Source organism: Lwoffella lincolnii, assembly GCF_037201985.1.
GTDB classification, from domain to species: Bacteria; Pseudomonadota; Gammaproteobacteria; order Pseudomonadales; family Moraxellaceae; genus Psychrobacter; species Psychrobacter lincolnii.
Genome location: NZ_CP147511.1, coordinates 865,073 through 922,743, shown reverse-complemented (window position 1 = coordinate 922,743; position 57,671 = coordinate 865,073). Strand labels below are relative to the sequence as shown.

53 protein-coding genes, 3 tRNA genes, 1 other RNA gene and 3 pseudogenes (2 of these 60 running past the window's edge) are annotated in these 57,671 nt (G+C 41.4%); 26 read left to right on the top strand and 34 right to left on the bottom strand.

Annotated elements, in window-relative coordinates; translation table 11 throughout:
• From WDM69_RS04225 to WDM69_RS04195, 7 genes and pseudogenes are all read right to left on the bottom strand, one after another.
• Positions 1 to 55 carry the 5' end (the start) of a hypothetical protein gene (locus tag WDM69_RS04225; protein ID WP_078306555.1) on the bottom strand. It extends 245 nt beyond the left edge of the window, so the window shows 55 of its 300 coding nt (coding positions 1-55); it begins with the start codon at positions 53 to 55; its stop codon lies beyond the left edge, outside the window.
• 30 nt (positions 56 to 85) lie between these two features.
• Positions 86 to 1,348 (bottom strand): phage/plasmid replication protein, II/X family, encoded by a 1,263-nt coding sequence (locus WDM69_RS04220; protein ID WP_338755769.1) that lies wholly within the window; start codon positions 1,346 to 1,348, stop codon positions 86 to 88.
• A 147-nt stretch (positions 1,349 to 1,495) separates the two neighbouring features.
• On the bottom strand, positions 1,496 to 1,960 hold the full coding sequence (gene bfr, locus WDM69_RS04215) for a bacterioferritin (protein ID WP_078306553.1): 465 nt from the start codon (positions 1,958 to 1,960) through the stop codon (positions 1,496 to 1,498).
• 9 nt (positions 1,961 to 1,969) lie between these two features.
• On the bottom strand, positions 1,970 to 2,443 hold the full coding sequence (gene bfr / locus WDM69_RS04210; protein WP_338755768.1) for a bacterioferritin: 474 nt from the start codon (positions 2,441 to 2,443) through the stop codon (positions 1,970 to 1,972).
• A 163-nt stretch (positions 2,444 to 2,606) separates the two neighbouring features.
• The gene (locus tag WDM69_RS04205; protein ID WP_078306551.1) at positions 2,607 to 2,798 is read right to left on the bottom strand and encodes a (2Fe-2S)-binding protein; all 192 of its coding nucleotides are present in this window, start codon (positions 2,796 to 2,798) and stop codon (positions 2,607 to 2,609) included.
• Positions 2,799 to 2,940: 142 nt separating this feature from the next.
• Positions 2,941 to 3,072, bottom strand: a pseudogene (locus WDM69_RS04200) (imidazolonepropionase); the annotation flags it as partial.
• Positions 3,073 to 3,122: 50 nt separating this feature from the next.
• Positions 3,123 to 3,248: pseudogene (locus WDM69_RS04195) on the bottom strand (hypothetical protein); the annotation flags it as partial.
• A gap of 202 nt (positions 3,249 to 3,450) precedes the next feature.
• On the opposite strand from WDM69_RS04195, the gene WDM69_RS04190 reads away from it, so the two are divergent.
• Positions 3,451 to 4,179, top strand: coding sequence for a UTRA domain-containing protein (locus tag WDM69_RS04190; protein WP_338755767.1), 729 nt, complete (start codon positions 3,451 to 3,453; stop codon positions 4,177 to 4,179).
• 31 nt (positions 4,180 to 4,210) lie between these two features.
• On the opposite strand, the gene WDM69_RS04185 is transcribed toward WDM69_RS04190, so the two are convergent.
• Entirely contained in the window at positions 4,211 to 4,393 is a 183-nt protein-coding gene (locus WDM69_RS04185) for a hypothetical protein (protein ID WP_338755766.1), read from the bottom strand.
• Positions 4,394 to 4,400: 7 nt separating this feature from the next.
• On the opposite strand from WDM69_RS04185, the gene WDM69_RS04180 reads away from it, so the two are divergent.
• Positions 4,401 to 5,162: a MipA/OmpV family protein gene (locus tag WDM69_RS04180; protein WP_338755765.1), complete on the top strand. Its 762-nt coding sequence runs from the start codon at positions 4,401 to 4,403 to the stop codon at positions 5,160 to 5,162.
• Positions 5,163 to 5,169: 7 nt separating this feature from the next.
• Here the strand turns inward: WDM69_RS04180 and recD are convergent, their stop codons facing one another.
• The 3 genes from recD to WDM69_RS04165 are packed head-to-tail and all read right to left on the bottom strand — an operon-like array spanning position 5,170 to position 16,522.
• Positions 5,170 to 7,707, bottom strand: coding sequence for an exodeoxyribonuclease V subunit alpha (gene recD, locus WDM69_RS04175; protein WP_338755764.1), 2,538 nt, complete (start codon positions 7,705 to 7,707; stop codon positions 5,170 to 5,172).
• Positions 7,704 to 12,191 carry a UvrD-helicase domain-containing protein gene (locus WDM69_RS04170; protein ID WP_338755763.1) on the bottom strand — a complete coding sequence of 1,496 codons (4,488 nt, stop codon included), beginning with the start codon at positions 12,189 to 12,191 and terminating at the stop codon, positions 7,704 to 7,706. Before WDM69_RS04170 ends, recD begins: the two co-directional genes overlap by 4 nt.
• The gene (locus tag WDM69_RS04165) at positions 12,188 to 16,522 is read right to left on the bottom strand and encodes an exodeoxyribonuclease V subunit gamma (protein WP_338755762.1); all 4,335 of its coding nucleotides are present in this window, start codon (positions 16,520 to 16,522) and stop codon (positions 12,188 to 12,190) included. The genes WDM69_RS04170 and WDM69_RS04165 overlap by 4 nt, the downstream gene beginning before the upstream one ends.
• A 279-nt stretch (positions 16,523 to 16,801) precedes the next feature.
• On the opposite strand from WDM69_RS04165, the gene WDM69_RS04160 reads away from it, so the two are divergent.
• The 10 genes and pseudogenes from WDM69_RS04160 (at position 16,802) to WDM69_RS04115 (ending at position 26,651) form a co-directional block, all read left to right on the top strand.
• Positions 16,802 to 17,278, top strand: a complete 477-nt coding sequence (locus WDM69_RS04160) for a hypothetical protein (RefSeq protein ID WP_078306544.1) — start codon at positions 16,802 to 16,804, stop codon at positions 17,276 to 17,278.
• A 48-nt stretch (positions 17,279 to 17,326) separates the two neighbouring features.
• Positions 17,327 to 17,402: transfer RNA gene (locus WDM69_RS04155), tRNA-Arg, on the top strand.
• Positions 17,403 to 17,986: 584 nt separating this feature from the next.
• Positions 17,987 to 19,585: a hypothetical protein gene (locus tag WDM69_RS04150; RefSeq protein WP_338755761.1), complete on the top strand. Its 1,599-nt coding sequence runs from the start codon at positions 17,987 to 17,989 to the stop codon at positions 19,583 to 19,585.
• Between the two features lie 118 nt (positions 19,586 to 19,703).
• The gene (locus WDM69_RS04145; protein ID WP_338755760.1) at positions 19,704 to 20,984 is read left to right on the top strand and encodes a type I-F CRISPR-associated protein Csy1; all 1,281 of its coding nucleotides are present in this window, start codon (positions 19,704 to 19,706) and stop codon (positions 20,982 to 20,984) included.
• A 3-nt stretch (positions 20,985 to 20,987) separates the two neighbouring features.
• Positions 20,988 to 22,067 carry a type I-F CRISPR-associated protein Csy2 gene (gene csy2 / locus WDM69_RS04140; protein ID WP_338755759.1) on the top strand — a complete coding sequence of 360 codons (1,080 nt, stop codon included), beginning with the start codon at positions 20,988 to 20,990 and terminating at the stop codon, positions 22,065 to 22,067.
• Positions 22,068 to 22,101: 34 nt separating this feature from the next.
• Positions 22,102 to 23,115: a type I-F CRISPR-associated protein Csy3 gene (csy3, locus tag WDM69_RS04135; protein WP_338755758.1), complete on the top strand. Its 1,014-nt coding sequence runs from the start codon at positions 22,102 to 22,104 to the stop codon at positions 23,113 to 23,115.
• On the top strand, positions 23,115 to 23,720 hold the full coding sequence (gene cas6f / locus WDM69_RS04130) for a type I-F CRISPR-associated endoribonuclease Cas6/Csy4 (RefSeq protein ID WP_338755757.1): 606 nt from the start codon (positions 23,115 to 23,117) through the stop codon (positions 23,718 to 23,720). The genes csy3 and cas6f overlap by 1 nt, the downstream gene beginning before the upstream one ends.
• Before the next feature lie 495 nt (positions 23,721 to 24,215).
• Positions 24,216 to 24,725, top strand: a pseudogene (locus WDM69_RS04125) (hypothetical protein); the annotation flags it as partial.
• A gap of 490 nt (positions 24,726 to 25,215) precedes the next feature.
• Positions 25,216 to 25,908 (top strand): TetR/AcrR family transcriptional regulator, encoded by a 693-nt coding sequence (locus tag WDM69_RS04120; RefSeq protein WP_338755756.1) that lies wholly within the window; start codon positions 25,216 to 25,218, stop codon positions 25,906 to 25,908.
• A gap of 2 nt (positions 25,909 to 25,910) precedes the next feature.
• Positions 25,911 to 26,651: a TetR family transcriptional regulator gene (locus tag WDM69_RS04115; protein ID WP_078306537.1), complete on the top strand. Its 741-nt coding sequence runs from the start codon at positions 25,911 to 25,913 to the stop codon at positions 26,649 to 26,651.
• Here the strand turns inward: WDM69_RS04115 and gspK are convergent.
• From gspK to tsaA, 10 genes are all read right to left on the bottom strand, one after another.
• Positions 26,643 to 27,884, bottom strand: a complete 1,242-nt coding sequence (gene gspK / locus WDM69_RS04110; RefSeq protein ID WP_338755755.1) for a type II secretion system minor pseudopilin GspK — start codon at positions 27,882 to 27,884, stop codon at positions 26,643 to 26,645. The genes WDM69_RS04115 and gspK overlap by 9 nt on opposite strands.
• Positions 27,874 to 28,692, bottom strand: coding sequence for a PulJ/GspJ family protein (locus WDM69_RS04105; protein WP_338755754.1), 819 nt, complete (start codon positions 28,690 to 28,692; stop codon positions 27,874 to 27,876). The genes gspK and WDM69_RS04105 overlap by 11 nt, the downstream gene beginning before the upstream one ends.
• Before the next feature lie 55 nt (positions 28,693 to 28,747).
• Positions 28,748 to 29,209, bottom strand: a complete 462-nt coding sequence (gene gspI / locus WDM69_RS04100) for a type II secretion system minor pseudopilin GspI (protein ID WP_338755752.1) — start codon at positions 29,207 to 29,209, stop codon at positions 28,748 to 28,750.
• Positions 29,206 to 29,961, bottom strand: coding sequence for a prepilin-type N-terminal cleavage/methylation domain-containing protein (locus WDM69_RS04095; RefSeq protein WP_338755750.1), 756 nt, complete (start codon positions 29,959 to 29,961; stop codon positions 29,206 to 29,208). The genes gspI and WDM69_RS04095 overlap by 4 nt, the downstream gene beginning before the upstream one ends.
• Positions 29,962 to 30,027: 66 nt before the next feature.
• Positions 30,028 to 30,645 (bottom strand): TetR/AcrR family transcriptional regulator, encoded by a 618-nt coding sequence (locus tag WDM69_RS04090; protein ID WP_338755749.1) that lies wholly within the window; start codon positions 30,643 to 30,645, stop codon positions 30,028 to 30,030.
• A gap of 64 nt (positions 30,646 to 30,709) precedes the next feature.
• Positions 30,710 to 31,498 carry a TatD family hydrolase gene (locus WDM69_RS04085; protein ID WP_078306531.1) on the bottom strand — a complete coding sequence of 263 codons (789 nt, stop codon included), beginning with the start codon at positions 31,496 to 31,498 and terminating at the stop codon, positions 30,710 to 30,712.
• A 91-nt stretch (positions 31,499 to 31,589) separates the two neighbouring features.
• Positions 31,590 to 33,395 (bottom strand): GspE/PulE family protein, encoded by a 1,806-nt coding sequence (locus WDM69_RS04080; RefSeq protein WP_338755748.1) that lies wholly within the window; start codon positions 33,393 to 33,395, stop codon positions 31,590 to 31,592.
• Positions 33,396 to 33,639: 244 nt separating this feature from the next.
• Positions 33,640 to 33,780 (bottom strand): entericidin A/B family lipoprotein, encoded by a 141-nt coding sequence (locus tag WDM69_RS04075; protein ID WP_338755747.1) that lies wholly within the window; start codon positions 33,778 to 33,780, stop codon positions 33,640 to 33,642.
• A 199-nt stretch (positions 33,781 to 33,979) separates the two neighbouring features.
• Positions 33,980 to 34,282 carry an entericidin A/B family lipoprotein gene (locus WDM69_RS04070; RefSeq protein WP_338755746.1) on the bottom strand — a complete coding sequence of 101 codons (303 nt, stop codon included), beginning with the start codon at positions 34,280 to 34,282 and terminating at the stop codon, positions 33,980 to 33,982.
• Positions 34,283 to 34,438: 156 nt separating this feature from the next.
• Complete coding sequence (gene tsaA / locus WDM69_RS04065; protein ID WP_338755745.1) at positions 34,439 to 35,347, bottom strand: tRNA (N6-threonylcarbamoyladenosine(37)-N6)-methyltransferase TrmO; 909 nt, start codon at positions 35,345 to 35,347, stop codon at positions 34,439 to 34,441.
• Positions 35,348 to 35,429: 82 nt separating this feature from the next.
• Between tsaA and WDM69_RS04060 the strand changes: the two genes are divergently transcribed.
• From WDM69_RS04060 to WDM69_RS04045, 4 genes are all read left to right on the top strand, one after another.
• Positions 35,430 to 36,203 (top strand): ferredoxin--NADP reductase, encoded by a 774-nt coding sequence (locus WDM69_RS04060; protein WP_078306528.1) that lies wholly within the window; start codon positions 35,430 to 35,432, stop codon positions 36,201 to 36,203.
• Between the two features lie 50 nt (positions 36,204 to 36,253).
• Positions 36,254 to 36,673 carry a peptide-methionine (R)-S-oxide reductase MsrB gene (msrB, locus tag WDM69_RS04055; RefSeq protein ID WP_078306969.1) on the top strand — a complete coding sequence of 140 codons (420 nt, stop codon included), beginning with the start codon at positions 36,254 to 36,256 and terminating at the stop codon, positions 36,671 to 36,673.
• 144 nt (positions 36,674 to 36,817) lie between these two features.
• Positions 36,818 to 36,893 (top strand) — tRNA-Val (locus WDM69_RS04050).
• 109 nt (positions 36,894 to 37,002) lie between these two features.
• Positions 37,003 to 37,079, top strand: a tRNA-Asp gene (locus WDM69_RS04045).
• A gap of 209 nt (positions 37,080 to 37,288) precedes the next feature.
• On the opposite strand, the gene WDM69_RS04040 is transcribed toward WDM69_RS04045, so the two are convergent.
• Complete coding sequence (locus WDM69_RS04040) at positions 37,289 to 37,420, bottom strand: hypothetical protein (protein WP_276206616.1); 132 nt, start codon at positions 37,418 to 37,420, stop codon at positions 37,289 to 37,291.
• A gap of 58 nt (positions 37,421 to 37,478) precedes the next feature.
• Between WDM69_RS04040 and WDM69_RS04035 the strand changes: the two genes are divergently transcribed.
• Entirely contained in the window at positions 37,479 to 37,766 is a 288-nt protein-coding gene (locus WDM69_RS04035) for a BrnT family toxin (RefSeq protein WP_078306527.1), read from the top strand.
• Entirely contained in the window at positions 37,732 to 38,007 is a 276-nt protein-coding gene (locus tag WDM69_RS04030) for a BrnA antitoxin family protein (protein WP_078306526.1), read from the top strand. Before WDM69_RS04035 ends, WDM69_RS04030 begins: the two co-directional genes overlap by 35 nt.
• 7 nt (positions 38,008 to 38,014) lie before the next feature.
• Here WDM69_RS04030 and WDM69_RS04025 read toward each other — a convergent pair whose 3' ends face one another.
• From WDM69_RS04025 to ppsA, 7 genes are all read right to left on the bottom strand, one after another.
• Positions 38,015 to 38,200: a hypothetical protein gene (locus tag WDM69_RS04025; RefSeq protein WP_078306525.1), complete on the bottom strand. Its 186-nt coding sequence runs from the start codon at positions 38,198 to 38,200 to the stop codon at positions 38,015 to 38,017.
• A 568-nt stretch (positions 38,201 to 38,768) separates the two neighbouring features.
• Positions 38,769 to 39,126: a transfer-messenger RNA gene (gene ssrA, locus WDM69_RS04020) on the bottom strand.
• Between the two features lie 129 nt (positions 39,127 to 39,255).
• Positions 39,256 to 39,750 carry a 50S ribosomal protein L9 gene (rplI, locus tag WDM69_RS04015; protein WP_078306524.1) on the bottom strand — a complete coding sequence of 165 codons (495 nt, stop codon included), beginning with the start codon at positions 39,748 to 39,750 and terminating at the stop codon, positions 39,256 to 39,258.
• Between the two features lie 32 nt (positions 39,751 to 39,782).
• Positions 39,783 to 40,010: a 30S ribosomal protein S18 gene (rpsR, locus tag WDM69_RS04010; RefSeq protein ID WP_078306523.1), complete on the bottom strand. Its 228-nt coding sequence runs from the start codon at positions 40,008 to 40,010 to the stop codon at positions 39,783 to 39,785.
• Positions 40,011 to 40,030: 20 nt separating this feature from the next.
• A complete protein-coding gene (rpsF, locus tag WDM69_RS04005) occupies positions 40,031 to 40,450 on the bottom strand; it encodes a 30S ribosomal protein S6 (protein WP_078306522.1) in 420 nt (139 codons plus the stop codon).
• Between the two features lie 146 nt (positions 40,451 to 40,596).
• On the bottom strand, positions 40,597 to 41,493 hold the full coding sequence (locus tag WDM69_RS04000) for an RDD family protein (protein WP_078306521.1): 897 nt from the start codon (positions 41,491 to 41,493) through the stop codon (positions 40,597 to 40,599).
• Between the two features lie 194 nt (positions 41,494 to 41,687).
• Positions 41,688 to 44,078 carry a phosphoenolpyruvate synthase gene (gene ppsA / locus WDM69_RS03995; RefSeq protein ID WP_078306520.1) on the bottom strand — a complete coding sequence of 797 codons (2,391 nt, stop codon included), beginning with the start codon at positions 44,076 to 44,078 and terminating at the stop codon, positions 41,688 to 41,690.
• A 383-nt stretch (positions 44,079 to 44,461) separates the two neighbouring features.
• Here ppsA and ppsR point away from each other — a divergent pair, with 383 nt between their 5' ends.
• From ppsR to sthA, 3 genes are read left to right on the top strand one after another with little or no spacing between them, the layout of a single operon-like run.
• The gene (gene ppsR, locus WDM69_RS03990) at positions 44,462 to 45,355 is read left to right on the top strand and encodes a posphoenolpyruvate synthetase regulatory kinase/phosphorylase PpsR (protein ID WP_078306519.1); all 894 of its coding nucleotides are present in this window, start codon (positions 44,462 to 44,464) and stop codon (positions 45,353 to 45,355) included.
• 36 nt (positions 45,356 to 45,391) lie between these two features.
• A complete protein-coding gene (locus WDM69_RS03985) occupies positions 45,392 to 45,775 on the top strand; it encodes a DUF4377 domain-containing protein (protein WP_078306518.1) in 384 nt (127 codons plus the stop codon).
• A 15-nt stretch (positions 45,776 to 45,790) separates the two neighbouring features.
• Positions 45,791 to 47,425, top strand: a complete 1,635-nt coding sequence (gene sthA, locus WDM69_RS03980; protein ID WP_422393264.1) for a Si-specific NAD(P)(+) transhydrogenase — start codon at positions 45,791 to 45,793, stop codon at positions 47,423 to 47,425.
• Between the two features lie 661 nt (positions 47,426 to 48,086).
• Here sthA and WDM69_RS03975 read toward each other — a convergent pair.
• Positions 48,087 to 49,745 (bottom strand): alpha/beta hydrolase family protein, encoded by a 1,659-nt coding sequence (locus WDM69_RS03975; RefSeq protein ID WP_338755743.1) that lies wholly within the window; start codon positions 49,743 to 49,745, stop codon positions 48,087 to 48,089.
• Between the two features lie 334 nt (positions 49,746 to 50,079).
• On the opposite strand from WDM69_RS03975, the gene WDM69_RS03970 reads away from it, so the two are divergent.
• The 4 genes from WDM69_RS03970 (at position 50,080) to WDM69_RS03955 (ending at position 52,654) form a co-directional block, all read left to right on the top strand.
• Positions 50,080 to 50,226, top strand: coding sequence for a hypothetical protein (locus WDM69_RS03970; RefSeq protein WP_338755742.1), 147 nt, complete (start codon positions 50,080 to 50,082; stop codon positions 50,224 to 50,226).
• A gap of 247 nt (positions 50,227 to 50,473) precedes the next feature.
• Positions 50,474 to 51,565: a redox-regulated ATPase YchF gene (gene ychF / locus WDM69_RS03965; protein WP_078306516.1), complete on the top strand. Its 1,092-nt coding sequence runs from the start codon at positions 50,474 to 50,476 to the stop codon at positions 51,563 to 51,565.
• A 28-nt stretch (positions 51,566 to 51,593) separates the two neighbouring features.
• Complete coding sequence (gene ybeY, locus WDM69_RS03960) at positions 51,594 to 52,235, top strand: rRNA maturation RNase YbeY (RefSeq protein WP_338755741.1); 642 nt, start codon at positions 51,594 to 51,596, stop codon at positions 52,233 to 52,235.
• A gap of 173 nt (positions 52,236 to 52,408) precedes the next feature.
• A complete protein-coding gene (locus tag WDM69_RS03955) occupies positions 52,409 to 52,654 on the top strand; it encodes a hypothetical protein (RefSeq protein ID WP_338755740.1) in 246 nt (81 codons plus the stop codon).
• A gap of 93 nt (positions 52,655 to 52,747) precedes the next feature.
• Here WDM69_RS03955 and WDM69_RS03950 read toward each other — a convergent pair whose 3' ends face one another.
• The 4 genes from WDM69_RS03950 to WDM69_RS03935 form a co-directional block, all read right to left on the bottom strand.
• Entirely contained in the window at positions 52,748 to 54,385 is a 1,638-nt protein-coding gene (locus WDM69_RS03950) for an ABC1 kinase family protein (protein ID WP_338755739.1), read from the bottom strand.
• 85 nt (positions 54,386 to 54,470) lie between these two features.
• Positions 54,471 to 55,301 carry a ubiquinone biosynthesis accessory factor UbiJ gene (locus tag WDM69_RS03945; RefSeq protein WP_338755738.1) on the bottom strand — a complete coding sequence of 277 codons (831 nt, stop codon included), beginning with the start codon at positions 55,299 to 55,301 and terminating at the stop codon, positions 54,471 to 54,473.
• A 91-nt stretch (positions 55,302 to 55,392) separates the two neighbouring features.
• Positions 55,393 to 56,190 (bottom strand): bifunctional demethylmenaquinone methyltransferase/2-methoxy-6-polyprenyl-1,4-benzoquinol methylase UbiE, encoded by a 798-nt coding sequence (gene ubiE, locus WDM69_RS03940; RefSeq protein ID WP_240494857.1) that lies wholly within the window; start codon positions 56,188 to 56,190, stop codon positions 55,393 to 55,395.
• 252 nt (positions 56,191 to 56,442) lie between these two features.
• Positions 56,443 to 57,192: an FFLEELY motif protein gene (locus WDM69_RS03935; RefSeq protein ID WP_078306510.1), complete on the bottom strand. Its 750-nt coding sequence runs from the start codon at positions 57,190 to 57,192 to the stop codon at positions 56,443 to 56,445.
• A gap of 180 nt (positions 57,193 to 57,372) precedes the next feature.
• Between WDM69_RS03935 and WDM69_RS03930 the strand changes: the two genes are divergently transcribed.
• On the top strand, positions 57,373 to 57,671 hold the 5' portion of the coding sequence (locus tag WDM69_RS03930) for an ATPase (protein ID WP_078306509.1). 1,285 nt of this gene lie beyond the right edge of the window; only the first 299 of its 1,584 coding nucleotides appear in the window; the start codon lies at positions 57,373 to 57,375; its stop codon lies off the right edge, out of view.

Sequence of the window (57,671 nt, the reverse complement as noted above, 5' to 3'; positions counted from 1 at the left end):
CTTTTGATGTTCCTGAGCGTTCTACTCGTTCTACACGGATAACAGTCATTTTCATAAGATAACTCCTTAGTGTGCCTGTCTTGAGTTATGCGACTAGGCGTAAATTGGGTTTTTTGGGTAAGTAATGATTGAAATCATTAATGTGCGAACTGATGGGCGGTTCGTATCCATCGGGACATTGCTTTTTAAAGTCGAATTGAACCAGTTCGACCATGGGAATTGCTTTGGTTTGTTGTTCAAATAGGTTTTGTAATAGGGCTTTGGGTATGCCAATGTCTGTTAATGACCTAACAGCAGTATAAAAGGCGTTATTACTATAACGAGCTTTTACATCGTCCCAACCATTGGCTTTTAATAACTGATAAAAGTTAAAAGCGTTGTTGGCTTTGGTATAACTTAATTTGCCTGATTTGGTATAAGTCTTTAGTTTTTCTCGACATAAGTCATAAATTTTGGCATCATCATAACTTTCCATCGTTACATCACCTTTTATTGCTTTAATAATGGGCATAAACCAAAGTTGCCATAATCTTGCGAGTACATCACGTTCTTTATTTTGCTGATGCTCAATAAATAGCCAAAGGTTTGTTGGTAATCCAAGTTGTTCTAATTTGCGTCTTTTTGTTGTTGCTTCAAATCTGAGCAGTTTGCTTGACCAGTCTAATAAGTCATCTGTGAATACAGTAAGCTTTTGTTTTGCGTTTGTACTGCCTCGCATGACGTCACGCTTTAGTTGTACGACTTCACGCATGACATCACAATGTTTGCCATAGGCTTTGGCACCGCCTAACCTACTCGTTGCCCCACCCCAGTACACTGTGTTGAAGTAGTCACGCCTATCTGTGTCATTACGCCTTTGTCCATTTGAGATGTTTGCTAAAAAACGTAAGCAGGGTTGTATTAATCGCTCACTTGGCAGTGCCACTGAATATGTGCTGTCTATTCTGCTGATGCTTGCGTTTTGTACGTCAAGTGCTGCAAAAAACACAGGATAATGGTCTCTTAACATGGCTAACATTTCAGATGCTAAGTTTTTGACAGATTCGCCACCGTAGATGTTATGACCTTGAAGTATTTTGGTTGATGCGTTTAAAGAGATGTAAGGATTACAGTTGTTGGTAATATGAAAAAATTTAATCGCCATGTTTGAGTAACTGCTTGGTAGTGCTTCATAGACATGTTTAAGTTCCCCCCACGTGACTTGTCCAGTTTCAAGGTCACGCTTAAGATAAGTTGGCACTGCCCTAATTTGATAGTCAGCCACATCACCAATGATTGAAAATGTGTTGCCTTGACGACGAACAAACTCATCACGAATGGGGATATGAATTATTAATGTATCTAACATAGACCAACCTTTGTCATAACCTTGTTACATTGTGCGAAGTTTGGCTTGTTTGTTATCTAATCCAACGGACAAGAAAAAACCCAAGCATCAGCTTGAGTTTTTATATGAACTTTATGGATTTTTTTAATTAAGACTCAGTTTAGACATCTAATCTAAATGCGATTGAATGTATCGTTCAATACCAATGCGTTCCATCAATTCCATGTTACTCTCTAGCCAGTCGATATGGTCTTCACTTTCATCTTTTAAACCAACCAACAACTCACGAGACACATAATCTTGCTCACGCTCACAAATGGCAATGGCATCTTTGATGACTTGAGTTTTTTGTTTTTCAAGTTTTAAATCGCATTCTAAAATTTCTGCCACATCTTCACCAATGTACAGCTTACCTAAGTCTTGTAAATTGGGCAAACCATTCAACAAAAATACTCGTTCAATGAGTTTATCAGACAATTTCATTTCAAGAATGGATTGATGATAAAATTTATCGTTCAGCTCTTCGATTCCCCAGTTTTTAACCATGCGAGCATGTAAAAAATACTGGTTAATAGCGACCAAAGATTGAGATAAAACGGAATTTAAAGCACTGATAACAGGCGTATTGTTCATTTTATCCCTCTACTCTACTGATGTTTGGCTTTGTAAGTAGTTTTGTAAGCCAACCAAATCAATTAATCTAAGCTGTTTTTCAAGCCAGTGAGCATGGTCTTCTTCGGTGTCTTTGAGCTGTTCAACCAATATTTGACGTGTGACATAATCGCCAGCATCTTCACACAGTTTGATGCCTTTTTTTAGGTCTTTTTGTACGGTTTTTTCAAGCTCTAGGTCAGCTTTTAACATGCTTGGCACATCATGACCGATGTTAAGAGCAGATGGCTGCATGTTTGGTGTGCCACCTAAGAGCAAGATACGACGAATGATGGTCTGAGCGTGTTCTGTTTCATCTTGCATTTCATGATGAATACGCTCGTATAACTTACCAAATTGCCATTCTTCATACATCTCGGAATGAATAAAATATTGGTCACGAGCCCCAAGCTCACCTGCCAATAAGAAGTTAAGATAATCGATAACAGATTGATTGTCAGACATAAATGCTCCCATGTTTTATTAAAAAGAATAAACCAACAACTGGCATTATAAAAGATAAGCCAGTGAGAACATACTCATTTAGGATTTTTATTATCGATGAATGACGTTATCAATAACTGTGATTGTTGTGATGAATATTGGGTATTATCGGAATAAAATCACCTTAAGCAGGAATGGCAAGCATGGCAAGTTTTTGTTGATGTTCATCTAATAAGTCTTGCACCATCGGCTGACAGCAACCACAGCAAGTGGCGACTTTTAGGTGTTGTTGTAACTCCCCTAACGTGTCATGTCCTTCGCTGATTGCTTTTTTGATGGTTTTATCGTTGATATCATAGCAAATACACACATACATGATATGATTACCTTATTACAATAAATAATAATGATAATAGTTATTATTCATTTGAATTGCAAGGGTTATTTGGCATTTTAGCCCATTAAAATCATTGCCATCGCCACGCCGTGCTGTCGCATTTTGTCAATTGGAGGATGTTTTCACAAAACGCATCCACCAAACCTTCTTGATGCAAAATTGGCAACCACTCACACACTTTATCAATATAAGCATCGTTTTGGGCATTGCCGTCATCGTCTTTATACTCTGGCGGTGTGGCGTGGGCTGCCAAAGCTGGCTATAACCTATGCCCACACCACCGCCATGGTGTAGGCTCACCTAGGTTGCTCCGCCTACCACATTGAACATGCCATTTAAAAATGCCCAGTCGGATACCGCATCCGTGCCATCTTTCATGGATTCAGTCTCTCAGTTGGGGCTGACAACCGACCCTGTGTCTAGGTGGTTAAATCAGCACAATTTGTATAGACAATTTATCAATATTTACTGGCTCTGACAAGTGCCTTTGTGCGATTTATTTGGGTATAATGCGTTAAGGTTGATTCATCAGTGTTTATTTATTCATCTTGTCTTTAGCCTTGGCTCTTAAATTTTTAACTTTAATTTAAGCCACCAATCACCACAATCACCAATCAGAGAAAGCCATCATATGCCCCACATGTCCCAACACGTTCCTGCTTATCAGCAGATTAAAAACAAGATATTAGAACGCATTCATAAAGGGTTATGGTGCGGTGGTGATGCCATTCCAGCTGAGATTACTTTGGCGCAAGAGTTTGGGGTGTCTAGAATGACGGTCAATCGTGCGTTAAAAGAATTGTCAGAAGCAGGCGTGCTTGAACGCCATCAAGGCAGTGGCACGTTTGTGGCTCAACAGCAGTTTAATCACACGTTTGTGCAAGTGCGAAACATCGCCGAAGACATCAAAAATGCCAAAAAACACTATGTGGCCAAAGTCATCAAACAAGGTCATATAAACCATGCTGATTTGTGTGTTGCTGCCAAAGAACGCTTTAGTCCTGAGCAAAAAATCTATCAAGTTGAGATTTTGCATTTGGCGGATAATTTACCTGTACAGTACGAACGTCGTTGGGTAGATTGCGGTTTGTTGCCAGATTTTCCCAAGCAGGATTTTACCTGCATCAACACCAGCAGTTATTTAATTAAGCAAGTGCCACTGGTTAGGGGCAATTACCTCATCAAAGCAAAAACCCCGCCAGCTGACATCGCCCGATTATTACAGATTGATGAGTTAACCCAAGAGTACTACCAGCCAGCGTTATTGCTCAGTCGTCAAACATATTCTGGCGATAAAGTGGTCACTTATGTACAAATGTGGCATGATGGAGATACTCATCGGTTTTCTGATGAGTTATAATCAGATGAGTTGTTTTTTATGGCATTGGCTTTTATTTTCTCACCATCAAGCGTATTTTTATGAACACGTCATCGCAACTTTTATCATCACAACTTTTCTCACTGTCATCAAAATCTTTGCAACCTTTATCTTTATTGGCATCAGCATTGATGTTGTCCTTATCGTCTGTATCGGCAATGGCACAATCAGCAATGATACAGTCCTCGTCAAGCACACAACCCATGCAACCCATACAAGATGCTACCGCATCAGTTGCTGAGCAAACCTCCAGAAAAACCAACAACAACTCATCTAAAAAGCCATTTTATAAAGGCGTGCAAATTGGGGTGAGTGCTTATCATGTTGATGCTGGTTTTGCCAAATATGAGCCAGAAACCAAAATCGTACCGACTGTCTTTTATGAAAGTCAAAGAATGTATGTGCGTGGCAATCAACTGGGGGTTAATCTGATTAAATCCCAAGATAAAGAGTTGTCCGCTTATGTGCAAACAGCAGGCGACCCTTACAATCCAAAAAATGCTGAAAGCGACCATCAAAAACTCAAAAAAACCAATGGCTCCATCATGGCAGGAGGCAGCTATCTTTATGTGACTCGTTTTGGTGGTCTACAAGCCCAAATGGCAACGGAAGTGGCGGGCAACAGTGGTGGCAGTTTGGCAAAACTCAGCTATTTGGCTAAGTTTAAACAAGGTGGGTTAACTGTCGTACCCAGTGCTGGCGTGACTTGGTATGATAAAAATTATAACAACCATTACTACGGCATTTCACAAGCTGAAAGCGACGCAACAGGCTTGAATGCGTATCAGCCAAATGCTGATTTTAGTCCTTTTGTCAGTGTCATGGCAACTTATGCGATGGACGACAGTTTGAGTTTGTTTTTAAATCAAAACACCAGCATACATGGCAATGAGCAATTAAATAGCCCCAAGGTAAAAGACCGCACCATCAGTGCCACCACAGTCGGGCTGTTATACACATTTTAAGGCGATTTTAAGGTGATGACGTGTGGTTAATGTGGTCAAAATGCCATGCCAATCCTGTCTGCCTAACGGTAGGCGTTTGTACCGCTTTCATAAAATCGTCATCACTCATCAAAAGACTCACCGCCGTTTTGGCACGAGTAACACCCGTATAAATCAGCTCACGACTAAGCAGACGCTGACTACTGGGGTCAAACACCAATGCCACATGTTCAAATTCAGAGCCTTGTGATTTATGCACGGTGATGGCATAAGCGGTGCTAAGCGTGGTTTCATCGAGCATATTGACAGACAATGGCAACTCACGCCCTTCAAAATACACTTCATACCCCCTATCGGCATGATATAGGCAAATGCCCACATCACCATTATATAGCCCCAATGTGTAAGTGTTCTTTTGTATCATGATGGGGCGACCATGATACCAAATGGCATGATTGGCTGGCAGGCGGATATGTCTGGCGTTGGCTTGTGATGCTGATGCTTGTTGTGATGACTTTATGGCAGAGATGGCAGATTTTATTTTCTCTTTATGCCAAAGCATTAACCATTCATTGATGCCATCATCGCCCCACATGCCATGATGACCAGCAGTTAAAATACGAAAATGGTTAAACTGACTAAATAATTTACCAACATCAATCTGCGTGCTTTTTTTGCCCAGTGTTTCCAATGTTTGTAAGCAATGTTTGACATACGGCAAATAATGCTGTTTGATAAATGCCATGCCTGTGTTGCCTGTGTTGTTACCAGTATTGTTGATAAATGGCACATGTTGCAATGTGCTAAAACGTGCTGATAACTCTGCCAACTGAGTGATGGGGCTTTTATCATGACTGGCATCATAGGGTGATTTGGCATCGCCTTGATAAATCATGGTTGCCAGTTGACCAACGGCTGATTTATCGTCAAAACGACGACTTTGTGTGAGTGTTACTTGCATGGGGGCAATGCGTTTAATGGCACATAAATCTGCCAACACCGACCCTGCTTCTACTGCTGCCAATTGTTTGGCATCTCCCAATAAAATGAGCCGACTTCCTGTTTTGACAGCCGCCAACAGCTGACTGGTCAACTCTGCCCCCAACATGGACGCTTCATCAATGATGACGATGTCTTCGCTCAATGGATTGTTTTCATGATATTTGGCAATGCCATCCATGCCGATGCCAAGCAAACGATGCACGGTTTTTGCCTTGGGCAGTAACATCTGTATGCCACTTTTTTCAATGGAATGCTGTAGAGATTCCTGCATTCGTTGGGCGGCTTTCCCTGTGGGGGCGGCAAGTGCTAGGGTTAAAGATTTTTTTAATGATTTAGATGAATTAGATTGGCATTGGCTATGATGATGTAACGCCAAGACCAATGCTGCCACTGTATAAGTTTTTCCTGTGCCAGGTCCACCTGTGATGATGCTAAACGCTGAACGATTGGCAGTTTGTATGGCATCTCGTTGCTGTGGCTGAATGTCCAACTTAAGTTTATCAATGATGCTGTCCATGTCCAAAACCATGTTCAATCTGCTGATGGGTTGGGTACTGATGCGTAAAATGTGTCTGGCAATATCACGCTCTGCCTGCCAACTGCGATGCAACCAACAGGTAAAAATTGAGGTATTATTAACATCATACACCAATGGCTTGGCATGGGCTTTTTTGCCATTTTGCTTAAATGTGGCATGATTTGTGGCATTGGCATTGGCATTGGTGTCGGTATCCGTCTTGCCAATCAAATCATTTGCAGAAATAAAATAAGCACTGCCTTGGTCAAACCGTTGGGTAAATTGAGTCAAATCAGCATGCTCATCATATTGATTTAGCCATCGTATCAGCTGTTGCGTCAGCATCAACTGTTCATAAACCTGTAAAATCGTGTCATCAGCAACTTGTTGTAACTGCATTGCTAATTGCTGATAAATGCCATTTTTATGATGATTTGACCAGCTGTTATGGTCATGATGGCTGTCATCAGTGTTTATTGGCATGAATTGGGTGAGTATCTGATTAATCATCTGATTAACCAGCGATAACAACCGTGCTTCTGCATCAGCTCGATTGATTTTTTTGCCATGCTCCTTGGTTCGGTCAATGCCCAATCCATTTTTCATGCCATTTTTTTCGCCATTTTTTTTAAAGTCAGCAATCAATACGGATAACCACACGCTTTGACTCACCACATGTTGACTGATGGCTTGAACATCATTTTGAACATCACTTTGAATGCCGCCATAGATGTTAATGGTAATTTGCCATTGTGTCAGTATAAAGTCAGTCAAAGGCATGGCAACAGCATAAATCAGCTGATTTTGCCATGACATGTCTGACATCTCTTTACTGTCTGTCAACTCAAAACAGGTATGCCCTTCTTGTAATTGATTGACCAAAAGCCCCATGAATGCTTGAAACAACAAACGGTGTTGATTCCCTTGTCCATTGGCGAGTTGATGGTTTGATTGTTGTGCTTGACGCAATAACAGATAATCGCTAATTGGTTTTGCCCAGTTATCGGTTGTGTTGTTGTTAAGTGGGCTGATAAAAAATTGGCTCATAAAAATTTATCCAAAGCATGAATTAAACCAATGGGTATTTCCCAATGAATGCTGCCCATTTTTGCTTGATTGTCATTGTTGGTATTGTTGGCATTATGGGCATTGTCATCAATAAAATCTGCACCAAAACCCCTTAAAAACACATATTCCACTGCTCCTAAATACCGCTGTTCATTACCATGGTAGTTTTTAAGTCGCATTTTTAATAAACGATGCAATGCCACTTGATAAATCATGGCTTGTAGCCAATACCCTGCTTTACTCATGGCAACTTGTAAGACGTCAAAATGATAATCGCTTAACTGATTACCAAGGTAATTGCTTTTATAATCCACCACATAAAACTTACCGTGATGCTCATAGACCAAATCCATCTCACCTTTTAGGTAACGTAACTCAAATTGATTGGTGGATAACTCATTAACAACAAAATGCACATGCTTATCTGGGTCATTGGGTAAATGCTGAGCAATGGTGTCTGCCAGTTTGGTCAAATCTAATTTACCTTGCATGCCCATGTTAAATGACATTTCAGCTTTTAGCTGTTGTGCTGGCAAGTCATTTAAACAGATGTTTGACGCAACAAATGGTGTTTGCATGATACTTTGTAGCCACATGATGAGTTGTTGATGACTGAGATTTGTGGCTTTTGTGTTGTCAGCGTCTTTGGTCGTATCTAATTTGATAACATCTGAGAGTGGTTGCCATTGGCTTGAATATCGCTTGGGTAAGTCATATTCTAGAAGATGTTTATCAATCAATTTGCTCTGGCTGTCATCGGTATTTGGCTTTTCTGTGGACAGTTTTTCTAATACCTTATGTAAAAATGACCCTGCATTTGCCCCTTTAATAAAATTAAAACGAATGTTGTTATTCGATATGTTATCTAATGATGGCTTATCTTGTTTATTGGATTGTTGGCTGGTTGGTCTGATGTTTGGCTCTTGCTCCATCATCATGACTGTTTGATAATCTAAGGTTTGATAATCTAAGTTATCTTGTTTTAGACTTTGACCATCATTAAGTAAGTCATCATTGAATAAATTAGATGCGTTGTCCTGATGATTGATGATGCCATTTAAGTGATTATCAGGTTGATTTAACAGACGGCTTAAAGCCGTAAAGCTTGTTCTGCCCCAACCCACAAAGTGCGTTTGTTTTATCACGCTGTGATAATCTGGATAGTCAATCTGTTGGGGCTGTAAGGTTGATATGCCCACATCACTTTGACTGATTTGGTTAAGTGGTTTTGATGGTTTTGTGATTGGTAATTCTTTATCACTGGCATCACCATCAAACCAGCCAATATAAGGTTGCAAACGCACTGGTAGATGATAATCTTTACTATTGACACAATCTAGCCAATGGTTTAGCGGTCGCCATTGAATATCAGAGGTATTATAACGGTCTTTTATCACAATAAATAACTGCTCACTGGCTCGGGTCATTGCCACATAAAACAACCGCTTAAGTTCATCAAAATTCTCTTTAAGCTCAATTTGTGCAATTTGATTGTCCTGTTTGTTTGCATGACGGTGTGGCGTGGCAGATAAACGGCGAAATGTTAAGGCTTGTGTCTGCAAAGAAAAAACGTGGCTTTTTTGCACATCATTTTGTGCATCAATATGGTTAACATCATCAACATAAGCATACAAATGAAAATCATCATTTGATTTTTTGTTTGACTTTTTGGCTGATGCACTCATGCCCAACACATACACAATCGGAAATTCAAGCCCCTTTGAACCATGAATGGTCATTAGTTTAACTCCTTCACTGCTGGCGATGGGCAGGCTTGTTGCCCAGTCATGATTAGGCGGTGATTCAATCAGTGTGTATAGCCAATCAATAATCTCAAATTCGCCCATTTTTCTTGTGTGTTCGCCAATGATGTCTAACATTTGACGCAAATCAAGCAGCAGACGCTCAGCATTTTCTTGTTGACTGAGTGTTTGCCAAACGTTTTTGCCCAGTTGTTGTTGGTTAAAACTGTCAGAATTATTGACAGAATTCAGGTAATATGGGCAGATGGATAAGGATAGAACCGCATTTAAAACAGCCATCGTGCCTTTTTTTTGCCAAGATTTGGCGATGTTGTTTAAGGTCTGTTGGTATTGTTCATAGTGATTGATGGTATTTTTGGAATATTTGCTTAGGCTATTTTTATCATTTGTGTGTTGATTGTCTTGCCACCGTTTTACCTGCTCTAAGGTCATTGCTCGACTTTGACTAACCAATGTGCGATTGATGTGGTTTTGGCTGTGAGGATTTTGCAAGGCTTGCAAAATAGCCAACAGCTCTTGTGCCATGACTGACTCAAAAATGTTGCTTGATGCTGATTTGTTTGCCAGTATTCCAAGTTTGACCAACTGTCGTTGTATGCCATCTAAGTCTGTGTGTGTTTTTGCCAATACCGCAATGTCGCTGGGTTTGACCATTCGCCCATCTAATTGAGATGACGATTGTAATAACTTGGCGATGTGTTGGGCAGTGGTTTGGATAACATCATTGCTTTCTTTATAAGGCAAGTGAATGATGCTGACTGGGGGTATGGTTCTTGGATTTGTGTCAGCTTTGGTATCTGTGTCAGCAATGCTTTTTGTAATATTAGACAAAAGCAGATTGGACAAGAGCAGTTTGCCTTGTTCTTGATGGGCTTTCATGTGTTGGTAATAAATGCCCTTTCCTAAATCAGCCAAGGGACTGTTATTATCAGGTTTATTATCTAAAGGACGATTTAATGATGGGATTTGTCCTTGCCCAAACCAATGATTTAATGCTTCAACCAAGCCTTGTGTAGAGCGAAAATTCTGCACCAAACGATACGTACTGTTGGCAAAATGGGTTTTTATTTGATTATAATTGGCAACATCACCGCCTCGAAAACCATAAATTGCCTGCTTAGGGTCACCCACCAACAATAAAAACGCATGTCTATGACTGCTCTGCCCTGACAGATATACTCGCTGTATCACTGTGGCTTGTTCGCCATTGATGTCTTGCGATTCATCAATCAAGGCAATGGGGTAACGATGCCGAATCAGCTTTGCCAAACTCTCGCCATGCTTGCCTAATAAAGCGTGATTGAGCTTTTGCATTTGCAAAGAAAACGTGGTCTCCCCCAATTCTGCCAACCGCTTTGGTAACTGCTCTCGCACCTGTTTGACGATGCTGACAAGCAATTGCTGGCGGACATTTTGCAAATGAGTGGTTAAAGCGTCTTGTTGGACAGAAAGTTGTTTTAAGTGTTCAATGATGTTCAAGGCATCAAAAGCCTGTCTTTGCGTTTGACTGTTGGCATTAAAGCCTTTGACTTTACCAGTGGCATCTTCTTCACCCATCACATATTCTTGAAACCCATGCCAAAAATCTTGAGCTTCTTTGGGCAAATGTTTGACAAAATCATAAGGGTGTTCGGATAAAACAGCAAAAAATTGTGGCATGGTAGGCAAATTTTTACCTAACTTACCGTTTGCAAACATCTTTTGTTGTTTGCGATAATTTGCATCAAAATAGGGTTCAAGTTCTGCCCACCCTATTTGTAGAATTTGCTTGATAATCTGATCATATTTTTCAAAATCAAAGGTTTGTTGGGGATTTTCATCAATGGGAACGGATAAAAAATTCAACCCTCGTTCAACCGCCTTACGAAAATCACTCACCTGATATGATTGATTCTTAAGCAACAACTGATGGGTCAACTTATCGTTATGGTATAAATCGCTATAGAATTGGCGAATGTGATTATGAATGATGATGTCGATATGCTCATCTTGGTCTTCACTGATGCGGATATGGCTGGTGTGTCCTGTTTCATTGGCAAATTCACTGAGCCATTTTTGTGCCAAACTGTCCAATGTGCTGACAAACAGCTTATCTAAAGTGGTGAGCAGATGGCGAGTGCGTTGAATGGCTTGATTGATTGGGTAAGTGTGATGATGTTCGATAATATGAATCAATAGATGCAGATTGACTTTGTCATTGATGCGGTCTTTTAATTTTTGTATGTCAGATTGGTTTGCTAAATTAATTAGATAATTTTTGATGTTTTCTTTTTTATCAGTTTTGTTGACTGTTTGATTTGTAAATTTGCTTAGGCTATTTTTATTGGCTGATTCATCATCTGACACACCGCCAAATAACGCTTGTTGATGAACGGGGTGCATGGACAACTGTAACAACCATTCTAAGGCATGATTAAAGTCAAGCAGACGGTCATAAATACGCTCTCTAAGCTCTGCCGCCGCCGCACGGGTAAAGGTTGAACAAATCATCTGTTCAGGTTGGCGTTTGCCCTCAATCAGCAAGCGTAACACAATGCCCGATAGTGTCCATGTTTTACCCGTGCCTGCCGATGCTTCTATCAGATGATGGCCATATAACGGAATGTCCGTGGCAGGCAAGATGACTTGATGGTTAAGATGGTTAATATGATGATTATGAATGGTGGGATTGGGCAGTGCGTTTGTCATTGCATTATTCATGTGGCGGTATCCAAAGGCATCATGGTTTCATATAGCTTACCATACATCGGTTTTGCTAACTTTTGTAAGGCTTGGCTTAATGCGTTAAATTTTGCATCATCGTCATAATCTGCCAGCACATATTGCCAAACAGGGCTTTTAGAACATTCATCAGCCACCCAATTTTGTTTAGAATCTGATTTAAGCCAATCAGAGAAATCTTTTACTGTTGGGGTATAGCTTTGTTCTTTATTGTTTTGTTCTTTATTTATTTGTCCATTGTGTTTATCAAGTTTATCAAGATAAATAAAGGCGTGTTTTGGCATCATGACCATGACATGGTTATCCAGCCATTGAGCGAGCAGTAGCCACTTTTGCAGTTCTGTTGTGGCATCGGCTGAGGTCATGGGAGGCAACACCCACACCGACTCTCCTTTAAATTGCCAAATGCTTGTGCCTGCCAGCCCTGCCACTGACTGTGATGAACTGATTTCATCACAGTAACTGCCATCTTGTCGAGCAATTTGCCACAGCAGATGATGTAGCCACATATCCAATTTGTGCTTGGCGTGGTCTTTTTTTGCCAACACATTTAACCAAAGCTTATCTTTAGGCTGACTAGGCAGTTTGGCATAAACAGTAACCTCAAGTACAGGTTGGATATGTGGTGTCTGTTGTGGCAGTTGAGACATCAGCTGTGGCAAAGTTAACACAACTTGCTGTTCACGCACGGATGTGATGTGCTTGACAGTATTTTTTGGTAATAAATCAGCATATTGTGATTGATGCAACTTGGTCATGAATGCGTCAAACTGTTGTTGCAACTGCGTCATTTGATGGCTGAGCGTCCAAACACGATTAACCCCTACAGGTAATAAGGTATTATTTAACAGCATGGCGATGACATCATCTTTGGTGTCATCTTGAACAGTAGGATTTTGAATAACATCATTTTGAATAACATCGTTATAAATATCAGCATCTTGAACAACATGGTAATGCTCAAGCAAATGGTCTGTTAGCTGATAATTCGCCAAGTTATCCAATACCATAGGCTCTAGTGTGTCTGCCTTGTCTTTGGCATGTCTAAGGGCAATCTGTTGCTGTTTAAGATAATGCTTGGCAGGGTGCTTAAAGCGTCTGAGTAATTCAACAACAGACAAATGCCATGCGTCAGATGCGAGTATTTGTGATAAGTTTGTCTTGGTTTTTTCATTCCCCAAAATCAATAACTGATGAGCCATCTGCTGATATTCATCAGCATCAGGCAAGGCAATGGCATTAACTGGCATGGCTTTTTCTTGCACATATTGGTCTTGCTTATCATATAGTGCATGATAAATCTGTTGCCAAATCGGTGCAGGAGGCAGATTTGTTTTTTGGCGAAGTTGATGCTTCTGTAGCGTATCAGCAAACAAATGAGCAAGCTCAGCTTGCTTATTATCAGCTTGGCTGGTTTTATTTTGTTGATTGTTTTGAGTGCTTTTGTTATTTTTAGATATTTCAAAGACACTGGCATCATAAGGCAATGCAGAATGTTTGGTAACAAGACTTGATAAGATATGCTCTTGCATGACTTTTTTTATTTCACTTTGTAGGCTTAAGTTTTGTGAGTTTGGGTGCGGTTGGTCAAACTGCCAATCCACTTCGGCTTGCAAAAACTGTATCAACTCACTGACGGGCTGTGCTGGCAAATGTTCAGTGTCATCACCCATTTGTTGTCCATTATAAAAAATCCAACACGCCTCTTTGGCACACAACAACGCATCTAAAAACGCCCCATTATCTTCATCATCACTGCGTTTATCCCCACGTCTTGCCAGCCCTGCTTTCATCAGGTCAAGATAATCATCACGCTCTTGTCGTGGAAACTCAGAAATATCCATATTGAGCATCACCACCAACTTATACGGCACGGTACGCAAAGCCCCAAAACGAGCAAAGGTTATCACCCCTGTGGGTTCGGCACTGATTTGTTGAGATTCTAGCTGGGCTTGGATACTTTGTAACAAAAATTCCAAACGAAAGCTCAATTCTTGTGTCTGTTGCCCTTGGCTTTGTTGGGCAGATTTATCAGCATTCAAGCTTTTCTTTAATGCGTTAATGGCGGTAAAAATCGCTCGCATGGATTTACTGCCATCAAATAATGCAAAATAGCGATGAATGATGTCGTTTTCGATGGCATTAAGCCAATGAATGGCAGGGCGTTTGCGTTGATAATCATGACGATGTTGTGCCAATGCTTGATAAATTTGGCACAAAGCGGAGATAATGGGTGCATCATTTAAAGTGATTTGTGCCAATGGCAAGGTCAATGGTTGGGGAAATGTCAAAACATGGTGTTGCACAGGGTGATAAATCATGTCCGTAAGATGAGCTTTTGGCATCAACAAACCAGTCACCAATCTATCAAGGGCATAGGCAAAACAAAAACGATGGTCATCATCTTGTGGATGTAGATTTTGGCGTAAATGCGTTTCATCAAAACCACGGATAAAACCTGCTTGACGTAACAGCTCACAGCCACGTTGCATTTGTCGATAACCAAGCCCATAAGCTTCATAAACTTCTGGCAACATCAACCAATCAAACACCTGCGACCAACCAAAATCTGCATGTGCCTGTCCAAGCAACTGATAATAACCAACAATCGCTTGCCACAGTGAGCGAATCTGTCTGTCCACCACCCCTGTCACTTTGGCAGGCAAATTTAAGCCATCAATGCCTTCCCCTAGCGAAAACACCGATTGTATCAAATCATGATGTCTATCCACATCAGGCAACAGCACCAAGACATCTGATAAATGTCTTTTATTTTTTTTATCAGTTTTTATGTCATCATCGTTGTTATCTATGTCAGCTGCATTTAACCATTGAGCAATCATTGCTCGCATCACTTCTAGCTGACGTTGTAGATTATGGCATGAATGAATGCTTAGGCTATTATCAATGATGCCTTGATGCCATTGTCTGTTAGCTGTACCCAATACACCATGATTAAGCTGGTTTGTCAGCTCAGTTTGGCTTTGCTCAAGTAACCGCTGTTCAATATATTGCCTTGTCAGCGTATCGTCCATAATCAACACATCTTCTTGTAATCGATGCAATAGCGATGACGGCGGTAACATTGGGTTGGTTTTATGATTGGTTTGATAAGACACAAAGTCATCTTGCCATGTTACACTATCATATTTGGCATGCTGATTGGCTTGAATACGCTGATTTTTAGCAACATTGCCTGATAAATTCACCAAAGAAGCAAAGATATCTCGACTCTGTTTTCCCAAACGGGACAATAGCGTATGACCAAAATCACGTACATACGCCATGCTGGGGTTGGTAATTTGCTGTTGTGTCAACCAACGCTTATCCACAATGTCCGCCCAATACGCCTGTGATGGGTTATAAAACAACAACTCAATATCAATAAAAGTTGATAATTGTCGGATAAAATCCAACTCATTTAATGGCATTTGTTGAATGGTAAATAAGTACAAACGTTTGGGCAACATGGTCTTGAACTTGTTCTGATGTTGTTGAGAAAAAAAACGCAATCCTTGCCAAAATCGCTGTTCAATCTTTTGACGCTGGCCATATGAATCAGCAAAAAGTACCTGCCAAAGACACCGCTGTGCCAACTCCAGCTCCACATAACCATCTTGTATCCAGTCAGGTGTGTCATTAGACTGTTCATCAAACTGCTGATTTAACCAATCTTTTTGAGCAATGAGTTGTTTAATATCAACCGCCTGCCCTTTTGTCCAAAGCATTAGCCAATCATTACGGTGGGTCAAATAACGGTTAAACGCCCCCGCCAATGACTGAGCTAACTGCCATAATTGTTGTTCTTCAGCCTTGCTTGGCTCTCTTTTTGACGTATTGGCGTTGTTGACATTCATATTTGCATGGTTGCTTAAAGCATACACTTTAGCAAACAAAGGAAACAAGCTATTAATTTGGTTTGTATCGCCCTTATCACTTTGCAAATCTGCCATCACGTCTAAATATTGCTGATAACATGCCAGCAAATAAGCGAACAATCGCCACTGCATCACATTGGTCGAAAGCATGGCAACTTCAGGCACAGTAATGGATTTGTCATCTTGTTCATCGTTAAATGCGTCAATGACCCGTTTCATTATCTGCCACTGATATCTCCCCCAAAATTCGGTAGTAATCAGTGTGCTGATGCCAGTTTCATCTGCAATGCGATTTTGTAGCCATTCACCCAGCACCATAGACGGCACAAGCACCACAAATGGCTCAAACATACCAATATCATCGGATTGATAGGCGTGCAATAACTGCTTGAGCAACTGCTCGGTTTGGTTAGACTGATAAATATTAAGCATGGTAAGTCAGTGACCGAATCAATGTACAATAATAAAACAATCAAATAATGACACACATCATGATGTGAGACAGAACCACCCTAACAGATGAACAAATGACTTTACCATCATGACTATTTATGGTTAAAATTAATTATTAATTATGGTTAAAATTGTCAATATGCTCACTTTTACAGATTTGCTTAACATTTGCAACCCGCTTATGCTAAAAAATGAGCAATCACACGACAATCACGCACGCACGATTATTCATCATTCATTTTTAACATTGGGGATACCATGCCACTAAGACCTGTCAATGCCATTTTTATTGAACAAAAACAACAGTTCATCGTGGTTTATCAACAAGGCAAACTATGGCAGTTGCCCAGAATGAAGCTGGACATGTCCGCATGGCGATACCGTAAGCCATTTACTGGCAACAAATCCGAATTGATACTGGCTCGTAATCAACACATCGCTGACACCACGCTTGCCCAAAAACTGCCCACACATCAACTGCCTGATGTCTTGCATGGTCTTAACCTGCCACGTTTTGAGAATTGGTGGCGACAAAATGGCTTTGATTGGCTTAACAATCGCCAAAATGACAACACCAATATTAATAACGCCAATATTAATAGCAAGGTAAACACCACCCCAACAGCTGACGCATCAAACCACAAAAACACTCAACCCAGCGTACGGTCAAACACACAATCGGATAATATTTTTGACAATATGCTGGCAGACTTAGAAGCAAATTTGTTAAAATAGGCATTTAAAACCCATGTCACCATGTCACATCATCTCTTAATCTCTTACGTGCCTATAGCTCAACAGGATAGAGCAGTTGCCTCCTAAGCGACCGATTCAGGTTCGAGTCCTGATAGGCACGCCAAATATCATATCCACAAAACCCCATAACCACCCACAACCCCTTAAATTTCTAATTATCATCTGTCCATAGATAACCATAATTATTCATACTTATCTGTCAAAAAGCCTGTTCGTCATAAAAGGGATGAAACCAAACAAATGTCAATCAACATGTACTAAGAATGTCTGGGAATAGACTAAAGAGTTTTTGCCCTATCTGTTGTGGTATCGACAATGACAGCTAACCAGCTTATGACATCATCTGTTCTTATGGGTAGTTTTTTAGGTAATTCAAACCGTCAACCGTCCTAACTTGTGGCATAAGGGTACGATACCAACACCAGTCAGTTAAAGCCAGTACTATTTGCTCTTTAAAGTGTGCTATAGTCAATTCATAGTAAAACCACCACAAATACAAAGAAAGTAGAAAAGAAAAACAGTCATCATGAAACCGACCACCCCTTACACCAACACCAGTTTTCAATCATCAGAATTAAAAACCATCTTACACTCCAAACGTGCCAATATTTACTACCTACAACACTGCTGAACGCCAATCATCATGCAGAACAAAAAGGCAACCAACTTTTAAAAGAACAACAGCAGTTGCTTGAAGACTTAGAAAGCACCGCTTTGGCGATGCAAGGCAGTGAAAGTTTACAACTAGATGATGATGTTGAGCTTGATAACAACTCCTTACTCAGCACATGGTTTGAAAAAAACCCTAAATACCAAAAATTGCTTCATGCCCCCATTCTTGTCAGCACCATTGACCATCTCATTCCTGCCACAGAAAGCTTACGTGGGGGTTATCATCAATGTATGGTTGCTGATAATCAACAGCCACCCATTGTATGTGCTTGGTTTGATGAATTTTTAACTCAATCCATCTTTACGCACAATCACGATGACTTTATTCGGCAACATAAGAACTTTGTTGACAAACGCATCAACAAATTAGCTGAAGATAACGCCCCCACTCATAAAGCGAAGATTGTGCCAATCATTAAACCAATGATTGAGCCAATTCTCAGCAAACAAACAGCATTGGACTTACTGACACTGACCATTCATAAAACCATATTTTCTGCTCACACCAATCACCACCAATCTAATGGCAAGCATGCTATTTCGTTTGGTGTCGTCAGATTTGCCAACATTAACCCTTTGGTTGCAGTTGCCCAAGCTTTAATCAAACACAATAATCACGATGATTGTTGTGTTCATTATTGTGTTTATCATGGTCAATTTACCTTAGCCAAACGCTCTATGATTGAAGAAAAGCTAGACAGATTGGTCAATCGCAAACAACCCAACACCATTTGGCAACAATCAGAAATCATAGAGGCCATCAAACGACAACCGAACAGCAAAAATCATATTTTTGTGGTCTTAGCAACGTCTGTTTGTGAAGTTGGGCGTGATCATGATTATGATTGGGCGATTGCTGAACCCAGCTCCATGCGTTCATTGATTCAATTGGCAGGTCGCCTACAACGCCATCGTAAACAGCCTGTGAATGATGAAAATCTCTTTATTTTGGACAAAAACTATAAAATGTTAAAAGGCAATCGCATTGTCTATGAAAAACCCGGCTTTGAAAGTCAAAAATATCACCTTGACGGTGATAAATCGATAACACACACCTTAAAAACCGAACAATATCAACATATCAATTCGATACCGAGCATTCAATTAATCCGCCCCAGCCAACCCCCTTATGACAATCTGGTCGCCTTAGAACAAAGTGCCTATTGGTATAAATTGGTGGGTGATTGGCAAAAAGGACAGCCATTTGAACCAAATAATGCCAAAATTTGGTGGAATCAGAAAGTCACTTGGACAGGTGAAATTCAACGTCAACAGCCATTTCGATTGTCTTCACCAGAAAAAACATTCATTCTTGCGCCAAATTCTCAAGGCAATCTGACTTGGTTGATACGAGATGATTCTGACCATTCATCTATCAAACTGATTAAAAGCCAACATATTTTAAATTACAATGAAATTAAGTTTAGTAAAGATAATTTTTCATGGTTTAATACCGATGAGAAAACTCGTTATCAGCAAATTGCAGAGCGATTGGGTGTCGAAGTTGAGAAAATACCCAATATTTACGGCGAAGTGACTGTGCCTTATCATAAAAACTCCAACAAACAATATTATTATCACCCATTTTTGGGCATATTTTCAGAGCTTGAATAAAAAACTAAATTAAACATTAAATACAAACCTAAATATGGATTTAAATATAAACCAAATATAAAAACTCAATGCCCAATACCCAATGCCTGATATCAAAACTTAACTAAAGAGGGATAAAATGACAGATGCAATAATCATCAAACAAATAATTGACGATTTTTTATCACAAAAAATCCATAAAACCATTGAGCAAAAACAAAAACAGGCAAAAGGGAATTTTAGCGAAGATGATAAACAAAAAATTCGAGATGAACATGAAATTGTGGCTTGGCTAGATAAGGTCGCCGAAAATACCCATAAAGTTTTTTTAAATGTCTCTCATGTTGCCAAGCTGACACATTCAAGCAGTCAGGCAATGAGTTTACGAGATGTCAGCCAATCTGATAAATATCCTTATTTAATAACCACACAATCTGTTGATGGTCGTTTTTTGGACAATAGCTATTTAGGTGCCAATGTGGCACAAATCACAGAATTTTTAACCCTTCCTGTTAAGAATTCAAAAAAACAACTTGGTAATTTTTTATCAGAAGATGCCAGCTTTTTTGCCAAGATAACCGATGATAAAGAAAAACAAGCATATTGGTCATCTCAAATAAAAAAAGCCTATCAGTCGCAACAGATTTGTAGTCATACTTTAGCCAAACAGATTTATATTCCAATGGGTAATAATCACCATCATGATTATCATTTGGTTTCACCCATGTATTCTAGCTCTTTAGCACATGAGATTGCACTTGCAATCAAAGCAAGTCATGACACAACAAATCAGGCAAACCTTGCTAGAAAACAAAACGCTTGGAGTGACCAGATTTGGGTCTTTTATCCAAACGTTGCCATACTTGGAGTAACAAAAAGCAATCATCAAAATGTATCAATACTCAATGGCCAACGAAATGGGCAGTTGTATTTGTTTGCTGCGTTACCACCCAAATGGACAGTTAACCCCAATCCACCCACATCTATGACACAGATTTTAAGGAAAATCCATCAAGAACATTCATTTTCTAAAGCAAAATATTTGCTCAATATTTTTAAGAAAAATGACTTATTCATTAATTATGAACGAAAATTGGCATTAAAAACAGTCATTGAAGACATTATTTATGCAGTTTGTGATGAATTGTTATTCATCAGAAAAAACCAGCCTGTGGGTTGGACAAAAAATCATGAAATTCCTCCTTATTTATCCATCATCATTGATGGTCAACCATTCGCTGATAAAAAATATTCACAGCCTCAAATTGAACTGTATTTGGATGAATTAAAGCAAGACATGGTTGCTTGGATAAGTAAAGGCGTTGGTGATGAAAATCGCACTAAATATTTAGAAAACTTATGGCTTAAAATCATGACCCCCATTTTAAAAGAATTTTATCAAGTGTTAAAAGCGGAGTAATTCATGGCAGATTACATTCTATTAGAGCGACTGCAAGTTGAAAATGCCAATGCGATTGCTGGATTTACTTATGGATTTCCTGCGGTAACTGCATTCCTTGGTTTTGAACACGCTTTATCACGCAAGTTAAAAAACTTAATTGACATTGAACTAAATGGTTGTGCGATTTTTTGCCATGACTATGTGGTTAATCATTATGTGGTTAATCATTATCAAAATGCTTATACCAAATTTATCCAAAACCGTAATCCGCCTTCCACATTAAAAGGCAGAAGTAATGATGCTAAAAAACCAGCACCCATTATCGAAGAAGGTAAGATGGATATGACGGTGTCAGTATTATTACGTTGTCAAGGCACATTATCCAGCAATTCAGAGAGAGTGGCCAGTTATCATCAAACCATCAAAAATTTGGTGTATCAGTCTCGTTTGGCGGGTGGAAGCATTAAGAAATTAACAAACATTCATTTGTTAAGTGACTCAGATAAATTATTAAATCACTTAAAACATATCTTATTGCCCAGTTTTGTGCTGATGGATGCAACAAGGCTGCTTCAAGAACATTTTGACAATACCCAAATTGAACATGCCCAAAATACCAACCAGTCATTGCTCGATATTTGGACAGATTTTTTTGCTTTTAAAGAAATGGCAATCAAGCGGGAGCAAACCGAAGAAATCAGTTGGCAACGCCATGTCCCATCAAATAAACAAGGCTGGATTGTGCCGTTAATGATTGGCTATAAAGGCATTAGTCCACTTTATGAGCCAGAACAAGTAGAAAATCTTCGTGATACTCGCTATCCGTTTCGGTTTGTTGAAGCGGTGCATGGTTTGGGAGAGTGGCAAAGTGTTCATCGCATTCATTCGCTTGATTCATTATTTTGGCAATATCAGGTAGAAAATGAATGGTATTTATGTCAGCAAAATTCAACCAGTCAAAGTCAAATTCATCCATTAAAAGACAATCCATTAAAAGACAATCCATTAAAAGGCAATCCATCAAAAAACAATCCGTCAGAAGATAAATCACATTCTTTAGACGATTTATTTGATGACTTATTTGGTAATTCATCAATTTAAACCTCAGCGAATTTTTTCATCAGGAGTCATTCTTATGGCAAAATCAACAAAAACGAAAAATCAAGCCCCTGTGCCAAGTGTTCTGGCATTTAGCCGTAAAATCGAACCATCAGATGGTCTGATGCAAGCAGGATTATGGGAAAATAGAGCCAACCGTCAAGCATGGCAAAACATTCAATTACATGATAAGCGTAACCGTGCCACCAAAAGCCAATATGGCGTTGATGATAAAGAGAAAATTCAACCTAACATCGTATGGGGTGATGATGCCAGCATTCCCCACGATATGGACACATTAAAGGTAACTTTTACGGTAAAATTTTTGGGTAATATTGACCAAGCCGTTACCAATAATCGCCCAGAATTCTTAGACAAATTGCAACATGCCTATCAAGCCTATCAGCAAGAAATCACACTGTTACCACTTGCCAAGCGTTATGTGCAAAATCTTGCCAATGGTCGCTTTTTATGGCGAAATCGAGTAGGAACAGAACAAATTGAAGTGAGTATCATTGATACCGAAAATAACGATAAATCTTGGACTTTTAATGCCCATGACATCGCTTTACAAAACTTTGATATAAAAGATGCCAAACTCGATGAATTGGCTCAATATGTGGCAGATGCCTTTGCAACTGGCAAATACTTATTGTTAAAAGTAGAAGCCTTTGCCAAAGTTGGCTCGGGTCAGCGTGTTTTCCCTTCTCAAGAAATGCGTGATAAAGACAAAGATAATAAATCCAAGTTTTTATACCAAATCAAAACACCAACTGGGCTATGTGCAGGATTGCATTCTGAGAAAATCGGTAATGCCATTCGCACCATTGATACTTGGTACACAAGTGATGAAGCCCAACTTATTAAGCCTGCCATTGCGATTGAACCGTATGGTGCTGTGCCTACTCAGGGAAAAGCCCATCGTACCAGCAAAACTGACTTGTATTCTCTGATGGTTAAATTCGTTAATCAAGAAGCGATGTCTGATGATGAAAAACATTTTGTCGTGGCAAATCTCATTCGTGGTGGTGTATTTGGTGGGAATGATTGATGATGAATGTTTATCAAGAAATGACGCTGATGGCTGATGCAGATATTTCACCTTACTTCTTATGGAGTAAGGTGTATGCTCGGCTACATATTGCCCTTGCTGATGTCAAAAATAAACATGACATAGACGGTATTGGGGTGAGTTTTCCCCAATATAAACATCAACAAAAAAACGATAAAACCATTGCCACACTTGGTAATAAACTGCGCATTTTTGCCAATACGGCTGATGACCTGGAAAAATTGGCCCTGTCTGCTCGATTAGATGGTCTGATTGACTATGTCCATCTGACTGGGATTAAAGAGGTGGGAGATAAAGCAACAGGGCATGTGGTGGTGAAGCGGTATCGGCATAAAAGTTTACATTTTTATGTCAAAAATTACGCAACATACCACAACGTCAGCTATGATGAAGCAGTCAAAATGTGCCAGCATTATGATGTCTCCAATCCAAGCCATCCCTATATTAATCTAACCAGCAGTCGCAATGGTCATCAATATAAACTGTCTATTGAGCAAACACAGACAGACACCCCTTTGGCAGGCACATTTAATACCTATGGGATTAACAACCCTTCAGCATCAGTAACAGTCCCCCACTGGTGATGATGACTTATTGTGATAACAGAAGGTATCATGACCCTTATTTTTTCATCATTTAAAAACATGATAAAAATCAACAAGTTATGTTACGGTAAAAAACATAGGGTGAACAAGATTGTTTTTACTGGTAAGCCTTAATATGACTTATGTTTATCGTTTATAATCCTAGTTCACCACCACATGCGTGGCTTAGAAATTTTATAGTTATCATTGGTATTTGCATTCCTAATTCACCATTCATAAAAAGATGATGGCTCTGCCAAATTTTACATACGCTCACACAAAGCCCGTATGATGATGACAAAGCTAACAAAATATGCGTATATTTTTCCAGTCATTATGTTTAAAATGATGGTCAGATTTGATTGATAAGCGGATATTGATGAGCCTTGTCAGTCATGTCTTAATGTGAACTTTTAATGCAACATTTTGATTGGCAATTTGATGTGACAGATGCAATGTTAACATCTGTCAATAATAACTTTTAAGGACATAACCATGAGCAAGCACGACAATATTAACCGTGATGAAATAAAAAACATGTCAAAAGAATCCAAAGAAGATCTTAACGCTGACCCAATCACTGGTGAGCCTGGTTCACACCCAATCGGCACAGGCATCGGTGGTGTGGGTGGTGCTGCCGCTGGTGCTGCCATTGGCTCAGTGGCAGGTCCATTAGGCACATTGATTGGTGGTGCAATCGGTGCGATTGTGGGTGGCAGTGCTGGTAAAGCCGCTGCTGAAGCCATTGACCCCACGCAAGAGCAAGTTTACTGGAGAGCCCATTACGCCAAAGTGCCTTATTATCAAGAAGGGTATGATTTTGACCGTGATTATCACCCTGCCTATGCGGTCGGTTATTCTAACCGTCATCAATATGATGTTGATGCACGTTTTGAAGACCATGAGTCTGATCTTCGTCAATCTTGGGAAGAGGTCAAAGGCGAGTCTCGCTTAGCATGGGAAGATGCCAAACATGCCACCCGTGATGCTTGGTATCGTGTTACTCCGTTTGATGACTCTGAGTTTGATACTTATTGGCGTGAAAACCACGCCACCACCTCTTATTACAACAGTGATTTTGATTATGACCAAGACTATCGTCCTGCATATCGTGCAGGTCACAGCTTGCGTTCACGCTATCCTGCCAACACTCGTTTTGAAGACCATGAATCTGAGCTTAAAAGTTCATGGGAAGAGTTTAAAGCCAACTCTCGTTTAACTTGGGAACAAGCCAAATTGGCTGTTCGTGATGGTTGGAATCGTTTAACTCGTTGATGCGTTTAGTTTGTTGATAATCGTAATTCGTTGATAATAATAAAAAATGACCTTTGCGCATCAAAGGTCATTTTTTATGCTACCATTGAGTGGCTGGCATTTATCAGCATCAGCACGCCGCCTTTGCCCAAGATATGATGTGCTAAATTTGGTTTTATGACTTTTAGTTATGTTATTATTAAAGCTTACGCTATTTAGTTTGAGATTGTTAGATTGTTTTATGAATAACTCCCGTGATGACATCATCGAAGATTTATTGGTTAATTCTGACTTGGCAAAAAAGTTAGTCCCCAACAAATTTAAGTTTACCAGCCAACAAGGACGCATTCGCCGTCAAAAGTTACTGTCAGCCGCCAAAAAGTTAAGCGAGACACACACCATCAATGACATCACATTGGCAGATGTGTGTGAAGAAGCAGACATTCCCAGAGCGTCTGCTTATCACTTTTTTCCCAATGTAGAAGCGGTGTTTTTGGCGTTGCGTTTTTTAAATGCCATCGAGATCATCGAAGAGCTCAAGCAAGTCGATGTGCAACGCTTTGATCTTTGGCAAGGCTATATCACAGGGTTATTAAACCACTTGGTTGAGGTATTAAATAACGACATCAGCAAGGCTAAGTTGATATATGAGGCCAATGCTCCTGAGTTTGGGCATGACACCCATGGCGAGCGTGTTGAGCATCAAGTGGTCAATCTGGTGTATGAGAAACTGGCATCACAGTATGAAGTTCCTGAATACGAAAGCATCAAAGAGGTGTTGCTCATTGGCTATAGCATCATCAATGGTGTGCTGATGTTGGCTTATCGCACTCAAGGCACATTAACCGATGACATGAAACAAGAAGCCATCACCGCTGGCATTGCTTATTTGCGTTGTTATCTGCCTGAGAAATTCCCACGCAAGGCATCTTAAAGATGAGCATTCGAGAACAAAAAAAACGCCAAACCAGACAATCCTTTTATGATGCGGTACTGACGTTATGCCTGACAGGACAATCTTTTAGTTCGATAAGTCTAAGACAAGTTACCCGTGAGGTTGGGGTTGTGCCAACTGCTTTTTATCGGCATTTTGCTGATATGGAAGATTTGGGGCGAGCCTTGGTGGAAGACGAGCTTGGGCAAGCACTGGCAATACTGCGTGATCACATGCACTTGGGTAAAAAACGCAGTTTTGAGAGACAAATTGCCAAAAGTGTGCAATTATTTTTTGATGCCATCGATGTCCACCCAAAGTATTGGCAGTTTATCGCCAGCGAACGTTTTGGTGGCTCAGAAGCGGTGCGTCATGCCATTGCCACTCAGATAGAGTTATTCGCTGACATCATGGCAAAGGATTTGGCATTGCAACCTGCCTTTGCTCACATCAATGCCTATGACCGCCGTTTGCTTGCCATCACAGGGGTAAACATGTCGTTTTCATGGATTATTGATTGGATTGAGCTTAATTATGCCGCCAACCATATTCATGACAATGATGCCCATGATAACGGTGATGATGCCATTCAAGATGACAGCATGGCACAAGACACATCAACTTTTATTCAACGAAAAAAAGCCATGCTCCATGACTGTACTCGACAAACACAAATGCTGTATTATGGGGCGTATAATTGGCAATCTCATGAAGAAACTGTATTAGATGGGCGGTCATTGTGATTGTGGTTGATACGCCCAATATCTGGGGTAAATAATATGCCAAGCTGGTTTGGAATTGTCTTGATTTGAGACTAACAGACCACCAATCATAAACCCTTGTTGTGATGCTTGGTTATTTTCTTGTCTGTCAGATTCAGATTTAACAATCAAAGCTGTCATGTATGCTTGACGTTTGTCATTGATTGTAACTTGTGCATAAAATGCTTGGCTACTCACGGCAAACATGCGTTTGGCTTGTTCAGTTGAGTGATTGCTGTTGCCGCTGTTATCAGTATTGCTGTTGTTGCTGTTTTGATTGGCATTGACTTGCTGTTGTCGGTTTAAATAGGCTTGAAACACAGGTTGCTGCCAAAGCTCTTCTACATTTTTTAATGGATGAGTACGAAAATCAGGCAACTGCTCTGGCAAGACATCAATGGGCGGTGGAGAGTTGCCATGTTGATTGTTGGCATGGTTACTATTCGATGAAAGCTGCTTATTTTGAGTGTTGGCATTTAAAACAGCACTGACAAGCAACGGATCTGCGGTATTGACATTGATGGGTAAAAACTTTGGTGACACACTGACAAATGGGCGTAACCGTTGATAGCTTACCACGTCCATACTGGGCAGTGCCAATAATTGCTCGATACTGACAAAAGGCTGATTCGCAAATTTTCCCCCATCAGCATACACCACCTGCTCATCTCCACCATCACCATACACACTGGCATCAGTGTCTTGAAAATCCAATATTTCTCTGGCAATGTTTGTCTCTAACCCCAAATTGGATAATAAAGATTTTAAGCTGGCATACGCTAAGTCATTGACCTGCCCATCTTGATAAAGATTATTAAGATTAAAGCGACCACTGGCATCATTCAAGTAAATCTGTAAGCGTTGACCACCCAACTCGATGGACGGTATGGGTTTTGCCCACGCATCTTCCATGCCATCATGGTCATTGGTCTGCTGCTCTTGTTCTATGATGCTTTTGGCAATTACTAAGCCTGATTGAAGATTCTGACGGTTTTGGTTGTTATCCAAAACCAAGCTGGTTTGGCGAATGCTCAATTTTTGGCTGGCAAGCATCGAACCTGCCACCACCACAATCGCCACCACCAACAACAGCACCGTTAACAATGCCATGCCCTGTTGTGCATTGGTGGATATCAGTGGTGGTGGCTTGGCATGTGAATAACGACTTGACGAGCAAGGCAAGCAAGCAAGCAGGAAGTCAGTTTTAGTTGACATTGGCATCTCCTGCTTGTTCTGTATCCATCGCACCACCAACCAAAAATTGCCATTGCAGTGGCTCATTCATATACTCAAAGCTCACACTCACGCCCTTTGGTAATAATGAATGAGCAACTGTACCGTTATCGGGCAAATTGGCATCAACATCAGCACCAAACACTGTTACCATTTTAGGGGTAAAGGCGTGCCAATGTAGTTCATTTACGCTGGCGTTCCTGCCTAAAATCACCGCTGTTGTGTTGGCACTGGTATGAATACTGTCGTTAACACTGGCATCAACACTCACATTGTCAATGGCATAAGATTGCTCACGCAACAAACGCCCATCATGTAAGTGATAGCTGACTTTAACCAACGCAGGGGTCAGTGGATAACGTGGGTCGGCATCAGCAAAACGGATAAAGCTAACCCCATTGGCATTGAGACGAAATGCAGGTTTGACGTCATCAGATGTGGCTTGGTGGTTATTCGCTTGACCATTGTTTGTTTGTGGCGTGTTATTTTGAGAATTGTTTTGAGCATTGTTTTGAACATTGTTTTGAGCATCATTTGGGGTAACTTGCTGCCAAGGCACCGCTTGAGCGAAGTCTTTTTGCAGTTGCAAATAGGCATATTGCAACTCAGATAAGGTTTGCTTATGGATTTGGGTTTGCTCTTTTGTGCGGTTTAATGAAGCGAACACTTGCCAGCCTGCCACTGCCAACATCGCAAATATGGTCATCGCCACCAACAGCTCTACTAAGGTGAAACCGTGTTGGCTTTTGCCCTGATTGAAACAATTTAAGCGGTGATGATAAACAGGCATGATTGATTTGACTTTAACTTAGTTAATTTGGTCTGGTTAATTTGGTTTGGTTAATTTAGTTGATTTGACTAAATGGGCTTGGTTTATTCAGTACCAAACGCATCTGACTGCCTACAGTGGCGATGCGTGTGTCATCTGACGCTTGGCTGATGTTGGCTTGATTGGCAGGGCTAACAATGATGTCAATCACTTGTAGATCATCAGGTAAATTGGGTAAATCTGTTACGATTTGGTATTGTACGTGCCAAGCATGCCCTTGTTGAGTGATGTTTTCACTGCGATTGGCTTGTGGCCAGTCTTGGTTGATGCGAAGTTGCACAGCGGCGTTTTGTGCCACAAATTGAGCATACGTCCTACTTTTCATGCCTTCGACTGTCCTTAAATAGCCCATGCTCGCTTGACTGGCAGCCACTGCCACCACTGCCAATATTGCCAATGCCACCATCACTTCTATCAAGGTAAACCCGTTTTGTTGACCAATGCGTTGTGTGGTATTCACGGTATTGATGGCATTCATTGCATTGCCCCATAGACGACTTCGCCATTGGGCAACAGTTGTATGGTTTCACCCACAGGTCGGTCATGATATCGCATGGTGATGATGACAGCAGCACTTTCACCTGTGCCAAACCAAACGATTTGTGGCGTTTGAGCAGAAGCCAGCCATGGATTGAATGAAGCCATTTCTATGCGGATTTTTTTGTTAATTTGGTGATTGACTGGGTCATTCAGTGGGCTGTCTTGCCCAGTGCGTGGTTGAGCGTTTTGGTTATGAGCATCTTGGTTGGATTGTATGTCGATGACAAGTCCATTGGGTGGTATCGGCAAGTTGATGCTGTCATCGACAACCCAAGTGGGGTTAAGCGATGCTTGTTGGGTAAGTGCATTGGTATTTATTGACATTCCCGACAGTTCCATGGCATTTTTTGGCTTGGTATCAGTTTGATGGCCCGTTTGATGATGGGCATAAGGATTTTGTAACACCATGACTTTGGCAGTGGGCTTGCCTGTTTTATCCACATCAAAACGAATGCCCATCGGTTGCACACGCTCTTGTGATAACAGACGCAGATAGTGCATGCTGTCAACCAAATGCTCTTGATACGCCATGTTTTTTCGCACATCGCCACTGCTGACTGACATGGTGAGCATGCCAGCAAATATCGTCAAAATGACAATCACCACCATCAACTCAACCAAAGTAAATCCATTGATTTGATGTGGATTTACTGGTGTCTTTTGGGGTATGATGGTAAACGTTAATGGCATGAATTTTGATGTTTTAATGCTTTATCAATCTATTGTCTTATTTTGATGCGTTCTTGGCTGTCTTGCTCAAGATGCTTGCTTGCTGTCTGCTGTGGGATATTGAGCTGGCATGTCCAATATCTGCTTAACAAACGCATAACGCAACGTGGTTCTGTCACCCAAATACCGCTGATAAAAACTGGAGTTTAATAGCCCTGCACCCCCCTGCCCCAACGCCCAAATGCTGGACAGATAATCTCTGGTACTCATACTGCTTTGTTTTTCGTCCAAATAACCACCCACCACATCTAACGCACGTTGCATACGCTGACGGCGAATGTGATACAACTCGGTAAATAAACGGTTTAATCCTGTGGTAGACGCTGCCAGTCGCTCTTCTATTTGATTAAGCAAAATGGCTTTTTGTGGACTCATAAGCAGTTGCAAAATAATTCTGGCAACCCCAGCGGCATGGCAATCATCAACCATGGTGCTGTGATACAATGACTCTTCATAACGAATGATGATGCGCAAATACAACTCATCTTTGCTGGAGAAATGCTTATACAATGTCCCTTTTGCCAAATCCAACTGCTCTGCCAACGCATCAAGGGTAATGTCCCCTTCTCCTGATTCCAACAACAACTGCTCTGCCATCGTAAGAATGCTGTCTTCTCTGGCTTTGAACTGTTTTTGACGACTCATGTCGCAGTAACTCCTTTAGCACACAACGCTTATTTTAATGACGCTGATTTTAATCATACTGTTTTTAACAGTACTGTGCCAGTAAATTATCAAAGTTTTGCGTGGTTAAACTGGCAATCTTTGCACAATCCACCTGCAAAATCTCTGCCAAACACTGTGCCACATAAGGCACTAAGCTTGGTTCGTTGGGTTTACCACGATAAGGCATGGGGGCAAGATAGGGGCTGTCAGTTTCTATCAACAATCGGTCTTTGGGAACTTTTTTGGCAACATCTCGTAACGCTTGAGCGTTTTTAAATGTAACAATGCCAGAAAAAGAGACATAAAAACCCATGTCTAACGCTGTCTTTGCGGTTGCCCAATCTTCGGTAAAACAATGAATGATGCCGTGTTCAGCCTTTTCTGCCTTTAAAATATCCAAAGTATCCGCCTTGGCAGAACGGGTATGCACCACCAGTGGCTTTTTAAGCTGTTGGCTGACGGCAATATGACGAACCAAACTTTGTTGTTGGGCAAGTTTGTTGTCTTCGCTCCAATAATAATCCAACCCTGTCTCACCGATTGCCCATACCAACTGATTATCCGCCATACGCAATAACGTATCCACATCAGCAGAAGTCAATGTTGCCAAGTCTTCAGATGGATGCACGCCCACACTCATGCCAAGCTGTAATTGTGGACTTTGATAAGTCTGGATTATGTCATAAATGTCATCAAATTCAGCCAAATCACACATGATTGCCATGGCTTTACTGACTTGAGCTTGCTTCATGTTATCAAAGATGGGCTGCAAATTGCCTTGATACGCATCAAGATTTAAACGATTTAAATGACAATGGCTGTCGGTAAACATAAATGGTAACTCTTTTTTATGGATTGTTTTATTTTATGGATTGTTTCATGTTATGGATTGTTTCAATGCGTTTTATTTAAACATCATTTTCTTAATTTAACGGCACAACACGCAACACTTCATCGATGCTGGTAACACCTTCGGCGATTTTCTTTGCCCCTGCCAGCCTTAACGGCTGCATGCCTTCATCATAGGCTTGTTTTTTAAGCTGATTTAAGTCAGCATTTTGTGCCACCATTTTTTTAATGGCATTAGAAAAACCCAACATCTCATAGATGCCCACTCGTCCTTGATAACCTGTGTGACGGCAATGCTCACACCCTTTTGGCAGATACGCCACTGTGGGCAACTTAGCAGTCCAAGGACTCACCAACTCTTGCCACTGGTGTGTCCACGCTTCGGCTAACTCTTTCTCTTGCTGGCCTTGGGCAGATAAATCGCTTAAGTTTAATGCTTTTTTACAATGTGGACAAAGGGTACGCAAAAGACGCTGTGCCACAATACCAACTAAGGTTGCTGATGTCAAAAATGGCTGTATGCCCAAATCATGTAAACGTGTTACTGCACTGGGGGCATCATTGGTGTGCAAGGTGGATAACACCAAATGCCCTGTCAATGACGCTTGTACTGCCATGTTAGCGGTCTCAGCATCTCGAATCTCCCCCACCATGATGACATCAGGGTCTTGACGCATCAGTGAGCGAATGCCATCAGCAAAATGTAAATCAATACTGGGATTGACCTGCATTTGGTTAAATTTTGGCTCAACCATTTCGATGGGGTCTTCAATGGTACAGACATTGACCGCTTCAGTCGCCAGTTGTTTTAGGGTGCTATATAAGGTGGTGGTCTTGCCTGAACCCGTCGGTCCTGTCAACAAAATAATCCCATTGGGCTGGGTGGTCATCTGTTGCCAAGTCTCATAATGCTTGCCTGTCAATCCCAACTGACCAAAACTACGCACCAACACTTCAGGGTCAAACACTCGCATCACCAGTTTTTCACCAAACGCCGTGGGCATGGTGGACAATCGCAATTCGGTTTCCAAGCCTTTTGGGGTGCGTGTTTTTAAGCGTCCATCTTGTGGTTTACGCTTTTCTGCCACATTGAGCCTACCTAAAATCTTAATGCGTGCAGTAACAGCAGTCATGATAGATGATGGCATTTCATACACCGTATGTAGCACCCCATCAATGCGAAAACGCACCTTACCTGTCTGGCGTCTTGGCTCTAGATGAATGTCACTTGCTCGTTGTTCAAACGCATATTGCAACAGCCAATCCACCACTTTTACAATGTGTTGATCGTTGGCATCTGGATTGTCTTTATCACCCAGCTGAAGTAATGCTTCAACATTGGTAACATCACTGCCATTGCGTCTGTGGACATCACTTGCCCCTGCGATGGCCTTGGTAACATGATAAAACTCTTGTCGATAGCGATTAATTTGGTCAGGGCTGACATAGACAGTATCAAAGGTCTTTGGCTTGATGATTTGAGCAATGTTGCTGTGCCAATCTCGATAAAACGGCTGGTCAGTGCCAATCAGCACCGTGTCATCATTGACTTCCACCACTAAGATATGATGCGTCTTAGCATAAGCAAAACTCATCACATCAGTGATGGCTGGCACATCAACTTTAAGTGGGTCAATACGCACCAAAGGCATGCCTGCCTTAGCAGATAGCCACACATTGAGTGCTGGCAAATCTAACGGTGTGTGATGAATGGCAGATTTTAATTGATAATCAGCAATTATCTGTAATGGCGGTTTGTTTTTTTCACGATTACTGGTGATGACAAGATGATAACTGCGAGCATCTAAAATGCCGTCATTTAACAATTCATCTAAACACCAACGCAAATCTATCAACAAAGAATATCTCGGTATGCTCATGGGCTTATCTTTATGTGCTGTAAAATTTATGTGCTGTAAAAGACGTTTATTATAAAGGCAAACACCCACTTAACCAAATGGACTTATCAACGTAAAATCACAACCCAAAACCCAGACCATAGAAAAAACCCCAACTTAATCAAGTTAGGGTTTATGCCGATATAAGCTTGAATTTGGTTAAGCTTGAATGAATCTTATCTTAATCAAAACAACCAAACAAAACCACCATCAAAATCAAATGACATTAAATTTTTTGCTTAACGTCATTGGCGGTGTCGCTGACAGTGTTACCTGCTTTTGATACGTCTTGACCAAAACCACTGATGGTATTACAACCTGTCAAAACCATCATGGCAGCCAAGGCAACTAGGGTTAGCTTTTTCATAAATGTCTCCAAAAAGATAAAGATAAAATTGAGTTTGCATTAAGTTTGCATCGTTACATGAATGACATGAATACATGCAACCAACATTAAGCATGGCATAAAACTGACTTATTTGTCTGTTTTTGTATTGTATATAATTTGTATTGTATACCCCACTCTCAACACCTTTAAGAGAGATTGAAACAAAGAAGGCATGTCCCTAATATCCTCCATGTCCTCCATATCCATCATGCTCTCCATATCCGTCATGTCCTGTATATCCGTCATGTCCTGTATATCCGTCATGTCCTGTATATCCGTCATGTCCTACATATCCTCCATGTCCTGCATATCCGTCATGCCCTCCCATTCTTTGTTTGACTTGACTGGCACTGTTACTGACGGTATTACCAACTGCGGATATGTCTTGACCAAGACCACTGATGGTATTACAACCTGTCAAAACCATCATGGCTGTCAGAGCAACTAAAGTCAGCTTTTTCACTTGGGTTTGCTGTTTCATAAACTTATCCATTTTTGACAATCATATTTTGATAATTATATTTTGATAATCATAATTTTTTAATGATAACTTGTTAAGCAACATGGCACAAGTCACTTAATTGCCCATGATTACCCATCTTGATAGGACAATGAGCCAGCTTTAGCCCATTTGATGTTAAGCTATTTTATTAACCCCAATCACTTCTAACTGTCCTTGTGTTCTTTGTACAAAACGCACGTCAATATTTTTATAACGCATGACATACTCTCGCTGACTGACCTTTTGACGATAAGCAGGGCGTGGATCTTGAGCAATCAAGGCGGTGATGATGTGCCAATCAGCATCATGTAAAGAAGTCAGCAAATGGTCATTCATCAAACCCTCTGTCTGCAAGTCTTTAACAATCTTATCAAACTGGCATTTGGCATCTTGATAAACATGCACTTGGCAAGTTGATGGTTTGGCATCGGCATAACCGTCATGGCTATCAATAATGGCATCGCTGTAACGCACATAAGGGCGAATGTCTAAAATGGGCGTTTTATCCAATAAATCTGCCCCAATGACATGAATCAGCAACTGTCCCTGTCTTGTTTCAATGCCCTGCAAACGCACCACCGACATGCCCATCTGACTGGGACGGTACATGCTACGACTGGCAAATACACCCACTTTATCATTACCACCCAACCTTGGTGGACGTATTTTTGTTCTAAATTGGGCTTGTGAATGCTCTGTTTGCGTTGCTTGACGATTGGCATGAAAATACCAATGCAACCACAGATGACTAAAATTATCCAACCCCACAACCGCATCAAACACGTCATAAGGGGGCAACAACTCAATGACAGACCGCACATCAACCAAATTAGGCTGGCGTGGTAAACCAAATTTTTGCGTCATGGGTGAGTGATGCACCCCCACCACAGGCAAGGTTACATCTGCTAAATTTGCAAGGTGATGTTCCATATTGTCATGCTCCAAATCATCATGTTCCAAACTGGCGTTAATTGGGCAATTTGTGTCATTTTTTGCTATCATATTGAGCTGGCTTTTTATATGGCTGGCAATGTGCTTATTCATGTGCTTATTCATGTGCTTATTATACGACCACTCACGTCATTTTGTTATTTCATTTCTTTAAAAACTCTAGTAAGGATAGGTTATGTCTAAATTTCGCACCGAGACCGTTACTCACGTTCATCACTGGAACGACAGCTTATTTACCATCAAAACCACCCGTGATGACGGCTTGCGTTTTCGTAATGGTGAATTTGCCATGATAGGCTTAATGGTGGACGACAGACCCTTGGTGCGTGCGTACTCCATCGCCAGCCCCAATTATGCAGAGTATTTGGAATTTTTCTCCATTAAAGTGCAAAACGGTCCGTTGACTTCACGCTTACAACACATTCAAGTGGGCGATGAACTCTTAGTCAGTAAAAAACCCACTGGCACATTGGTTCTTGACGACCTTTTACCTGGCAAACATTTATATATGTTGGCAACAGGCACAGGGCTTGCTCCGTTTTTATCATTGTGCCGTGACCCTGAAGTGTATGAACGCTTTGATAAAGTCATATTGGTACATGGGGTACGTAAGATTGAAGACTTGGCGTATCGAGAACTGTTTGAATACCAGCTGCCCAATGACGACATCTTTGGTGAGTGGGTAAAAGAAAAATTCATCTACTACCCCACCGTCACTCGTGATGAATTCAAAAACCAAGGACGCATCACCACATTACTTGAGTCTGGCAAGTTGTTTGATGACATTGGACTGCCCCCAATCAATCAAACTGATGACCGTGTGATGATTTGTGGCAGCATGATGATGAATGAAGACACTTCAAAAATCCTAGATAATTTTGGGCTGTCCATATCACCCCGTATGGGCGAACCTGCTGACTACGTGGTTGAACGAGCATTTGTGGGCTAATGATTAAAAATGAATCACTAACAATCAATAACATGAGGTAAAAAATAATGATGAATGACACACAACTGAGCAAAACACAGATTGACCAGTTAACCGAACAGGACTGGCAAAATCGATTAACCGCTGAACAATATCATATTTTACGCAATAAAGGCACAGAACGCCCCTTTACAGGAAAGTATAATGACTGCAAAGACACTGGCATCTATCGCTGTGGTGGCTGTGGGGCTAAATTATTCACTTCTGATGCCAAGTTTGATTCAGGTTGTGGTTGGCCAAGCTTTGACAAAACCATTGATGACACTGCCGTTGATGAACACTTAGACACCTCACATGGCATGCGACGCATTGAAGTGACTTGCAATAACTGTGGTGGTCATTTGGGGCATGTGTTCCCTGATGGGCCTAAAGATACCACAGGCATGAGATATTGCATCAACTCAGTGGCGATTAATCTTGATAAAAGTTAACCAATATAGGGTGGCTATTATGTTAATTTTATTGTCTAACCATGTTGATGGTTATGGTGGAAGCATGATGCACCAAACGAAAAAAGTTTAAAAAAGCGTTTGACAGAGAATTTAAACCGTATATAATACACACCCACAGAGCAAGGGTGGTTAGCTCAGTTGGTAGAGCGTCTGCCTTACACGCAGAATGTCGGCGGTTCGACCCCGTCACCACCCACCAATTTCTTGCTCATGACTTTTTTTGGTTAGGCAATCTTTTTGGTTAGGCAGTTAGTTAAGCTGTCAAAACTAAACAATAAATTGCCATCAACTTAATCAAAGCGACCTAAGCAGCGGTAGTTCAGTTGGTTAGAATACCGGCCTGTCACGCCGGGGGTCGCGGGTTCGAGTCCCGTCCGCTGCGCCATTTATTAAGGATTCCACTTGTCAAAGTGCCTTTTATCAAAGTAGATAATACTTTAATTTTTATAAAATTAATGTCTCAAATCTCCCCTGATTTGAGATTTTTTTGTTTAAGATTGCAAATTATTAAAAAATATTGAAGAATATAGCATCTTTTTAATTTACCAAAGAATTTGGTAAGTCCTGCAAACCGCCAAAAATTCTTACATAAAATTATTTTAATTTGTGCATGGATATTTTAGGCGTGGTGGCTATCAACGTCCCATCAGATTTGATGCCTGTAACGGTCGCATAACCCCTAGGATTGTCGCTAAAAATCTGCTGAAACTGGCTTAATAAATTCATCTTTACACGCCCCTTTTTTTGGTTACAATATAAAAACCAACCAACCTGTCATGCACCCATGCACATTGAATACGACCCCATCAAAAACCAAAAGAACATTGAAGAACGTGGTTTGCCGTTTGCCATGGCGATTGACTTTGATTTTACCACCGCCCTGATATGGCAAGACACACGCAAACCATACCCTGAAACTCGCTATTCATCACTTGGGTTGATTGATAATCGTCTATACGCCCTTGTGTTTTGTGAAGTTGACCTAGGCATTCGCATCATCAGCTTTAGAAAAGCCAATCAAAGAGAGTGTAAAAAATATGACCAGTTTAGCCATCAAACCCAAAGACCCTGAAAAAACCGACTTTGAAAACCCAGAGTGGACAGAGGACATGTTTGCCAATGCCACCCGTTTGCAAGGTTTGCCAACATCACTACAAACCAAACTTGGCAACCCCCCAAAAGCCAAGCCAAAACAAGCCATTACCGTCCGCTATGACAGTGACATCATTGACCGCTTTCGTGCCACAGGCAAAGGCTGGCAAACACGCATGAACGATGCCTTACGAGAGTATTTAGACACTCACGCATTTTAAACGCATTTTAAACATCCACATACCTATCCATCCCCACCGTCTGCCACACCACCACCGCATCACCATCACGGCTGACTGACAGCCCAACCGATGTAATTAGGGCATTAAACGCCCCATCACCGCCGCCGGTATCGTCATTGATTTGCCAAATCTGCCCAAGCTTGGCAAGGGGTAAGTTAAAACCACCATTCAAAACTGGAAAAAACAACCAAAACGCAAGGTGGTCATCACACGCAAATTGAAAATAGACATGGACGCACTACGCCAAGACGTAGAAACCCATATATACCACCATCAACGAGAACGAGCCGTTCCGCTTTAACTTCACCCAACGAGCCATTGGAATTGCCCTACAGCGACTCAAAATCACTCAAAAAAAGACATTGAAACACCCTAAAGCTGATGACACCAAACGTACAGCCTTTACTGAGCAACTTATCCAACACCAGCAAGCTAACCGACCCATTATCTACCTTGATGAAAGTGGCTTTAAATCCAATGAATATCGACCTTATGCCTACACACCGAAAGATCAAAAATGTTACTTGGGCTTGGGTTAAGCAAAAACGTAGGGACTGGTGATTAGGTTGTGTTGATTCGCTGTTCTTTTATTTTATGTGGATTTGTGCCATTTTTTAATTTTTTTTACCATATGATGGTATCATGATTAAGTTTGTAAAACAAAAAACCCTTGAGATTTAGTATTCTCAAGGGTTTTTAACTGATTTTAATTAAGTTTGATTTTCTTTAATTTTGATAGATGGTGGAGATGGCGGGAGTTGAACCCGCGTCCGCCAGCACTACGCTCATGATTCTACATGTTTAGGCTCTGTCTTTGGCTTTAACCCACACCGACCCGACAGTCAGGGTGGATAGGGCGATTTCCTAAATTTCGCCTAAGTCATCGGAACGCTAACTTAGACCATCCTTCGTACGTTCGCTTCTAGGAGAGCAACCAGACCAAAGGCAATCTGTGCCGTCCTAAGCAGCCCTTAAGCTACTAGAGCGTAAGTTTCGTCGTTTGCGACTATTTTAATATATGCTTGATTTACGAGAGGGCATACTCTCTCGACATGCCTCATTGAGTTTCATTACCAGCGTCGAAGCCAGAACATCCCCAAAGAACGACCTATTATACACCAGTTAATCTTATTTTACAAATTCTGTTTTACAGATGATAAAAAATCGACTCTGACGAGTCGATTTTTTACGATTTATGCTGCCATTTAATTATTCTACCATTTTGTCCTATTCGACATCAGCCACTTCTTCAGCAGTTTGGGGCAAAATATCACCATCTTCTGAAAGAATGGTTACCAAGATTTGGGCGGTGATGTCATGATGCAATTGGACAGTAACATGGTACTCACCCACTTGACGCAATGTGCCTTCTGGCAAGTTGATTTCAGAACGGTCAACTTCCAAGCCAGATTTGGTCAACGCATCAGCGATATCACGAGTGCCGATAGAGCCAAATAATTTGCCTTCTTCGCCAGTTTTGGCACGCATGATGACATTGACATCACGCAATGAGTCAGCACGCTTTTGGGCAGATGCCAGCTCTTCAGCTTCGATGGCTTCAAGCTCAGCACGACGTGCTTCAAATTTTTCAATATTGGCGGCAGTGGCAGGCAATGCCTTGCCTTGTGGTATAAGATAGTTACGTCCATAACCGGGTTTAACATCGACGGTGTCACCGAGTTTACCCAGGTTGACGATACGCTGTAATAAGATAACTTGCATGGGTCACTCCTAGTTAACTTGATAACAACCGATTACTGATGGTTATCGGTATAAGGTAGTAGGGCCAAATAGCGAGCCTGTTTGATGGCGGTGGCCAGTTGACGTTGATATTTGGTGGACGTACCTGTGATGCGACTGGGTACGATTTTGCCATTGTCCCCAATGTATTGCTTTAGTAAATCAACATCTTTATAGTCGATATGGGTGATGCCTTCAGCGGTAAAACGGCAAAATTTACGGCGGCGATAAAAACGTGCCATGAGCTTGCTCCTTATCCTTATTATTCTTCGTTGTCATCATGGTTGTCATCATCGCTGTCGTCATCGTCATTATCATGACGATTGTCGTTGCGACGGCTGGGCTTACGGGTGCGTCTTTCATCAGCACCTTTAGCCAAGGGTGACTCTTCGATGATGGCTTCATCACGACGCATGATCAAGCTACGAATAATGGCATCGTTATAGCGGAACAGCTCTTCAAGTTCTGCCAAAGTCTCGCCACCACATTCAATATTAAATAACACATAGTGTGCTTTGTGAATTTTGTTGATGGGATATGCCAGTTGACGGCGACCCCAATCTTCTAAACGATGTACAACGCCATCTTGCTCTTGTACCAGATTAACATAGCGTTCTACCATATTGGCACTTTGATCGCTTTGATCTGGGTGTATGATTAGCACCACTTCGTAATGTCTCATGATAGACTCCTTACGGTTTAGACAGCCGATGACCCTATGTCATTGGCAAGGAGATTATGACGGTCAGGCATCAGCCTTAAAATCATAAAGGCGACCATTATACAGATTTAACACTTGCTAAGCAAGATGATTCAAAATATTTGTTGTTAAGCTTTGTTGTTAAGTTGGGCATCATCAGCAATCATGACCACAGTTTTGGCTAATTTGTCATGCAGGCTTTGTTTTTGTTTGTCGATAATCATGATGATGAAGTCTGCCACCAATAACAACATGCCTATTATGGGAACAGAATAAGCGATGTTGGTCAGTACGGTTCTGATTAATAAGATATTGGTTACTGATGGTAAGCTTAAGCTGTTCTTATCTAAAATTCTAAGCCCAACTGCCATTTTGCCAAGTGTCTGTCCTTTTTTAATCAGCATTAGGGTCTGTACCACAAACACCGCCAGAATCATTAAAGCTGATATTGTCATGATATGGTTTGGTACGGATTCAACGATACTTTGTACGTGTGCTGAGGTCATGGGTTTGGATAACACATCCATGCCTGTGTGCATTAACAAGGGAAATATGGCGGCAATCATGATGAGTTGGTCAATCAAGACCGCTAAGATGCGTTTGCTGACAGACGCAAGTTGATTGGTTGGTGTGGTTTTGTTGTGATGATTGGTTTGTTGTTTTTGTTCGGTTAGGTATTCTTTGATGCTTGTGTCGCCAGTTGGCTGTTTTGTGTCGATTGGTTTTCTGCCATAAAGTTGCTCTACCGTTACCCGAGTTGGGTGGTTATCATTATTTGGATTGGCATTTGGGTTGGTTTGATTGGTTGGGTTGACTGGCGTTGTCATGGGCTGCATGACGGATTTTATGTTAGTGCGATAGCTTAGCTGGTTGCCTGTCATTTGTCCAACTGACTGCCATTTGTCCATGCCGTCATGCCACATCAAATCGGTGAGCAGTACTTCATTAGAAGCAAGCATGGCATTGAGTTGCTCTAAGGTGTAAGGACCTGCTTGTTGATTGTTACGGGCTAAATAGATTTGCATGACGCACCTTGCTGTTATTTGGACTTAAAATGGTCATATTGTAACTGCTTAAAGCAATTAAGGCAAAACAAGCCTGCTTTTTTTGCTGTTACAGAAAAAAAGCTGTCGCAACAAAAGAAGCAGGCTTAAAAATCACCAAACGTTTAGAGCATTGGTTTCGAGTGTCGACAATTCGAGTGTCGACAATCTGTTTTTTAGTTGACTTTCTCTCCAGCTAAGAAAAACCAAGTATCTAAGACAGAGTCTGGGTTCAATGACACAGAATTAATCCCCTGCTCCATTAACCAGTATGCCAAGTCTGGATGGTCAGATGGTCCTTGACCGCAGATGCCAACATATTTGTTTTGCTTGCGACAGGCTTGGATTGCCATAGACAATAGTTTTTTAACCGCCGCATCACGTTCATCAAACAGATGCGAGACGATGCCAGAATCACGGTCAAGCCCTAAGGTTAATTGAGTCAGGTCATTAGAGCCGATGGAGAAGCCATCAAAGTACTCAAGGTACTCATCTGCCAATAAGGCGTTGGTGGGTAATTCACACATCATGATGATTTCAAGACCATTGACACCACGTTTTAGCCCATTTTCTGCCAAAAGTTCGATGACTTGCTTGGCTTCTTTTGGTGTACGTACAAAGGGTATCATGATTTTTACATTGGTCAGTCCCATGTCATCACGAATGTATTTTAATGCACGGCATTCAAGCTCAAAACAATCACGAAAGTTTTCTGACACATAACGCCCTGCACCACGGAAGCCAAGCATGGGATTTTCTTCTGATGGTTCATAAAGTTTACCACCCACAAGGTTAGCATATTCGTTGGATTTAAAGTCTGACATACGCACAATCACAGGCTTGTCTTTAAATGCCACGGCAAGGGTGGATATGCCTTCAACCAATTTATCGACATAAAAATCTACAGGTGATGCGTACCCTGCGATGCGTTCATTAATGGCTTGAACAGTTTCACGAGGTAAGCTGTTCATGTTCAGCAATGCCTTTGGGTGTATGCCAATCATTCGATTGATGATGAATTCCAACCGTGCCAAACCCACGCCTTCGTTCGGAATTTGAGCAAAACCAAAGGCACGGTCAGGGTTACCCACGTTCATCATGATTTTAAATTGCAATTTGGGCATCGACTCAATCGAGTTACTTTGGACATTAAAGTCTAACAACCCTTCATAGATATACCCTGTGTCGCCTTCGGCACAAGATATGGTTGCTTCCATACCGTCATTTAACAATTCTGTGGCATTGCCACAACCAACCACCGCAGGCACACCCAATTCTCGGGCAATGATGGCAGCATGGCAAGTGCGTCCACCACGATTTGTTACGATGGCAGAAGCTCGCTTCATCACAGGTTCCCAATCTGGGTCAGTCATGTCAGAGACCAAAATATCACCCTCTTCGACTTTGTCCATTTCATGAATGCTGTTAACTATTCGCACTTTGCCTGAGCCGATACGCTGACCGATGGAACGACCCTCACAGATGACTTTGGCATCTTTTGAATGGATCACGTAACGCTCCATCATGTTGGTATTTTGACGACTTTTGACTGTTTCTGGACGGGCTTGGACAATGAATATTTTGCCACTGTCGCCATCTTTTGCCCATTCAATATCCATGGCATGACCATAGTGTTTCTCAATGATAAGGGCTTGTTTTGCCAATTCAATCAGCTCATCATTGTTTAGAGCAAACTGTTGACGATCTGCTTTATCCACATCAACGATGGTGGTGGATTTGCCTGTTGTGCCATCTTCTCCATAGACCATCTTTTTGTGTTTACTGCCTAAGTTACGACGCACTATCGCAGGTTTTCCCTCGATAAGTAACGGCTTAGAAACATAAAACTCATCAGGATTGACCGCCCCTTGTACCACCATTTCACCCAAGCCATAACTTGCGGTGATGAACACCACTTGGTCAAAGCCACTTTCGGTATCGATGCTAAACATCACACCAGATGCCCCTGTCTCAGAGCGTACCATACGTTGCACACCTGCTGACAATGCCACTCCCATATGCTCATATCCTTGATGCGCACGATAGGCAATTGCACGGTCATTATATAAAGAAGCAAAGACTTCTTTGATGGCAATCAGCACGTTATCAATACCACGAATGTTTAAAAACGTCTCTTGCTGACCTGCAAATGACGCATCTGGCAAATCTTCAGCAGTGGCAGATGAACGCACAGCAACGGCGATGTCTTCTCCTTCACTCATCTGTTCAAATGCTACTCGAATGTCTTCTTCAAGCTTGGCAGGTAGGGTTTGATTAATTATCCAACCACGGATTTTTTTGCCTGTTTCTGCCAATTGATGCACATCATTAACATCCAAGTTTTTAAGTTCAGCATTGATTTTATCGGTCAATCCTGTGTCTTGCAAAAACTGATTAAACGCTTCTGCGGTGGTGGCAAATCCACCCGGCACACTGACACCCAAATCGGATAAATGACTGATCATTTCACCCAAGGAAGCGTTTTTACCTCCGACTTTATCAATGTCATTTTTGCCAAGGTTACTTAAGTTAATGACGGTACTGAGTTGATTTGTTGCATTGCTCATCATAACACTCCATTCATAACAGCTGTATTTATAACAGCTTTATTCATAATCATTGTCATTCATAATAATTGTCATCACAACCATCATACATAACAACTTTTTGAAATGCGACCATTTAGAAGGCATTATAGTTGTGAGCATTATACTCCTAATAAATGCCAATTTCGACATCACTTGTAAAAAAAAAATTGAATTTTGAGCCAAAATGGCAAAAAATATGGCGTTGGCTGTTAAATGAATGGCTTTTTTAAGTACTCAACTTTTATAAGTACTCAACCAACTTTCTTTCTTAACTCAAGGCTGATTATGAAATTTTTGCATTATTGCGTATAATAGCCACAACAGCCCAAGCACCTTTAGAAGGTCGTTATCTAGGAATAAGCATGCAAGAATTTCAGCGACAACAAACCAGCCCCACTTACCAAAACCGCCATGCCTTGGAGAATTGTACTGACGGCAAAATTCGGGCGGCTTTTTTTATTTCTGATGGCACTGCCATCACCGCTGAAACTTTGGGGCGTTCGATATTAAGCCAGTTTGCTTCTGTGCCTTTTATCACCAAAGTCATTCCTTATGTGGATACCCCAGAGCGTGCCAATTTTGCTGTTGAGCAAATCAACACCGCTTATCAAGAGCATGGTCTGTTGCCATTGGTGTTTGATACCATTGTTAATGATGGTATCCGTGAAATCATTAACTCTGCCCAAGCGTGCAATTTGGACATGTATGAAGGCATCATCGGACGCATTGCTGAAGAGATCCAAGTTGCCCCAGATGATCAAGGTGGGCATGCTCATTCTAATGTGGATTCAGAGAATTACAAAGCTCGTATTGAAGCGGTGCATTTTTCGTTGGATAATGACGATGGGGCAAGAACTCGGCAATATCCAATGGCAGACATTATCTTGATTGGGGTGTCTCGCTCAGGCAAAACGCCCACTTCATTATATTTGGCGTTGCAATTTGGCATTCGTGCGGCAAACTATCCATTAACCGAAGAAGACCTACACGAGATTCAACTGCCAAACGCCATTAAGCCTTATAAAGATAAGCTGTTTGGTTTGGTGATTGATACCGAACGTTTGGCGGCGATACGCAACGAACGCCGTGCAGGCAGTCGCTATGCCAGCTATGCCCAATGTGAACAAGAGCAAAAAGCCATTCAAGCCATCTATGCCAGTTATGGTATCCCAAGCCTTGATGTGTCTGAAATGTCCATAGAAGAGATTGCCACTCGCATTCTGCAAATCACAGGACTTAAGCGACGCATCGGTTAATTGAATTGATAAACCATTAAAAAATAGTGGAATAATATGAAAAATTTACTGCACTTATCGACGTTACCAGCCATTGGCTTTTGTATGTCCATCACTTTGGCATTATCTGCGTGTCAAAGCAATCCTTTTACTCACCCACCCACTCCTGAGTCCAGATATGTGCCTGATTTGGTACTAGGCACAGCACAGACATTCAGCATCGCCTCTACTCGTCAAGCGTGCCAATCCATCTTGCCCATGCAGTGTTTGCTTGCAACCGATGCCAATGGTCAAACCTTTCAAATCCCTTATGATGGGATAGAAGATTTTATCCCTGTACAAGGTGTGAGCTATCGCATCAATGTACGCCCACTTATTGACCAAAATAATGGGCAAGCCGTTGGTAAATGGCAGTTGGTAGAAATCCTTGCTCAACACTAACATTTAGGTAATTTTATGGCTAAAAAAAATAAAGACGCACAAATGACCCCAACGTTGAGCAATGAAGCAATCAATGCTGAAGCCATCAGCACCAACAAAAATGACAACACAGACAAACAATCAAACAAACAATCATCAGCTCAAACAGGCGATAAAGTGAACGACAAAGCCCAACACCCAGATTTAATCAGCCCTTTAGACAGTCATCGCATTCACATCGAATCAGGTTTTACTCGTGATTCACAACGTCTCAAAAACGGCAAACACCCATTTGACTATGATGCGGTGGTTTTGGGGGCTGGACCTGCTGGAGAAGCCGCTGCCATGAAACTTGCCAAATCTGGCAAAAAAGTTGCTGTCATTGACCCCCGTGAGCAAGTGGGTGGCAACTGCACCCATGTTGGCACAATCCCCAGTAAGGCATTGCGTCAAAGTGTGTTTAACATCATTAATTTTCGCCGTGACCCTTTGTTTAATCAAGGCATGGAATATCAACAAGTTCCGCTCAATCGTGTGCTTGCCAACGCTCGTCAAGTCATTCGCCGTCAGGTCAATACCCATGCCAGATTTTATGAACGCAATCAAATTGACGTCATTCAAGGTTGGGCAAGCTTTATGGATAAGCATACCTTAAAAATTGAACTTAATGACAATATGGGTGAGGATACCCTCACTTTTCATCAAGCCATTATTACCGTTGGCTCAAGACCTTATCGCCCAGATATTTTAGACTTTGACCACCCTAGGGTATTTGACTCTGACAAAATTTTGCAAATGGATTATGTCGTCAAAAAAATCATCATCTATGGTGCAGGCGTCATTGGTTGTGAATATGCGTCCATATTCACAGGCTTGGGTTATAAAGTGGATTTGATTAACAATAAAGATCAACTACTGAGCTATTTAGACAGTGAAATCAGTGATGCGTTATCGCACGACTTCCGTCAATTTGGCGTTCTTATTAGACATAATGAAGAAATCGATCACCTAGAAACCCATGATGACTGTGTGATTTTGCACCTAAAAAGTGGCAAAAAAATCAAGTCTGATGCCATTCTTTGGTCAAATGGTCGTTCAGGCAATACAGACGGATTAAATCTAGATGCCATTGGTCTAAAAGCAAATAGCCGTGGACAATTAACCGTTGATGAACATTATCGCACTGATATTGAAAATATCTATGCAGCAGGTGATGTCATTGGCTGGCCATCATTGGCATCTGCGGCTTATGACCAAGGTCGCTGTGCCGCCGCCTTTATGGTTGGTGATAAAGATGCTGAACCTGTTTCATCTGTACCAACGGGAATCTACACCATTCCAGAAATATCCAGTATTGGCAAAACCGAACAAGAACTGACTGATGAAAAAGTACCTTATGAAGTGGGGCAAGCATTCTTTAAAGACTTAGCCAGAGCTCAGATTATCGGTGAACGCACAGGGGTGTTAAAAATTCTTTTCCATCGTGAGACGTTACAGATTTTGGGCATTCATTGCTATGGTAACCATGCTTCTGAAATCATTCACATTGGGCAGGCGGTGATGAAATGTAACAACACCTTGGAATATTTTGTCAACACCACCTTTAACTACCCCACCATGGCAGAAGCCTATCGAGTGGCGGCACTTAATGGGTTAAATCGAGTTTTTTAAGCCAATAAGCAACCAGCCACAAGATGACACACAAATTAAGCGTTTAAATCACTTCGGTCATTTGACATACTCCCACCACCAAACCTAGCGGTTATGATGGGGGAATCTTTGCGACCCATAGCAACCTAAGTTGCTACCTTTCGTCATGCCACTATCGCTGAATAGTATCAGCATGAGGGAACTCTTTACACAATAGCAAGTCCTGCCACATCAGCTAATGCTTGCTTTTTATGGTTCTTTACCATGTTTTTTACACCTAAATCTTCAATTGCATGACTGGTAGCTTGGTTTTCGCAAATCAGCTTATGCATGACTTTATGGTGTTTATGGTGTAAGTCTAAGCGCTGGTTGCGTACTTTTTCATGAATACGAGCAACAGCTAACTTTTTGAAATATGGGTATAATTTAGCATCATTTTTATTTAAGTGTCAATTATAAATAATCAACTAATAGCAAAGTTTTACTACAAGCCTGTACTTTGGACTGGGGCATATTGTTTGCTGACGACTGGCGGTGTTACGATTAATACCATTAGATAGTACATCGAAAAACAATAACGCCCTGATTAGGTCGCCTGTGCTTACATCTCCACCTAAATCAAGGATTATAGGTGGAGAATTACGCACGATGAGTTAAACGCTTTTTTATATCAAATCGACAATCATTTAAATTCAGCAAAATATGCCCTAACCGCTGCCGTGCATGCAGGAGCAACCAGCGTTGAGTGATAGCCAGATTTTAATAAAATCGTGCTTTGTTTCGCCAGTTTGCCGTAACTGTCAGCAAACTTAGCTTGTACATCTTGTTGAGCAGTTTTTAAGGTGGTTTGATGTTCATTGCCATTACCAATAAAACTCAGCGTTGGCTGTTGTCGGTTACTGGCATTGGTGGCATCGACATCTAAAATACTGATGTCTAACTTAACATCATTTGCTTTACCATTAGCAATGGACGTTAAGACTTTGTTCATGCTACCTGTGTTGGTATCAAAAAATACCATGGGGTCTTGATTGCCACCACAAAACAATGTGGGCATCGTTGGAATAAAGTTGCGTAGGTCATTGGCTTTTAAAGCTTGACGCATGGGTGATTTTGGATCAGCCGCTGGCATGGGCATGTTATCCCCATTTGCCAAACCTAACATAATGCCATCTGGATTTTTTATGGCATCAGCAACGTATTTGGCCCGAAAATCGGTATTGACCAGATAATCATCGGCACTAAAGCCATAAGCAAAGCGGGCATCTTTTGGCGACAAACCTTGCAACACAGGATAACCGACAGGATTTTGTTCAAATAAAGCGGTCATTGGCAATGCCTCAGATAAAAACAGCTCGTTAAAGCCTTTTTTCCCCGGTATCAACGTCTCGATACTGTTGGCATATTTGCCAGTGATAAGTTCACTTGGCTGGTTATATAAATTGCCATATTGTTTTTGGTAGCTGATGGCAATCATAGGAGCGAATACCGTCGCACCAATATTAATCGCACCCATAAATATCTGGTCACCAAAGGCCGCCATGGCATAAGGACCTGACATGGGAGCAAGGGCAGTGACTGGCTCACCTTTTAGCTGCAAATATTGGGCAGTGGCTAAAGCGGTATGACCACCTTGCGAATAACCTGAGATAAACAACTTACCTGAATCTTTGATTGCTTGACTGGTGGTTTTCAGTTTGATTGCTGCTCTGGCAGAAGCAAGGGCAGTGGCCATTTCATGCGATTGTTGTTTGGCATTCAGATAAGGGGTGTAGGTCAGGGGTGATGTGTCGTAGCCAGCATAATTCGGAGCAACAACGACATAGCCTTGAGCAGCAAAATTGGCAGCGATGTTTGTTGCTCTGACTCCAGCTTCATTATCAACATGACCAACTTGGGTAAAATCATACGCTTTGGTTACTGCTGTACCGTGAGCATAAAGCAAAATAGGACGCTCGCCACCACAGTCTGCAACATTATTCCCAGCAGGCAACATCACCGCAGCGGTGGCGGTGGTTGGCTCACCCCCTGCCCCAACGGTACGATAGGTGATTTTATCAATTTGCACATCACACTTAGCGATTGGTGTGAGACTGGCTGCATAAGGGTCAATTTTACCCAGCATCTGATCAAGCTCTGTTGCTTTTATTTGTTTAATTGGCTGTGGCTTATCGATTAAAGTGGATATCAAGGCAGTATCAGGTGGTGCTTTGGTGGCTTTGTTAAAGGTGGCTTGACTGTCTTCACCACAAGCGGTGAGTAATATGCTGCCTATGGCAATGACCAGTGGACATAGACAACGCTTATTTCTTACCATTATGATGGTGTTTATCGGGTTCATGATAACTTCCTTGTCAGGGCAACTTAATCAGGGTAATTTAGTCAGAGTAACTTAGTCAAAACAACTTGCAAAATTAAAATCGGTACATTTGTTAACTTTATATTACAACTAATGTCATGTCAATGAATGTCATATCAATTAAGTAGCCATTAATGTATCTGCCATCAATGATACAAGTTAAGATGATTTTATAAAGTTAAGATGGTTTATTTCCTAAAGTTTTGTCAGTTCATCATTGCGTTATGGCAAATAAGACCGTATAATCAAAACATGTATCTAATATACATGTTTTACTTTTTGACAACCCATGTTTGACAATCCAAAGGATATTTTTATGAGCCAACAAGACAATCAAAACAATCAAGCCACTGAGCAAGATAACCAAACTGCCATTCAAAATGAGCAAAACACTGACAAACAACCACCAAAGGTTGAAGAAGCCAATAGTTGTTGCGGTGGCTGTGGCGGTGGTGGTCATTAATTAGGGTGTATCCCTAATTTGGCACAACAGGGCTTCATGAACTAAATTTTCATGGACTAAACATGATGGTCAAGGTCATGCCTTGACCATTTTTTATGCGATAAGCTTTATGTGTTGGGTTTGATATGTTGAGTTTTATGTCATGAACTTTTATATGATGGTGATTTAGCCATTTACCCAACTATTTGCTACAATATGGCAATTTTTTAAGACAACCGTTTTTATCCTTATATTGAGAGTTAATATCATGGGCTTTAATTGTGGCATTGTTGGACTGCCAAATGTTGGCAAATCTACCCTTTTTAACGCATTAACCAAGGCAGGTATTGCCGCTGAAAACTTCCCTTTTTGCACCAAAGACCCTAATACAGGCATTGTGCCTGTCCCTGACCCACGCCTTGATAAGTTAGCAGTCATCGTCAACCCTGAACGAGTACTGCCAACCACAATGGAGTTTGTTGACATTGCAGGTTTGGTGGCTGGAGCATCAAAAGGCGAAGGCATGGGCAATCAGTTTTTAGCAAACATTCGTGAGACTGATGCCATAGCCCATGTGGTGCGATGCTTTGATAATGACAATGTGGTGCATGTAGATGGGCGAGTCAGTCCCATTGATGACATCGAAACCATTAATACCGAGCTGTCATTGGCAGACCTAGAGGCGGTGAGCCGTGCGATGACCAACTTAGGCAAAAAAGCCAAAGGCGGTGATAAAGATGCCAAAGCAATGTTGGCTGTGTTTGAGAAGATTGAGCCGTTTGTGAGTGAAGGCAAGCCTGCACGCATGGCAAACTTAGATGATGATGAAAAAAAGCTCATCAAAAGCTATGGGCTTATCACCCTAAAGCCTGTGATGTACATTGCCAACGTCAATGAAGATGGCTTTGATAACAACCCATATTTAGATGCGGTCAATGATTATGCTAAAAACGAAGATGCCATTGTCATTCCTTTATGCAACCAAATAGAAGCCGAAATCGCTCAATTAGATGATGAAGATAAGGCAGATTTTTTGGAGGGTTTGGGGTTAACAGAGCCTGGGCTAAACCGAGTCATTCGTGGCGGTTATCAGCTCTTGAACATGCAGACGTATTTTACCGCTGGAGTCAAAGAAGTGAGAGCATGGACAGTCAAAGTGGGGGCAACTGCTCCTGAAGCAGCTGGGGTGATTCATACTGACTTTGAAAAAGGCTTTATCCGTGCTGAAGTCATCAGTTATGACGATTTTATCGAATACGGTGGTGAAAAAGGGGCCGCCGCCGCAGGTAAATCTCGCTTAGAAGGCAAAACCTATGTCGTGCAAGATGGCGATGTGATGCACTTTCGTTTTAATGTGTGATGATATTAATGTGTGATGATGACAACCCATGGTTAATCTATCCGTACACAGCTCTGATTTGGTCAGTCAAGAAGTACTGACACGCCATTACGCCATAGAGCGGATTACCCATGTTGTACAAACAGCATGGGGGCATGTTTTGTCTTCTGTATTGCCTTGTGTGCCATCTGATGCACCATTGACCCCATTACCAACCGATACCAAGCATTTATCGGCTTTAAAGTTGCCTTATTATCCAACAATTAAGTGGGATAAATTTGTCCGTGATGATGAAAAACTTGGTCATCAAAAACATGGCGATAAACAAATCGCCATTGATTTATACATTACCGATTTTAATGAAGCAAGAGAACTTAACCAAAAAAGTCGGGGTAAAGATTATCCAACCAACATTTTATCCTACCCCAGCGACTTACCCCAAGCCGTGCAAGAACTGATGGAAGAATTGCCACTGGGTGAATTGGTTGTTTGTCATGATGTCATTGACCGCCAAGCTCAAGAACAAGGCAAAACGGTAGATGACCATTTGACCCATTTGTTGGTACACGGTTTATTGCACTTGTTGGGCTTTGACCATGAGCTTGGACAGTATGAACAAGAGCAAATGGAGAACTTGGAAATTGAGATTTTGGCACGCCTAAATGTTGCCAACCCTTATGAGAATGATTAAAGGGGAGTGGTTGAAGTTAATCTGTAAGATACATTAACAATTTTTTGCAAATCATCACTGGCAGTCTTACCCCATTTTGCGATATTGTTTTGATGATTCAAGACATACGCTGTCCAATGTTTTGTTTTTATTTTCACAGTTTTTATTTTTACAAACACCTAATCGGAGTGATTATGAAATTATCACAACAGCTATCATACAAACTGGCATTCACTGGCTTACTTGCTGTTATCATGACAGGATGTGCCAGCAGTCCTTATCACACCTATGACAACACCAAAACTGGTGCGTTGGTTGGTGCAACCATCGGTGCCTTGGCTCAAAGTGGTGGTAATCGTGAAGACATCGCCAAAGGGTTGGCGGTGGGTGCTGCTGCTGGGGCTGGAGCAGGCTATGCTGCTGACCGTGCAGGTTATTAAAACAGTTTTTTTTAATTAAAACAGTTTTTTATTAATTTTTACCAATTTGATGGCGGATTGCCAATAAGATACAAAATCTTAAGATACAAGATGTCATGCCACAATCCGCCACAACACCACCATCAATGCCAACAGATAAAATATTGGGGCGAACCAACCAATCTGTAGGGCAATGGCAACACACATCACAAACCCTGCTAAAGCTTGCCAGTCTTTGCGACGGTCATTGAGCATATCGGCACGGATTTTTTGGATTTCTCTTAATTGCAAATCTTGTCGACTGCCATGACTGGCAAGACTTTGTAGGCTTCTATCTAATAGCTTAGGCAAGTCATTAGCAGACAGCAATAGGGCTGGTAACTGCTCTTTGATTTGCTGTAGGTTACGTACTGGGTCTAGTTGCTCTTTAACCCAAGCTGTCAAAATCGGCTTAGCTAATGACCAGATGTCTAGCTCTGGATATAAATCCCTGCCCAAGCCTTCCACATGCACCAATGTCTTTAACAACAGCATTAATTGTGGCGGAATGGTCATATGATGGCGGCGAGCGATGTCTAAGACTTGCATCAACACGCCAGCAAAGTCAATCTCATTAATGGGCTTTTGTACCATGGGGGCAACGGTGCGTCGCATGTCTCGCATTAGAGCGTGTTTATTGGTATTGGGGGGTATCCAACCTGCCCGATAAATGATGTCCACCAAACCAACAAAATTGCTGTTCATCACTGCCAAAAGCATTCTGGCAACCACCATTTGGTCAGTGGCAGACAGCTCACCCATGATGGCACAGTCAAGCCCAATATAGCGAGGGGTCGCCCCTTGAGCGATGTCTTGCTCTGACAATATTTCCACAAACACATTGCCAGGGTGCATGTCAGCATGAAAGAAGTTATCACGGAATACTTGAGTGAAGAATATGGTCAGACCCATTTTGGCTAAAACAGCTCGGTCATAACCCAATTCGTCAAAGACATGCGTTTGTGAGATGGGCACACCGTTAATGCGTTCCATCACCATCACCTGCGGGGTGGCAGCATAAACTTCTGGTACGTACATCATCTCAGAGCCTAAGAAGTTATGTCGCATCTTGCTGGTGTTGGCAGATTCTAAGGTCAAATCCAGTTCATTGAGCATGACTTGCCGATAATCTTCAACGATGTCTATTAAATGCACGGCACGAGCCGCTTCGATGCGAGCCGATGCCCATTGTGCCAAGTCTCTTAGTAACTCAAAATCTTGTATGATGCGGGTCTGAATGTCAGGTCTGGTTATTTTGACCACCACTTCTCTTCCGTCTGCTAGGGCGGCGGTATGGACTTGTGCGATGGAAGCGGCTGCCAAAGGCGTGCAATCAAAACGAGCAAATAACGCATCAATGGGCGCACCCAAACCATTTTTGCTGTCTTCAATCTGAGCGATGGCAATGTCACTGGCAAAGGGTTTAACTTGGTCTTGTAACAACACCAGCTGTTCAATGATGTCTGGGCTGACCAAATCTCGACGGGTAGAGAGCAGTTGACCCAGTTTTAAAAACAGCGTTCCCATGTCTTCTAAGGCGTATTTGACCCCAAGTGGTTGGTGCTTTTTACCCCATGCAGCAGGGTGTTTACGGATAAGTTTGGCAATGGGTTGCAGTTGTGGGGTGTCTTGAACTGGCAAATGGGTATCTAAGCGATATTTGGCAGCAATGCCCCAAATCTCAAATAGGCGTTTGCGGTGAGAAAAAAGCATGGCAAGGGCAGACCTATGATGGCGTTATGATAAACAATAAACAATATGGCTGTTTAACAGGACTTATTTTAACTGAATTTCATTTTTAATTGGGTTTTATCACCTGCTGGTGCTGTTGTGCTTTGATGGCATCGAGTTTGGCTTGTTCACGCTCAACATCGGCACGCAATCTTAATAGCTGTTGCTGTAAGTCATTGACTTCTTCACGCAAATCAGGATCTTCGCTGTTACCTGCCACTTGGTTTGCCCAGTCAGTGGCATCATAAAAGGCTTGTTTGGCAGTGTGCGACCAGTTACCGCTTAGCTGTTTAATCAGCAAGGTCAATTGACTGGCTAACGGCACCCCAATCAATGGTTCTAGCTGGGCGGCAATATCAGGGTTAAATCCTGCCATGAGCTGACGCACCTGCATCAATATCTTGTAATCTCCAGAGATGGGCAGATTGCCTTCAGGATTTTTTAATAAATTCATCAATTCTAATGGGTTGGCAACGCTGATGATGCAGTCAGGTTGGTTCACAACTCTGGTCTTATTTGCTGTACTGCTGTCGGCTTGATACAGAGTTGTTTGGTAACCATCAATGTCATCAGTGGTTAGGTTTTGATGCTTTTTATCGACTTGATTGGCTAAATTGTCAGTATGAGCGTGGTTTTGTCTAAAGCCACTGGCATTGTTAGGGTAACTGGCATTGTTAGGGTAATTTGCATTGCTTTCAAACACATCACTTGAGCTGACGGGTTCAAAACGAATGTGGTCGTTATTGAACAACACATCTAATTTTAAGCCAGGGTTGCTCATATCCAAACGCAAACTTTTGCCTGATAATGGCATCAGACCAGCTTGGGTGATTTTATCGCTACTGATGGCAAAGTTAACCAGTTTTTCTACCCCTGCCAATAATAAAGTCATCATCATGGTGCTTATCCTTATATTGGTTATTTTATTCGTTATTTATTCATCATTGCATGTTCATCATTGTGATTTGCTGTGACTGTTAAACGTAACGTCATGCTTTAAAACCACGATGTACCGCCACGATGCCACCAGTTAAATTATGAAAATCACAATTCACAAAACCTGCTTGGCTCATCATTTGCTTTAAGGTCTGTTGGTCAGGGTGCATGCGAATGGACTCAGCCAAATATTGATAGCTGTCAGCATCACCTGCCACGATTTTGCCCATCAGCGGTAAGGCGGTAAACGAATATAAATCATACGCCTTAGATAATGGCTCAAAGACAGGTTTAGAAAACTCAAGCACCAACAATCGCCCACCAGGCTTGAGTACTCGATACATGCTACGCAAAGCCGCATCTTTGTCAGTCACATTACGCAATCCAAAACTAATGGTCACCAAATCAAAACTGTCATCAGCAAAAGGAGATAAATCTTCAGCATTGGCAAGGACAAAATCCACATTGGCACAACCAGCGTTGATGAGTCGTTCACGTCCCACTTCCAACATGGCAGGGTTAATATCAGAGAGTATGACTTTGCCTGTGCGTCCCACTTCACGGCTAAACACCTTTGCTAAGTCGCCTGTGCCACCTGCAATGTCAAGTACTTGCTGACCTGCTCGCACCCCTGTTAGGCTAATGGCATAGCGTTTCCATAAACGATGAATGCCAAAAGACATCAAATCATTCATCACATCATACTTTTTGGCAACGGACGTAAACACGTCAGCCACACGGGCTTGCTTTTCACTTTTACGCACCGTTTGATAACCAAAGTGAGTCATGTCTTCATCATTCAAATATGGGTTTAAAGATTGGTACGTTGGGAATGAAAAATCATGAATCATTTGCTCATTAAGCATGGCTCTGGACTGTTGTTGCCCTTGCGGTGTGCCTTGGGGCAGGGTTTCTTGATTAAAATGTTGATTAAAATGATTGGCATCGACAGATTGACGTTCTTGGGTGAAACTGGTTGATGTCTGCTGTGATGCTTTTGTGTGTTGTTCGGCTGGCTGCTTATCAGTTGGCTGAATCATGCTGGTATCCTATCTGATGTCCTATGATTATGATGTCAAAAACGTGTCATTAATTATCGTCTTTTAATAATTTGGGTAAACAAATGGGGCAGAATGTGGGTCAATTCGACCATCATTCGTGCTGCCATGCACATGCTCTACGATTTGCCTTTCTCTTTCGGCAAATGGCTCAATAAAATGTGCCACCTTGCCCAACGGTTTCATGGCGACAAAACCTGCATCAATAAAATCATAAAATGGCTGTAACCCATTGGCATATGCTGTCCCTTTGGCCAAGGCAAATGCCTTTTGTAAAATAAACGAATTGATGTATTTGTCCGTACGATAACACACTTGTTTCATGTGAGTGATTTGCTCAAGTCGCTGTGTTTTGGCACCCACACGTTGATAGGCATTAAGCATGTTATCATAAGTAACAGGCAAGTCATTTTGGCTAAGCCACTGTGCTAATTGCAAATCCAGCTCAATCGCTTCAATGGCAGCAGCGATGGCCAATGTCCCAGTTTCCAATGCCCCAGATGGCACCAGTTTTTCAAACTTTTTGGCCTTAGGTAAAATGATGTCAAGTTGCTTTGCCATTAACGTAAACTGCTCACCGCCATAGAGTTGATTGACAAAATAATCTGCCATTTTTTGATTTTGGGGCAACTCAAATATGTCTTTATGACTGTCATAAACTCGCAGACGCTGAAAATTTTGCACATCGCTAAGTTTGGCTGCTAAACTGGCATCACGATGATAAGGCAGTTGCCAATATGTTTGTAAAATATGTTCAAGCTGTGCCAATGAATTAAACTGAGTGTCTGTGTCCATAAATACCATCAAAACATACCATCAAAAAAAATGAAATAAGAAAAATAAACGCCATCTTGGTCAATCAGTTACAACATCATTTGATTATACTATAATTAGAACTAAAAACTATAATTAGAACTAAAAACTATCATTAGGACTAAAACTCACCAAAATAAGCATATCATATAAGGTCATGTCATGAGTAAATCTGCTGACAAATCATCATTAACCGCACAAAACACCCTGTTTTGCCCTAACCCATTAAACCAGTTCCATTTAAGTGAAGATGAATTGAGATTGGCATTGGTTACCACACAATATGCGTTACGTGATGCGTTGCGTAAGACGCACAAAACATCAACAAAGAACAAAAAACCAGCCAAAAAACGACCGACAGGATTGCTGATTTTGGTCAATGGCATGGAAATGTCAGGCAAGGGCGAGTCAGTGTCTCAATTTCGTCAATGGGTTGACCCAAGATTGCTTAAAGTTGAAGC

Bases quoted from the DNA above. Each gene is read 5' to 3' on its own strand.
- ppsR (WP_078306519.1), top strand. From the start codon at position 44,462: ATGCAAGAATTTCAGCGACAACAAACCAGCCCCACTTACCAAAACCGC.
- cas6f (WP_338755757.1), top strand. From the start codon at position 23,115: ATGATGAATGTTTATCAAGAAATGACGCTGATGGCTGATGCAGATATT.
- rpsF (WP_078306522.1), bottom strand. From the start codon at position 40,450: ATGAGACATTACGAAGTGGTGCTAATCATACACCCAGATCAAAGCGAT.
- WDM69_RS04060 (WP_078306528.1), top strand. From the start codon at position 35,430: ATGTCTAAATTTCGCACCGAGACCGTTACTCACGTTCATCACTGGAAC.
- ppsA (WP_078306520.1), bottom strand. From the start codon at position 44,078: ATGAGCAATGCAACAAATCAACTCAGTACCGTCATTAACTTAAGTAAC.
- WDM69_RS03970 (WP_338755742.1), top strand. From the start codon at position 50,080: ATGAGCCAACAAGACAATCAAAACAATCAAGCCACTGAGCAAGATAAC.
- WDM69_RS04205 (WP_078306551.1), bottom strand. From the start codon at position 2,798: ATGTATGTGTGTATTTGCTATGATATCAACGATAAAACCATCAAAAAA.
- WDM69_RS04160 (WP_078306544.1), top strand. From the start codon at position 16,802: ATGCCACTAAGACCTGTCAATGCCATTTTTATTGAACAAAAACAACAG.
- WDM69_RS04090 (WP_338755749.1), bottom strand. From the start codon at position 30,645: ATGAGTCGTCAAAAACAGTTCAAAGCCAGAGAAGACAGCATTCTTACG.
- WDM69_RS04220 (WP_338755769.1), bottom strand. From the start codon at position 1,348: ATGTTAGATACATTAATAATTCATATCCCCATTCGTGATGAGTTTGTT.
- WDM69_RS04035 (WP_078306527.1), top strand. From the start codon at position 37,479: ATGCACATTGAATACGACCCCATCAAAAACCAAAAGAACATTGAAGAA.
- WDM69_RS04120 (WP_338755756.1), top strand. From the start codon at position 25,216: ATGAATAACTCCCGTGATGACATCATCGAAGATTTATTGGTTAATTCT.
- ubiE (WP_240494857.1), bottom strand. From the start codon at position 56,190: ATGATTCATGATTTTTCATTCCCAACGTACCAATCTTTAAACCCATAT.
- ychF (WP_078306516.1), top strand. From the start codon at position 50,474: ATGGGCTTTAATTGTGGCATTGTTGGACTGCCAAATGTTGGCAAATCT.
- WDM69_RS04075 (WP_338755747.1), bottom strand. From the start codon at position 33,780: ATGAAAAAGCTAACCCTAGTTGCCTTGGCTGCCATGATGGTTTTGACA.
- WDM69_RS03935 (WP_078306510.1), bottom strand. From the start codon at position 57,192: ATGGACACAGACACTCAGTTTAATTCATTGGCACAGCTTGAACATATT.
- gspK (WP_338755755.1), bottom strand. From the start codon at position 27,884: ATGTCAACTAAAACTGACTTCCTGCTTGCTTGCTTGCCTTGCTCGTCA.
- WDM69_RS04180 (WP_338755765.1), top strand. From the start codon at position 4,401: ATGCAACCCATACAAGATGCTACCGCATCAGTTGCTGAGCAAACCTCC.
- WDM69_RS04030 (WP_078306526.1), top strand. From the start codon at position 37,732: ATGACCAGTTTAGCCATCAAACCCAAAGACCCTGAAAAAACCGACTTT.
- WDM69_RS04095 (WP_338755750.1), bottom strand. From the start codon at position 29,961: ATGCCATTAACGTTTACCATCATACCCCAAAAGACACCAGTAAATCCA.
- WDM69_RS03955 (WP_338755740.1), top strand. From the start codon at position 52,409: ATGAAATTATCACAACAGCTATCATACAAACTGGCATTCACTGGCTTA.
- WDM69_RS04115 (WP_078306537.1), top strand. From the start codon at position 25,911: ATGAGCATTCGAGAACAAAAAAAACGCCAAACCAGACAATCCTTTTAT.
- bfr (WP_338755768.1), bottom strand. From the start codon at position 2,443: ATGTCTGACAATCAATCTGTTATCGATTATCTTAACTTCTTATTGGCA.
- tsaA (WP_338755745.1), bottom strand. From the start codon at position 35,347: ATGAATAAGCACATTGCCAGCCATATAAAAAGCCAGCTCAATATGATA.
- WDM69_RS03975 (WP_338755743.1), bottom strand. From the start codon at position 49,745: ATGAACCCGATAAACACCATCATAATGGTAAGAAATAAGCGTTGTCTA.
- bfr (WP_078306553.1), bottom strand. From the start codon at position 1,960: ATGAACAATACGCCTGTTATCAGTGCTTTAAATTCCGTTTTATCTCAA.
- WDM69_RS04080 (WP_338755748.1), bottom strand. From the start codon at position 33,395: ATGAGCATACCGAGATATTCTTTGTTGATAGATTTGCGTTGGTGTTTA.
- ybeY (WP_338755741.1), top strand. From the start codon at position 51,594: ATGGTTAATCTATCCGTACACAGCTCTGATTTGGTCAGTCAAGAAGTA.
- WDM69_RS04085 (WP_078306531.1), bottom strand. From the start codon at position 31,498: ATGTTTACCGACAGCCATTGTCATTTAAATCGTTTAAATCTTGATGCG.
- WDM69_RS04000 (WP_078306521.1), bottom strand. From the start codon at position 41,493: ATGCAAATCTATTTAGCCCGTAACAATCAACAAGCAGGTCCTTACACC.
- msrB (WP_078306969.1), top strand. From the start codon at position 36,254: ATGAATGACACACAACTGAGCAAAACACAGATTGACCAGTTAACCGAA.
- WDM69_RS04190 (WP_338755767.1), top strand. From the start codon at position 3,451: ATGCCCCACATGTCCCAACACGTTCCTGCTTATCAGCAGATTAAAAAC.
- WDM69_RS04165 (WP_338755762.1), bottom strand. From the start codon at position 16,522: ATGCTTAATATTTATCAGTCTAACCAAACCGAGCAGTTGCTCAAGCAG.
- csy3 (WP_338755758.1), top strand. From the start codon at position 22,102: ATGGCAAAATCAACAAAAACGAAAAATCAAGCCCCTGTGCCAAGTGTT.
- rplI (WP_078306524.1), bottom strand. From the start codon at position 39,750: ATGCAAGTTATCTTATTACAGCGTATCGTCAACCTGGGTAAACTCGGT.
- WDM69_RS03945 (WP_338755738.1), bottom strand. From the start codon at position 55,301: ATGATGATGACTTTATTATTGGCAGGGGTAGAAAAACTGGTTAACTTT.
- WDM69_RS04145 (WP_338755760.1), top strand. From the start codon at position 19,704: ATGACAGATGCAATAATCATCAAACAAATAATTGACGATTTTTTATCA.
- csy2 (WP_338755759.1), top strand. From the start codon at position 20,988: ATGGCAGATTACATTCTATTAGAGCGACTGCAAGTTGAAAATGCCAAT.
- recD (WP_338755764.1), bottom strand. From the start codon at position 7,707: ATGAGCCAATTTTTTATCAGCCCACTTAACAACAACACAACCGATAAC.
- gspI (WP_338755752.1), bottom strand. From the start codon at position 29,209: ATGAATGCCATCAATACCGTGAATACCACACAACGCATTGGTCAACAA.
- WDM69_RS04170 (WP_338755763.1), bottom strand. From the start codon at position 12,191: ATGAATAATGCAATGACAAACGCACTGCCCAATCCCACCATTCATAAT.
- WDM69_RS04040 (WP_276206616.1), bottom strand. From the start codon at position 37,420: ATGAATTTATTAAGCCAGTTTCAGCAGATTTTTAGCGACAATCCTAGG.
- WDM69_RS04070 (WP_338755746.1), bottom strand. From the start codon at position 34,282: ATGAAACAGCAAACCCAAGTGAAAAAGCTGACTTTAGTTGCTCTGACA.
- WDM69_RS03950 (WP_338755739.1), bottom strand. From the start codon at position 54,385: ATGCTTTTTTCTCACCGCAAACGCCTATTTGAGATTTGGGGCATTGCT.
- sthA (WP_422393264.1), top strand. From the start codon at position 45,791: ATGGCTAAAAAAAATAAAGACGCACAAATGACCCCAACGTTGAGCAAT.
- rpsR (WP_078306523.1), bottom strand. From the start codon at position 40,010: ATGGCACGTTTTTATCGCCGCCGTAAATTTTGCCGTTTTACCGCTGAA.
- WDM69_RS04105 (WP_338755754.1), bottom strand. From the start codon at position 28,692: ATGCCTGTTTATCATCACCGCTTAAATTGTTTCAATCAGGGCAAAAGC.
- WDM69_RS03985 (WP_078306518.1), top strand. From the start codon at position 45,392: ATGAAAAATTTACTGCACTTATCGACGTTACCAGCCATTGGCTTTTGT.